Raw genomic sequence first — 55,645 nt, 5'->3', positions numbered from 1 at the left:
GAAGCTGAAATCGCCGCAGCGATCGTGTTCGCCGAAGCGTCGCCCTTCCCCGCGATCGAGGAGCTTGGCACCGATGTCTATGCGTAAGCTCGCCTGGCCGGGGCGCATCGAAGACGGGCGGCGCGTGCTAAAATACGTCGATGCCTTGTCCGAGGCCGTCGCACTCGAGATGGCGCGCGACAAAAACGTGTTTCTGTTCGGGCTCGACGTCGACGACCACAAGGCGATCCAAGGCTCGACGCGCGGCCTGCTTGATCGCTTTGGCCCCGAGCGCGTGTTCACGACACCGTTGTCTGAAGACGCGATGACCGGGGTCGCCATCGGAGCCGCGATGGCCGGCATGCGGCCGATCCATGTGCATATCCGCATGGATTTTCTGATGCTGTGCATGAACCAGCTCGTCAATATCGCCGCCAAGGCGCGCTATATGTATGGCGGCCAGATCAAAGTGCCGCTCGTCGTGCGCACGATCATCGGCAAATCCTGGGGCCAGGGGGCGCAGCACAGCCAGGGTCTCCATTCGATGTTCATGCATGTGCCGGGCTTGAAGGTCTGCGCGCCGTCGAATGCGCACGACGCCAAGGGTGCGTTGATCGCGGCGATTCGCGACGACAATCCGGTCGTGTTCGTCGAGCATCGCTTGCTTTATGCGACGGAAGCTTTCGTGGCGGAGGCACCCTTTGTCGTCGCCCCCGGCCGTGCGCGCGTGTGCCGTTTCGGGCGCGACGTCACGATCGTCGGCATCTCCAACATGGTCGTCGAAGCCTTGCGCGCCGCCGATCTCTTGAAAGAGGCAGGCGTGTCGGCCGAGGTCATCGACCCGATTTGGCTCGCGCCGCTCGACAGCGACACGATCGTCGAAAGCGTGCGGCGCACGCGCAAGCTCGTGATCGTCGACAATGGCTGGTCCATGTGCGGGGCCGGTGCCGAGATCGCCGCACGTGTCGCCGAGGCGTGTGCGGGCGAAGGCCCGTTGCAGATCCAGCGTTTGGGTTTTGCGCCGACACCGTGCCCGCCTTCGCCGCCGCTCGAGGCTGCGTTCTATCCCAATCCGGCCACGATCGCGGCGGCCGCCTACAAGCTCGCTCGGCCCGATGCGCAAGCTTGGGCGCCCGATGCGGCCAAAGCCGAGCTTGCCTATCAGCTGCAGTTCAAAGGCCCGTTCTGATGTTCTACGAACTTGCCGCCCCCTCGTGGGGCCAGGAAGAAATCGACGCGCTGCAGGCCGTCATCGCCTCGGGCCGCTACACGATGGGCGAACGCGTCGCCGCAATGGAAGTGGCTTTTGCCGCCTATCACGGCAAGAAATACGGCGTGATGGTGAATTCCGGCTCCTCGGCCAATCTCATTTGCGTGGCGGCGATGGCCTACCACTCCAAGCGCCCGTTGGCGCGCGGCGACGAGGTCATCGTGCCCGCGATTTCGTGGAGCACCACCTACCATCCGCTGCAGCAATACGGCCTCAAATGCCGCTTCGTCGATGTCGAGCTCGAAACGTTGAATATGGACGTCTCGAAACTCGAACAGGCTTTGACACCGAAGACCAAGGCGCTGCTCGCCGTCTCGATCCTCGGCAATCCCGCTCGGCTCGACGAGATGCGTGCTTTCTGCGACCGCCATGGCCTGTGGTTCATGGAAGACAATTGCGAGTCGATGGATGCGGTGCTGCCCTCAGGCCGCAAGGCCGGCACGCTCGGCGATCTCAGCACGTTCAGCTTTTTCTTCTCGCACCATATCTCGACGATGGAAGGCGGCATGGTGCTGACCGACGATCTCGAGCTTTTCCACCTTCTCAAATGCATGCGCGCGCACGGCTGGACGCGCGATCTGCCGGCCGATTCGCCGCTCTACAAGCGTGCGGGCAGCGACCATTTCGAGGCCTATCGCTTCCTGTTCCCGGGCTACAATGTGCGCCCGCTCGAAATGGAAGCGGCCGTGGGTCTCGAGCAGCTCAAAAAGCTGCCTTCCATGACGGCCGCACGGCGGCGCAATCTCGCCCTGTTCCAGAAGCTTTTTGCGGGCGATCCCAATTTCATCATCCAGAAGGAGCATGGGCAGAGCTCGTCCTTCTGCTTCACGCTGATCTTGAATCCGGCGAAGGATCTCGACCGCGAGCGCATCTTCGCCGCACTCAAAGCCGCCGATATCGGCTTTCGCATCATCACGGGCGGCTGCTTCCTGCGCCACGACACGATCAAGTACTACGACTACGACATCGTCGGCGGCGCTGTGCCGAACGCGGATCTCGCGCACGATCGCGGCTTCTTCGTCGGCAACCATCCGCACGATTTGACGCCGCAGATCGAAAAACTGCGCCGCGTGCTCGATGCGGCGGTGCGCGGCTAGCGCACTTCGCTGTCGGGTTCGTAGACCACGATGCGGCTGCCGGGGGCGGCCACTTTCACGTCGACCTCGATGAGATCCTTGAGCTTCTCGCGCAAGGCTTGGCGCTTTTCGGGCGCCACCACGAACGCCACGAACCCGCCGCCGCCGGCTCCCAGCAATTTGCCGCCGACGGCACCGGCGGCAATGCCAGCTTCGTAGATCGCGTCGATCTCGGGCGTGGAAACGCCGTCGGCAAGTTCGCGCTTCAAGCGCCACGCATCGTTCATCAGCATGCCGAGTTCGCGCATCGGCCGGTTCGTGCTCGCGATGATCGCCTGCGCTTCGTCCACCATCTCGCGCATGCGGTGCAGGTTGCGCTCTTTGGCATCCATATTGGCGATCTGTTTGGTCGCCACCGTCATCGCGTAGCGCGACAGGCCGGTGAAAAACAGCACGAGCGAGCTTTCGAGCTCGTCGCGTCGGTCGCGCGTGAGCACCAAGGGGGTCACGTCGAACGAACCGTCGGTACGGAAATCGATGCGGTTGAGGCCGCCATAGGCAGCCCAAATCTGGTCCTGGCTGCCGACCGGTTCGCGGATCACTTGCTGCTCGATGCGGATCGCTTCGCTGGCAAGCGCGTGTTTGGAAATCATCTGGCCGCGCAGCGCATAGAGCGCATTGAGGAGGCCCACCGTGAAGGCCGACGACGAGCCCAACCCTGAGCGTGCCGGCAGGTCGCCGTCATGGTGGATTTCGAGGCCGCGCTTTTCCTTCTGGTCCAGCAAAACGGCGCGTACGGCCGGATGCTCGATCTCGAGCAGATCGTTGACGAGCTCGATTCGCGACCACACCACGCGGTAGCGATGCGCAAAAAACGGCGGCAGGCGCCGCAGCGAGATGTTGCAGTATTTGTCGATCGCCGTGCCGATCACGGCCCCGCCATGGCGCTGAAACCATTTGGGATAGTCGGTTCCGCCGCCGAACAAAGACAGCCGATAAGGGGTGCGCGAGACGATCACAAACTGCTCCGTCTCAGGGGCCGGGGCCAAGAGTTGCGGGGTCGGAATCAATCGCTTATATCATGCGCTTACGCATCGATGTCAAAAGCGGGCAAAAGCCGCACCGGAAAGGCCCAGGGCGATGGCAAACAAGCTGCGCATTCTCGTGACCGGCGGGGCGGGCTATCTCGGATCCACACTGGTGCCGGCCTTGCTCGAGGCGGGCTATGCCGTGACCGTGCTCGACAATTTCATGTTCCGCCAAGCCCCGCTTGCGCATGTCTGCGCGCATCCGGATTTCGACGTGGTGCGCGGCGACTGCCGCGACGTATCCGTGCTGAAGCCGCTTGTGGCCAAGGCCGACATTGCGATTCCGCTGGCAGCCCTCGTGGGTGCGCCCTTGTGCAACAACGACCAGACCGGGGCCGTGTCGATCAACCGCGATGCGGTGCGCACGCTTCTGGGCTTGCTCGCCAAAGACCAGCGCGTGCTGATGCCGGTCACGAACTCCGGCTACGGCGTTGGCGAACCCGGCAAAGAATGCACCGAGGAAAGCCCGCTGCGCCCGCTGTCGCTCTACGGGCGCACGAAGGTCGAAGCCGAGGAACTGGTGCTCGGCCGCGACAACGGCATGTCGTTCCGGCTTGCGACCGTGTTCGGCATGAGCCCGCGCATGCGCATCGACCTGCTCGTCAACGATTTCGTGCATCGCGCCGTCACGGATCGCGCGGTCGTGCTGTTCGAGCCGCATTTCAAGCGCAACTACATCCATGTGCGCGACGTCGCCCGCGCCTTCCTGCACGGCATCGCCAATTTCGCGGCGATGAAAAACCGGCCCTACAATGTCGGCCTGTCGGACGCCAATCTCTCGAAGATGGAGCTGTGCCAGCGCATCCAAGCGCATGTGCCGGGCTTCGTTTTTCTCGAGGCACCCATCGGCGAAGACCCGGACAAGCGCGATTACATCGTCTCGAACGCGCGCATCGAAGCGACGGGCTTCAAGCCCGCGCACTCGCTCGATGCCGGCATTGCCGAGCTCGTCAAAGGCTACCGCATGATCCGCAACGGCATGTACGGCAACGTATGAAGATCGTCGATCTCGATCTGCCGGGACTCAAACTCGTCGAGCCCAAAGTCTTCGGCGACGCGCGCGGCCTGTTTCTCGAAACCTGGAACCAGGCGCGCTACGAAGCGGCCGGCATTGCAGGGCCCTTCGTGCAGGACAATCTGTCGCGCTCGCGCCGCGGCACGCTGCGTGGGCTCCACTACCAAAAGCCGAATATGCAGGGCAAGCTCGTGTCGGTCGTGGCCGGAACAGTGTGGGACGTGGCGGTCGATCTGCGCCGGTCGAGCCCCTCCTTCGGTAAATGGTTCGGCGTCGAACTCAGTGCGGAAAATCGCCGCCAATTGTGGGTCCCCGGCGGCTTCGCGCACGGCTTTGCGGTGCTCAGCGATTCCGCCGACTTCGCCTACAAAGTGACGGGCCCCTACAGCCCGCAAGACGAGCATGTGCTGCGCTGGGACGATCCCGCCATCGGCATCGATTGGAAGCTTCCGTCCGGCGACGTGCTGCTCGCCGAGCGGGATAAGAACGGCAAGAATCTCGCCGAGGCGGTGATCTTTGACTGAGCGCAGCGGCATCGTTTTGGCGGGCGGCTCGGGCACGCGCCTGCATCCGGCCACGCTTGCGACGAGCAAGCAGCTGCTGCCGGTCTACGACAAGCCGATGGTCTACTACCCGCTCAGCACGCTGATGCTGGCGGGCATTCGCCGCATTCTGCTGATCTCCACGCCGCACGATCTGCCCGCGTTCAAGCGCCTGCTCGGCGACGGCTCGGCGTGGGGATTGGAACTGCACTACGCCGAACAGCCCAAGCCCGAGGGCTTGGCGCAAGCGCTTATCATCGCCGAGCCGTTTCTGGCGGGCCGGACGTCTGCACTTGTGCTCGGCGACAATATCTTCCACGGCGAAGGCCTGTCGCGCCGTCTGCAGGCGGCAGCCCAAGCAACGCAACCCGGTGCGACGATCTTCGCCTACCAAGTCGCCGATCCCGAGCGCTACGGCGTGGTCACGCTCGATGCGAAGGGCAAAGCGCTCGACATCGTCGAAAAGCCGAAAGATCCGCCTTCGAACCTCGCTGTGACGGGCCTCTATTTCTACGATGCAAGTGCGCCCGCGCGCGCCAAATCGCTGAAGCCCAGCCCGCGGGGCGAGCTCGAGATCACCGATCTCAACCGCCTCTATATGCAAGAAGGGCTGCTCAGCGTCGAAACGCTCAATCGCGGCTATGCGTGGCTCGATACGGGCACGCAAGATTCGCTGCTCGATGCGGCCAATTTCATCGCGGCCGTCGAACGTCGCCAGGGGCTCAAGATCGGTTGCCCTGAGGAAATCGCCTGGCGTCAGCGCTGGATCGATTCGGCGGCGCTTGCGCGCCTCGCCGAGCCGCTGCGCAAAAGCGGTTACGGCGAGTATCTGCTGCGCGTCGCCAAGGCCGGTTGAGCGCCATGCGCACGCTGCTCGTCACCGGCGGTTGCGGCTTCATCGGCTCGGCCTATTTGCGCCATGTCGTGGGTCGCGGTCTGGCGCGGGCCGTCAATCTCGACAAGCTCACCTATGCCGCCAACCCGGCTTCCTTGGCTTCCCTCGAAGGCAACGACGCCTACCGTTTCGTCGAAGGCGACATCGGCGATAGCGCCAAGCTTTCCGCGCTGCTGGCTGAGGTGAAGCCCGATGCGATCGTCAATTTTGCGGCCGAGACGCATGTCGATCGCTCGATCGACGGGCCGCTCGCCTTCGTCGAAACCAATATTGCGGCAACCGCCCGCTTGTTGGTCGCTACCCTTGGCTATTGGCGCGACCTGCCGGCGGATGCAAAGAAGCATTTTCGTTTCCACCATATCTCGACCGACGAGGTGTTCGGCACGCTCGGCTTCGACGATCCGCCCTTCACCGAAGCTTCGGCTTACGCGCCCAACTCGCCCTATGCGGCGTCGAAAGCCGCGTCCGACCATCTCGTGCGCGCGTGGCACGAGACATATGGCTTGCCCACGCTCGTCACGAACTGCTCGAACAATTACGGGCCGTGGCAGTTCCCCGAGAAGCTGATCCCGCTGATGATCGCGAAGGCAGCTGCGGGCGAGAAGCTGCCGGTCTATGGCGACGGCCGTAACCGGCGCGATTGGCTGCATGTCGACGACCATGCCGCTGGCCTGTGGCAAGCGCTCGTTAACGCCGCACCGGGGGCGACCTACGCGTTCGGCGGCGGCGCGGAGCTTGCCAATCTCGATGTCGTGCACGCGATCTGCGACCATGTGGACCGGCGTTTGGGCGTGCCCGCTGCGGGCGCGCGCCGCAATCTGATCGAATTCGTGCCCGACCGGCCGGGCCACGATCTGCGCTACGCGATCGACGCGGCCAAGGCCAAGGCCGAGCTTGGCTGGCAGCCGCGCTATAATTTTTCTGACGGGCTTGCTGCGACGGTCGATTGGTATCTCGACCATGTCGATTGGCTGCAATCGATCCGCGCGAAGCGCTACGCGCTGGATCGTTTGGGCAAAGGCTAGGGTCGGATGAAGCGCCTGCTCGTCCTCGGGGCCAGCGGCCAAGTCGCACGCGCTTTGTTGGCGCAAGGCCCTGTGGCGGGTTGGGACGTGACCGCACTGGGCCGCGCGCAGATCGATCTTACCAAGCCCGATGCGATAGCGGCCGCGATCGAGGCTGCAAAACCCGATGCGCTCGCCAATGCCGCCGCCTATACGGCCGTCGACAAGGCAGAAAGCGAGCCGGAGACGGCCGCGTTCCTGAATGCCGAAATGCCGGGCCGTGCAGCGGCTGCCGCAGCGGCGGCGGGCATTCCGTTTGTGCATCTGTCGAGCGACTATGTGTTCGGCGGACAGGAGCGCATCCCCTATCGCGAGGCGGACCCGACCGAACCGCTCAGCGTTTACGGCCGCACCAAGCGTGCCGGCGAAATCGCGGCGTACAAGGCGGGCGGGCGCTGCGCGATCTTGCGCACCTCGTGGGTCTTCGCACCCTGGGGTGCCAATTTCGTGCGCACGATGTTGCGCTTGGCCAAGACGCAAGAGCGCTTGCGCGTCGTCGACGACCAGCAGGGCGGGCCCACCTCCGCCCTCGATATTGCCGATGCGGTGCTCGCGATCCTCAAGCGTCAATGCGAAGGCGAACACAAATCCGGCCTTGGCCTGCTCCATTTCCAGGGCCGGCCGCCGACGACGTGGGCGCGTTTTGCCGAAGCGATCCTGGACGAAGGGGCAGTGCATGGCCATCCGCGCCCGCCGGTCGAGCGCATCGCCACGCACGAATACAAACTGCCGGCAGCACGTCCCGCCTGGGGTGTGCTCGACTGCGCGCGTATAGCGCGCGAATACGACATAACGCCGCCCGACTGGCGCAAGCGCTTGGCCGCAACCGTTTCCGCGATTCTGGCTGCCGAAGCTTAGATGGGCGGCGTTTAGGCGGGTTTGTAGCTCGGCAGGATGCGCTGCAGCGTGGCAACCACGCCCGCATCGTCGCAGCGAAGCGCAATCGCTTCGAGGGCCGCAAGATCGGCCTCGATCGCGGCGGCATCGACCGGCGGGGAGCCCGCAAGTTGGATCCCCGGCACGGACGTGGCGGTGTTCTGCTCGTCCTTGTAGAAAAGTTCTTCGAAGAGCTTTTCGCCGGGGCGCAAGCCCGTGAACGAAATCGCGATGTCGCGCTCGGGCCGTTTGCCCGCAAGCCGGATCATGCGCTTGGCAAGATCGAGGATGCGCACCGGCCCGCCCATTTCGAGCACCAAGAGACTGCCGCGGGCCGTACCGCTGCCGGCAAGGGCCAGCACGCTCGCCTGCAGCACCAACTCGCAGGCTTCGCGGATGGTCATGAAATAGCGTTCGATGTCGGGATGCGTGACCGTGATCGGGCCGCCGGCGGCAAGCTGGCGCTGGAACAGCGGCACGACCGAGCCCGAGGAGCCGAGCACATTGCCGAAGCGCACGGCAACGAACCGCGTGGAAGTGTTCTGTGCGTCGCGCGCCTGGCAGAAGATTTCGGCAAGGCGTTTGGTCGCCCCCAGCACGTTGGTCGGGTTCACGGCCTTGTCGGTCGAGATCAGCACCATCGCATGCGCACCGGCCGCCACCGCCGCGTCGGCGACGTTGCGTGTGCCTATGGCGTTGGTAAGCGCTCCCTGTGCGGGATTGGCCTCGAGCAGCGGCACGTGCTTGAGGGCGGCGGCGTGAAACACGATCTCAGGTGCGGCACGCGCCAGCACATGGCGCATCGCACCCGCTTCGCGCACATCGCCGATCGTGGCGCGCCGCGCCACATGCGGCCAGGTCTCCTCGACCTCGCGGTCGATCGCGTAGAGTGCAAATTCCGAATTGTCGATGAGATCGAGCTGGGCGGGGCCGCGCTGCGCGATCTGGCGCACAAGCTCCGCGCCGATGCTGCCGCCAGCTCCTGTAACGAGCACGCGCCGGCCGCGCACAAGCTCGTCCATCGCCGCCCGGTCGAGCACGGTCTGCGGCCGGCCGAGCAGATCTTCGATCGCGATCGGGCTCACATCGAGCGCATTGTCGCCCTGTGCGGCCCGGTTGAGTTCGTTGATGCGCGGCAGGCGCACGGCCGTAAGTCCGCAGCGGTCGGCAAGATCGACGACGTTGCTGAGTGCGGTTCCGTCCATCGACGTCGCGACAACGAGGCGCTGCGGGCGGAAGCCGCGGCGGCGCAGATCGGCAAGGATCGCCTCGAGCGCATTCACCGGCCCCAGCACATCGACGCCGCCGATCTGGCGGCCCTTGCGCCGTTCGGCGTCGTCGAGAATTCCGACCACAAAATAGGGCGCGCGCCCGCGGCGGCGATTGGCCTGCAGGAAAAGTTCGGCCCCATCGTTCGCACCGACGAGCAGCACCTGCACCTGGTCGGCGCGCGGGGCGCCGAACGAAAGATTGAGCTTGCCCTCGCGCACCGTGCGGTAGATGAGGCGCGGCCCCGTGAGTAGGGCAAACAGCACAAACCAGCCGATGAATATTGTCGAACGCGGCATGATCTCGAGCCGCGTCCACAAAAACATCGCGGGCACGAACAGCAGCAGAGCAAGCGTGGTGCCGCGCGCGATCACGGCAAGATCGTCGATCGAAACGTAGCGCCACACGCCGCGCGAGAGCCCTGTGAAGCGGAACGCGATTGCCGCGGCGACGACGAACAAGGCCGTGCCGCCTGCCAGAAAATCGACCGGATAGTCGAACATCTCGTCGCCGACGCGCAAGTACAGCGAAACGAGGAAAGCCGCCGCCGCCATGCCCAGATCGTGCGTCATGGCCAGTGCCACGCGGTTGAAGCGCGACAGGAAGGGCGCCCGCGTGCTCACAGGGCGCGGTAGCGCCGGCCGGGCGGCAGGCTCTTGCTGCGCCAAAGGCCCTTGATGTCGAACAGGAGCGCGTCGTCGGCCGTCAGCATCGCAAGATCGAGATCGGCGAAGGTGCGATGGCCGACGGCCGCAACGACCGCGTCGTAGCGCACGCCGCCGTCGAGTGTTGCCACGAGATCGACGCCATATTCGTGTTTGGCCTCGGCCGCATCGACGATCGGATCGTAGATGTCCACCGCATGGCCGCGCGCGCGCAGATCGTCGGCAAGATCGACGACCTTGGTGTTGCGCAGATCGGGCACGTTCTCTTTGAACGCGATGCCCAGCACCAGAATGCGCGCGCTAAAACCGCGCCGACCGACCAGCATGCGCGCGACTTCCGAGGCGCAATAGGCCGCCATGCTGTCGTTCGTGCGCCGGCCCGCAAGGATGATGTCGGGGTGGTGCTTCAATCGCATCGCCGCCTCGGCCAGATAGTACGGATCGACGCTGATGCAATGGCCGCCGACGAGCCCCGGCGTGAAGGGCAAGAAGTTCCACTTGGTGCGCGCGGCCGCGAGCACGTCGTGCGCCGACAGGCCCATCTTGTTGAAGATCATCGTGATCTCGTTGATGAACGCGATGTTGATGTCGCGCTGCGCGTTCTCGATCACTTTGGCGGCTTCGGCCGTGCGGATGTCGCGCGCCAGGAACACGTTGCCGCCGTTGATCGCACCGTAGAGGGCGCCGAGTTTTTCGGCCACTTCCGGTGTTTGGCCCGCGACCACCTTCGTGATGCGGTCGACCGTGTGCTCGCGGTCGCCGGGATTGATTCGCTCGGGGCTGTAGCCCAAAAAGAAATCAACGCCGCACACAAGGCCCGAGGCCTTGGCGATCTCGGGCCCCATGATCTCTTCGGTGACCCCCGGATAGACCGTGCTTTCGAGAACGACGATGGCGCCCTTTTTGATCGCCCCGCCGACCGTGCGGCTGGCGGCCACGACGGCCCGCAGGTCGGGCCGGTTGGCTTCGTCGATCGGGGTCGGCACGGTTACAATGAAAACGTCCGCCCCCGCCATCGCGGCTGCATCGGCCGAAAGTGCGAGCTTGCTTGCCTTGAGGCGCGAATTGTCGATTTCGCCGGTGCGGTCGTGGCCCGCTTTCAGCTCGGCCACGCGCGTCGAGTTGAGGTCGAAGCCCGTGACGCGGAAATGGCCGGCAAGCCCGACCGCAAGCGGCAATCCGACATAGCCGAGCCCGACGACGGCGATATGCGTGCGCGATTCCATGGGTTTCTCCGTATTTGGGTCTTTCGTAGCGGCCCTGCCTGCATTGCGCAAGCATCGAAAATCTTGGTCCCGAAGCTGCCGGACGCTTAGGCTAGGGGATCGTCGAATCGACGCGGCACCAGGGGCATCATGCGCAAGCGCAAGCTCGGCAAAAGCGGGTTTTTTGTGTCGGAGATCGGCTTCGGCACCTGGGGTATAGGTGGGTTCGTCGCGGGTGCCTCCTACGGCGCCACCGACGACCGCCAGTCGCGCGCGGCGCTGGTCCAAGCGCGCGATTGCGGCATCAATTTTTTCGATACGGCCGACGCCTATGGCGACGGCCACGCCGAGACGCTGCTGGGCGAAACGTTCGGCACGTCCGTTGCGGTGCGCATAGCAACCAAAGCAGGCCATCCGCGCTTTGGAGGCCCACAGGATTTTTCGCCGGCCCATCTGCGCCGCTCGGTCGAGGGCTCGCTTCAGCGACTGCGGCGCGGCACGATCGATCTTTTGCAGCTGCACAATCCGCCGCTCGACTTGCTGCATGCCGAGCCCGAGATCCTCGCCACACTCGAAGCGCTCAAGGCCGAGGGCAAGATCGCGGCCTGGGGCCTGTCGCTCAAAACGCCGGCCGAAGCGTTGGCGGCGATCGAGGCTTTCGCACCGGTGTGCGTGCAGGCGAATTTCAACTTGGCCGACCAGCGCGCCCTCGAAATCGGCCTGCTCGACCGCGCGCTGGCAGCCGATGTCGGCGTGATTGCGCGCACCCCGCTCGCCTTCGGATTCCTGTCGGGCAAGCTGGCGGCCGACGCGGTATTCCCCGAGGGCGACCATCGCCGCAATTGGCCGCCTGAGCGCATCCGCCAATGGGCCGATGCGGGCCGCAGCCTTGCGGGCGACATCGCGGCCAAAGCGGGCCACACGCTCGCACAGACTGCGCTGCGCTTTTGCCTGTCGCATCCGGCGATCAGCGTTGCGATTCCGGGCATGCTCGCACCCGCCGAAGTTTGCGAGAACGCCGCCACGTCCGATTTCGGCCCGCTCGATCCGGCCGATGTCGCGCGCATCCGCGCGGCCTATGCCGAAAGCGCTTTTGCAGCCCCCGCAACGCCCACACCCAAAACGCCGCCGCGCAACTAGCCGCAGAGCGGCACGCCAAGTTTAGCCGCAGAGCGGCACGACGGCGCTGCGCAGCGTTTCAATGATCTTGGTCTGGTCTTCGTCGGGCATCCCGGGCCACAGCGGCAGCGTGATCTCGCCCTCGCCCCATTCGTGCGACACCGGGAACGAAGCTTGCGTGTAGCCGTATTTCTCGCGGTAGTAGGTCAAGGTCGGCACCGACCGGTAATTGACCGTGACCGGGATGCCCGCCGCATTGAGGGCGGCGATCGCTGCATCGCGTGCGGCCGGCTTCACGTGGATCGGGAACAGATGATGTGCCGACACGCAAGTATCGGGCAGCGCCTGCAGCCGGATCGGCAGATTGGCAAGCTCGGTGCGATAGCGCTCGACCAGGGCCGTGCGCGCGGGCAGGCGCTCGCGGATCGTCGCGATCTGGTTCGGCAGCAAGGCCGCCAGCAGATCGGGCAGATTGGCCTTCACGCCCAAGCGCGCCATGTCCCAATGCCGATACTGGCCCGCTTTGAAGCGGTCGGCGGCGATCGCACTCATGCCGTGCAGGCGCGTCTGCTGCAGGGCGGCAAAGAGTTTTTCGTCCTTGAGGATGATCGCCCCGCCTTCGCCGCAGGTAACGTTCTTGGTGGCGTAGAACGAGAAGATGGCGACTTCCGCATGTTTGCCGGGCGGTTCGCCGTCGCGCGTGCCCTCGAAGCAATGCGCGCAATCCTCGATCAGCGTCACGTGGGCGGGCAGGGCCGCGCGAAGACCCGCCATATCGCACATGAGCCCGTACATGTGCACAGGGATGCACGCGCGCGTGCGTGGGCTGACCGCGCGTGCGGCGCTCTCAGGTGTCAGCAGCAGCGTGTGCGGATCGACATCGGCGAACACCGGCTTGGCGCCGATGAGCTCGACCATGTTCGCGGTCGCGATGAAAGTCTGGGCCGGGATAATGACCTCGTCGCCGGGCTTGATGTCGAGGGCCAGCAGCACGGCGAGTGCGCCGTTGGTCCAGCTATTCACGAGAAGCGCATAGGGCTGGCCGAAAAATTCGGCGATCTGCGCTTCGACCTTTTTGCCGACCGCACCCGAGGTCAGGAATGGCGTGTCGAGAACCTCGGCAACGGCCTTGGCGTCGGCGCTGGAAAGTCCGTGGCGGTAGAACTGCATGCTTGGTCTCGCGAAAAGGGCGGGGGCGGCAAGGGAAGGAACAGTCTTCTTGTCGGCCGGTGCCGCCGTGCCTGTCAACCCGCGAGCGCGTACCCGGGCAAGGGCTGGCTCGGCGTGAGGCCGATCAGCCGCAGCAAGGTCGGCAGAATGTCGGCGGCCTCGCTTGGCCGGGCACGCGTCGGCACGGCGCGCGCGCCCGGCATGTCGAACGCAAAGAAATTCGCGTTCCAAGCCGCCAGGATCGTGCGGCGCGCAAGCCCGGTGCGTTCGAGATGGGCGCTTATGCGCTCGAACGCGATGTCCGAGCCGCGCCCGGCATGGAGGGCCAGGAAAAAGGGCCGACCGTCGCGCATGCGCAGATCGAGCCAGGCAATCGGGTCGGCGACGTCGTCGGCAACAAGATATCCGGCCTGTGCCAGATCTTCGTCGATCGCAGGTGCGCGCAAGACGGCACTTGCACCCGGCGTTTCGCGCGCAAAACGGCGCACGCTGTGCGCCCATTCCTCGAAGGCGGGGCCCGGCAGCTGGTCGCGCTCGTCGATCAGCACCACCACGCTCCAACGCTGCCCTTGCGAGCTGGGTGCGACAAACAGCGCGATCCAGACCGCCGTCAGCAGCAGGATCGCCAGAATCGGTAGCAGGACGGAGACTCGCATCATCCGCCAGTCTAGGGCGCCCCCGTCTCGGGCGCCAAGCGCACAGATGCGAGAAGCACGGACACGCGCTAGACTCGCGCGTTATCCCGAATCGCGAAAGAGGCAGGGCTCGATATGCGTGCGCAAGACATGGAAGCAGTAATTCTGGCCGGTGGCCTCGGAACACGCCTGCGCGAGGAGACCGAAGTTCGCCCCAAGCCCATGGTCATGGTCGGCGGCACGCCGATCTTGCTGCACATCATGCGCATCTATCGGCGATTTGGCGTGAAGCGCTTCATCGTATGCCTCGGCTACAAGGGCGAGGTGGTGCGCGATTTCTTCGTGAATTATCGCCTACACAAGGCCGATATCGAGGTTGATTTGTCGACAAGCGCCGTGCGCGTGCTGGGCGACACGGCCCCGCTCGATTTCACGGTCACCCTCGTCGAAACCGGAGCCGAGGCCAATACCGGCAGCCGCATCCGGCGTGCGCTCAAGCACGTGCGTGGGTCCCAGTTTTTCGCCACCTACGGCGACGGGGTCGCTAATATCGACATCGAAGCGCTGCTCGAAACCCACCGCAATGGCGGCCGGCTCGGCACGATCACGGCCGTGCATCCGCCGTCGCGCTACGGCGAAATCGACATTGCCGGCAGCGACGTGCGCAGCTTCCGCGAAAAGCCGCAGACCGCCGACGGTTGGATCAATGGCGGCTTCATGGTGCTCGACAAGCGCGCTTTCGACGGGCTGCCGCCCGACGACGGCAAGATGAGCCTCGAGATCGATCTGATGCCGGTCTTGGCCGAGCGCGCGGCCCTGTCGGTCTATCGCCACGACGGCTTCTGGCAGTGCATGGACACGTTCCGCGACATGACGATGCTGAACGAGATGTGGGCGGCGGGCAAAGCGCCGTGGAAAGTCTGGGAGTGACGGGAAAGGCGGGGGCCATGGCACGCATCGACATTTCGATTTCCGAAGTCGGCCCGCGCGATGGGCTGCAAAACACGAAAATCTTCATGGCGACCGACGCCAAAAAGGCCTGGATCCGCGCGCTTGCGGCTTCCGGCCTGCCGGAAATCGAGGTCTGCTCCTTCGTCAATCCGAAGATGATCGCGCAGTTCTCCGACGCCGCCGAAGTCGCATCCGACGCGCTGACGATCCCCGATCTGTCGGTCGTGGCCCTCGTCCCCAATCTCAAGGGGGCGCAGCGTGCTGCCGAAATCGGCGTGCCGCGCTTGTCTTTGCCGATCTCGGCAAGCGAGGCGCATTCGCGCGCCAATGTGCGCAAAACCGTGGACGAGCAATTGGCCGAGTTGGGCGCCATCGTCGGCTTGCGCAACGCGTTGCCGGCCGAACGCCGCTTCAAGATCAATGCGGGTGTCTCGACCGCGTTTGGCTGCACGCTGCAAGGCGACGTGCCCGAAGCCGACGTGCTGCGCATCGCGGCTGCCGCTGTCGCGCTCGATGCGGATTCGGTGTCGATCGCCGACACGGTCGGCTACGCCAATCCGGGCCAAGTGCGCCGTCTGCTCTCGGCCGTCAAACGCGAAATTGGCGCGAAGCTCGATGCGGCGCACTTCCACAATACGCGCGGCCTTGGTCTTGCCAATTGCGTGGCCGCGATCGAGGCGGGCGTTTCCGCCCTCGACTCTTCGCTCGCCGGCCTCGGCGGCTGCCCCTATGCGCCGGGCGCTTCGGGCAATGTCATCACCGAAGATCTCGTGTTCATGCTCGAATCGATGGGCTTACGCACGGGGGTCGATTTCGACAAGCTCATGCACGCGCGCGAAATCCTGGTGGCATCGCTGCCGGGGGCGGAATTCTACGGCCATCTGGCCAAGTCGGGCCTGCCCAAAGGCTTTGCCGGCGCTGTGGCCGCCTGATGGAAAATCTGCCGCTTGCCGGATTGCGCGTCGTCGAATTTGTGCACATGGTCATGGGGCCGAGCTGCGGCTTGATCCTCGCCGATCTGGGGGCCGACGTGATCAAGATCGAGCCCGTACCGGGCGGCGACAACACACGGCGCCTCACGGCTTCGGGCTCCGGCTTCTTTCCGGCCTTCAACCGCAACAAGCGCGCGATTGCGCTGGACATGAAATCGCCTGAGGGGGCGGCGATCGCGCGCAAGCTGGTGGCTGAAGCCGACGTCGTCACCGAAAATTTCCGCCCCGGTGCCATGGAAAAGCTGGGCTTGGGCTACGAGGCCGTTGCGGCCTTCAATCCGCGCGCGGTCTATTGCTCGCTCAAAGGATTTCTCGACGGGCCTTACGAACATCGCACGGCCCTCGACGAGGTCGTGCAGATGATGGCGGGGCTTGCCTACATGACCGGCCCTGCCGGCCGGCCGCTGCGTGCCGGCACGTCGGTCAATGACATCATGGGCGGCATGTTCGCGGCGATCGGCATTTTGGCCGCCATCGAAGAGCGCCACCGCACCGGCAAGGGGCGCTACGTCAAATCGGCCCTCTACGAGAACTGCGCGTTCCTGGTGGCCCAGCATATCGCGCAATTCGGCGTCACGGGTGAGGCCCCGCCGCCGATGACCGTGCGCCGGGCCGCATGGGGCATCTACGACGTGTTCGACACGGCCGACAGCGGCCAATTGTTCGTGGCCGTCGTTTCCGACACGCAATGGGGGCCGTTTTGCGACGAGTTCGGCCTCGCCGAGCTCAAAGCCAATCCGGAACTCGCCACGAACCCGCTGCGCTGTGCCGCACGCCCGTGGCTGATCCCGGCCGTACAGAAGGCGTTCTCCGGCATCACCAAGGCCGATCTTGTGGCGCGTGCGGAAAAACTCGGCATTCCTTACGCGCCGATCCAAACCCCGGTGGATCTGCTCGACGACGCGCACCTGAACGAAAGCGGCGGGTTCGTCGAAGTTACGGCCGCCAACGGCCGCAAAATCCGAGTGCCCGGCCTACCCATCAGTTTCGACGGCGAGCGCCTGGGCGTGCGCCGCGACGTGCCTGCGATCGGTGCCGATGGCCGCGAAATCCTGGCGGGCCTCGGCTATGAAGCCGCCGATATCGAGCGGCTGGTTGCAGCCGGTATTCTTGGCCTACCGCCTGCGGTTTCTTGACGCTTGGCGCTTGATGCGCCTAACTTGGCGTCTTAAAGCGACAAATCGCAAAAACAGGGAGTCGTCGATGACCAAACTGACCCGCCGTCAATTTGCCGGGACCGCCGCAGGTGCGCTTGCCGCCGCCGCGATCGTTCGCCCTGCCGCCGCCCAGGCCAAGTGGAAATGGGATCTGCCCGCCGGTTACCCGGCCACCAATTTCCACTCGGTCAATCTGATCCAGTTCGCCAAAGACGTGAAGGACGCGTCGGGCGGCAAGCTTGAAATCACCGTCCATGCGGGCGCTTCGCTGTTCCGCGTGCCGGAAATCCTGCGCGCCGTGCAGACGCAGCAAGCCCAGATGGGCGAATTGCTGCAGGTCGTGCTCGAAAACGACGACGCGATGTTCGGGGCCGACAACATCCCGTTTCTTGCGACCTCGTTTGCCGAAGCGCGCCGCCTGGCCGCTGTCCAGAAGCCGTTCGTCGATCGCCGTCTGCAGACGCGCGGCGTGCGCATGCTGTTCGCCGTGCCGTGGCCGCCGCAGGGCTTCTACAGCCCCAAGGCGTTGGCCACGCCCGAAGATCTGCGCGGCCTGTCGTTCCGCTCCTACGGCGCATCGGCCGGGCGCTTTGCCGAACTCGCGGGCATGCGCGTCACGACCGTGCAGGCGGCCGAACTCGTGCAGGCGCTGGCCTCCGGCCGCGTCAACTCGATGATCTCGTCGGGTGCCACGGGCTTCGATTCGAAGATCTGGGAACACATCAAGTTCTTCTACGACGTCCAAGCCTGGCTGCCGAAGAACATGACCATGGTCAACCAGCGCGCCTGGGCCTCGCTCGACGATGCGACGCGCACGGCCGTGACCAAGGCCGCCGAAGTCGCGGAAGCGCGCGGCTGGGCCGAGTCCGAGCGTCTGGCCAATTTCTTCCTCGAAGAGTTCAAGAAAAACGGCATGACGGTCGAAGCGCCGTCGCCGTCCTTGAAGGCCGGTTTCCAGCGTTGGGGCGAGGAGTTGACCAAGGATTGGCTCGCCCGCGCCGGTGCGGACGGTGCCGCCCTCGTGGCCGCCTACAAGGCCAGCGCCTAAGGGTTAGGCCCGGATATTGCTAAATCCAGACGACGCGTAACGAGGTCGGCATTGGCCGCGCATGCGGGTAGTGCCGACCTCTTCTTTTTGGGCCCGGCTCGAAGTTCGGCTGGGTGCTTGAGCAGGGGCAATATGCGGCGCTTTCTCGATCTTCTCTACGAAGCCAGCGGCTGGGCAGCCGGCCTGTCGATGATGATGATCCTCGTCGTCACGATGCTGCAGGTGCTGGGCGGTTTCACCGACATCTATGTGCGCGGCACGGATGCCTATGCAGGCTTCGCGATGGCCGGTGCTTCGTTCTTTGCGCTCGCAAGCACGCTTAAGCGTGGCGAGCATATCCGGGTGACGCTGATCATCCAGCGCTTCAAGGGCCAGGCGCGGCGCTGGATCGAAATCTGGTGCCTCGGCGCTTCGATTTTCCTGACCGGCTTCTTCGCCTGGTATGCGTGGGACATGGTCTATTGGTCGTACGAGTTCGACTCGCGCTCGGACGCGATGGACGCCTCGCCCCTGTGGATCCCGCAATCGATGATGGCGCTCGGGGTCACGATTCTGCTGATCGCCTTCGTCGACGAGCTTGTGCAGGTTCTGCAGGGCCGCGACCCGTCCGAGAGCGATCTCTCGGCCGAAATGCAGCACACAGAGTAACGCTCATTGAAGGCGGGGGAACGACGCGATGCTTAGTTTGGAAATTGCCGGTCTTTTGATCATTTTCATGTTCGTGGTCCTGGGCTCTGGCGTGTGGATCGGCCTTGCCCTGCTGGGTACGGGCTGGATGGCGATGGAGCTGTTCACGAGCCGCCCGGTGGGCCCCGCGATGGTCACGACCATCTGGGGCGCATCTTCCTCATGGACGCTTACCGCCCTGCCGATGTTCATCTGGATGGGCGAAATCCTGTTCCGCACGCGGTTGTCGCAGGATCTGTTTCGCGGGCTTGCCCCGTGGATGCAGTCGCTGCCCGGTCGCTTGCTGCACACCAACGTGATTGGCTGCACGATCTTTGCGGCGATTTCGGGCTCGTCGGCGGCGACCTGCGCCACAATCGGCAAAATGTCGATCCCGGAATTGCGCAAGCGCGGCTATCCCGAAAGCATGATCGTGGGTTCGCTTGCGGGCTCGGGCACGCTGGGGCTGCTGATCCCGCCGTCTTTGATCATGATCGTCTACGGCGTGCAGACCAATACCTCGATCGCCCAGCTTTTCATTGCGGGCGTAATCCCGGGCTTGGCGCTTGCCGGCATGTTCATGGCGTGGGTCGTCGGCTGGTCGCTGTTCAACGCCGACAAGATTCCGCCCGCCGACATGAAGATGACGTTCTTCGAGAAGATCTATGCCGCGCGCTTTCTGCTGCCGTCGGTGGGCCTGATCGTGATCGTGCTGGGCTCGATCTATGCGGGCTTCGCGACCGCGACCGAGGCTGCGGCCGTCGGCGTGGCGGGGGCGTTGCTCGTGGCCACGTTGCAGGGCGACATGAACCTCAAAGTGTTCAAGGAAAGCCTGATGGGCGCCACGCGCCTGTCCTGCATGATCGCGTTCATTCTAGCAGGCGCTTCGTTCCTTACGCTCGCGATGGGCTTCACGGGCCTGCCGCGCGCGCTCGCCGAATGGATCGACGCGCTCGATCTCGGCCCCGGCATGCTAATTTTGATGCTGACGATTTTCTACGCGATCCTCGGCTGCTTCCTCGACGGCATTTCGATGGTCGTGCTCACCATGGCGGTCGTCATGCCCACGATCGAGCGCGCCGGGTTCGATCTCGTGTGGTTCGGTATCTTCATCGTGATCGTCGTCGAAATGGCGCAGATCACCCCGCCCGTTGGCTTCAATCTGTTCGTGCTGCAGGGCATGACCGGGCACCAGATCACCTATATCGGCTGGGTCGCGTTCCCGTTTTTCGTGCTGATGTGCCTTATGGTGACGATGCTGTTCTTTGTCCCGGATATCGCACTCTGGCTACCGCGCAACATGATGTAGCCGCGTGACTCCGACGCCCCTTCGGCGTTAGATAGGGGCGGGCGTTTGTCGGACAAGCGCCCGCACGGGGCGAACGGGTCATGCGCGTTGCCGATCGGCGGACGTTTTTGGCAGGGATGGCGGCAGCGGCCGCAAGCGTCCCCTTGCGTGCCCATGCCCAGGAAACGCGGTTTTTCCGCATCGCGTCGGGCCCCAGCGAATCGACGATGTTCCAGGTCGCGAGCCTGATCGGCCAGACCGTGAGCTCGCCGCCCGGTGCGCGCGACTGCGCGCGCGGCGGTACCTGCGGCGTGCCGGGCATGATTGTCGTGAACCAGACCACGGCCGGTTCGCTTGCCAATATCGATCTCGTCGCGGCGGGCCGCATCGATTCCGCGCTGTGCCAGGCCGATCTTGCTTATTGGGCCTATCACGGTACCGGGCCGTTTGCGCGCCGCGGGGCGGTCAAAAATCTGCGTGCCATCGCCAATCTCTATCCCGAAACGCTGCATCTGATCGTGCGCAAGGCCGCAGGCGTGGCGGAATTGCGCAATCTGCGCGGCAAGGCGGTTTCGCTGGGCGAGCGCGAATCGGGCACGGCTGTGGCCGCGCGCGCGGTGCTGCAGGCAGCGGGGCTCGGCGAGCGCGACGTGCGCGCCCAGTTTCTCACGCCCGCCGAAGCGGTCGAAGCGCTCAGCGAAGCCAAGATCGATGCGTTTTTTGCCACAGCCGGCGTGCCGTCCGCCTTCATCGCCGAACTTGCCGAGGCGCAAGACATCGCCATCCTGCCGCTGCAGAGCCTGGTGGCGCGGCTGCGCGCCACGCAGCCTTTTCTGACCGAGGCGACGATCCCAGCCGGCAGCTATCGCGGCGTGGGCGACATCGCGTCGCTGTCGGTGGGCATATTGTGGATCACGTCCGAAGCGGCCGACGACGGCACGGTGCACGGGCTCACGCGCGCTTTGTGGCACGCCAACAACCGCCGCATCCTGGATGCCAACGCCGCCGTCGGGCGGTTTTTGAAGCTCGAAACGGCGGTCGATGGGCTCGGCTTCCCGCTGCATGCGGGGGCTGCCCTCGCCTATTCGGAAAACGGCGTGCTGCGCTAGATTTCCCTAGATCTCGTCGCCGTCTTCGGCAGCGTCGGCCGGCAGGCCTTCGGCCTTGCGCAGTTCGGCCAAAACGCTTTGCCAATGGCGCACACCGGCGAGCTGGCCGCGCGTGCGCGCAAGGTCGAGATTGTGCGCGGCAAAGGGCCGCGCGCGCTTGCCCAAGCGCCCGGCGACGAGGCCTGCCGCAACCGGTGCGGGGAGCCAGCGCGCATCCCAGGCGAACGGGTCGAAATCGGCGGCGGGTGCCCGCACGGGGGCACCCCGCGCGCGCAGCTGCAGGATCAGATATTCGAGCGGGATGGGCAGGCGGTCCGCACTCGTCCCCTCGAGCATCACGCCCGCCTGGGCTTGCGCCGACAGGCCCACGCGCAGCAGGCCCGCGAGGCCCGCAAAGCGACGGCGATTGGCATCCGGCGTGAGGCGCGCATAGAGCCCCAGCACGCCGGCGGCGTTGGGTACGGCTTCGAGCGATTCGATTTCGGTCCATTCGAGCGGCGGCAAACCTGCCGCGGCATCGTGGATGCCGGCCCGGTCGATCGTCACATGCGCGCGCGCGCCGTAGTGGCGGCGCCAATAGCGCGCGGCAAAACCCGCCACGACGGCGCCGAACACGAGGCTCGCAACCGCCCCCAAAGCGCCCGCCGCCGCAATCGCCGAACCGGTTGTGGCGATCAAGGTTGCGACCACGATCGCGAGCCACACGAGGTCGCTCAGCCCTTGCCCGCTGCTCGGCACGCGCAGAATGAGCCCGTCATGCGGCAGGCCGAATTGCAGCGGCGGCGGCGTTCCGGTCTCGGGGCGCGATGCGGTTTCGAGCGTCATGGCCGTTTCTGGTCCCTCCGATCCAACATCCTATACCCAATCCGCGCGCGCGTGTAGGTGCGGCTGCGCGCTAGATGTCCGGGTCTTCGTAGCGCGCCACCACCCACGATTCGGCCTCGGCCGCCGCGATCCATTCGCGCATAAAAGGATGCTGCCACACCGCGTCGGCATAGCTTCGGGAGGCTGCCGACAAGTCGGGCGCCCATGTATGGAAGCGCGCCACGACAGGCGCATACATCGCATCCGCAAGGCCGAACTGCGCGCCGAACAAATACGGGCCGCCGGCACCGAAGCGCTGGCGCGTTTCGCTCCAGATATTTTCGATGCGCGCGATGTCGGCAAGCGCCCCCTCGGTGCGACGTTTGCCCGGAAAACGGCGGCGCACATTCATCCACATGGCTTTGCGCAGCTCGGCGAAACCTGCGTGCATTTCGCTCGCGATGGCGCGTGCATGCGCGCGTGCGATCGGATCGGCGGGATAGAATGCGGCCGGGTTGCGCTCGGCCAGATGCTCGCCGATCGCCAGCGACTCCCAAATCGTCGCCCCGTCCATGAGCAGGCACGGCACTTTGCCGGACGGGCTGCGCTTGGCAACCCACGCTTTCCAATCGTCGGCCCCCATGTCGTGGATCGCTTCCGCAAAATCGAGGCTGGCGATTTTGCACATGAGCCATCCGCGCAGCGACCACGAGGAATAGGCCTTGTTGCCGAGGATCAGCGTAGCGTCGGTCATCGTCGATATCCTTTCGTGAAGCCCAAGCTTTCCAGGAGTGCCGCTTTGGGGCAAGCTCGAAAAATCCCGCTAGCAGCCAAAGGAACCGCAATGCCTGCGCGCCTGTCGTTTCGCCCCAAGGCCCTTGCCGACACGATCCGCCTGACCGTTCTTGCCAAGGCCGAATGGCCTAAATACGCCAAGTCGCTGTCGGCCCCGCATCGCCGCTTTGCCGAACAGAACGGCTTTGTTGCTGCAAGCGGCACGCATCTGGCGCTGCCGGGCCCCGACGGGCGCGTCGCGCGCATTGTGGCGGGTGTGGCTGCCGACGATGCGGGCGATGGGTCGGGCGGTTGGATGTGGGGCTATGCGGGCTTGCCGCTGACGCTACCGGCCGGCAGCTACCGGCTCGATCCCGAGCCCGCGACGCAAGCGGCGGCCACACGCATCGCGATGGCCTGGGGGATCGGCAGCTACGTGTTTGACCGCTACAAAAAAGCGCCGCGCAGCCCCGCCAGCTTGGTGTGGCCTGCGCTTGCCGACCGCAGGGCGGTGCAAAGCTTCGTGCGCGCCGACGGGTTTGCGCGCGACCTCATCAACACGCCGGCCGAAGAGATGGGGCCGGACGATCTGGCGCAAGCGGCCCTTGCGATGGCCGAAGAGCTCGGCATGACCGCAAGCGTGGTCGAGGGCGAAGCCTTGCGTGCACAAGGCTACAACCTCATCCATGCGGTCGGGCGTGCGGCATCGCGCGCACCGAGGCTGATCGAGCTTGGCTGGGGCGATCCGTCGCATCCGCGCGTGGCGCTGGTCGGCAAGGGCGTGTGCTTCGACACAGGCGGCCTCGGCATCAAGCCCGACGCCGGCATGAAGCTCATGAAAAAAGATATGGGCGGGGCCGCCCATGTGCTGGCCCTCGCCCGCCTCGTGGTCGAAGCCAAGCTCAAGCTGCGCCTGCAGGTGCTGGTGCCGGCGGTCGAGAACAGCATCTCGGGCAATGCCGTGCGCCCGCTCGACATCATCCGCTCGAAGGCCGGCAAGACGGTCGAAATCGGCCATACGGACGCCGAAGGCCGCTTGATCCTTGCCGACGCGTTCGCGCGCGCGGGCGAGGAAAAGCCGGAACTGATGCTCGATTTTGCCACCCTCACGGGGGCGGCGCGCGTGGCGCTGGGCCCCGATCTGCCGGCCTTGTTCGCCAACGACGACGCGCTGTGCGGCGCCTTGCTGGCGGCCGGCATTGCCAACGACGATCCGGCCTGGCGCATGCCGCTGTGGAAACCCTATCGCAGCCGCATCGACAGCAAAATCGCCGACATGAACAACGTCTCGGACGGCCCGTTCGGCGGGGCGATCATCGCGGCGTTGTTCCTGCAGGATTTCGTGCCGCGCGGTGCCGCGTGGGCGCATTTCGACGTTGTGGCCTGGACCCCGTGGCCGCGCGCCGGAAGGCCCGAAGGGGCGATGATGCAGGGCCTGCGCGCCGCCTTCGCCGTGCTCAAGGAGCGCTACGCGCCGTAAGGCGCGCCCGTACGCCTTCAGCGCGTGAGGCTCCATTCGGAGTCTTGCGGGAAGTGGCGGGCGACGAAGCGGTAGGTGATGCGCACGAGCTTGTCGACGCGGCCGTCGCGCTCGAGCGGCACGTTGTCCCAGGCCACGATGATGTCGTCCCACAGCATGAAGCGCAGATGCAGTTCGTCGCGCTTGTTGCGGATGTAGCTGATCGTCTCGCGCAGGCGCTTCAGCGCGTTGAACACTTCGCCCGTGTTGGCGTCGACCTGCAGGAAAATGCCGGAAATGTCCTCGACCGGCTTCTTCATCAGGATGCGGCAGCGGCCGATTTCGTCCTGCACGCCGCGTTCGCGCTTGTAGGCGGCGAACAGCACGTTGAAGCCGTTGGCGATCTTCTGGATCTTGCCGAAGCGTTCGCGCAGCGCTTCGATGTACGAAGTCTCGCGCGCGAGCTGCTCGATCATCTCGACGATCTGGTTCTTGTTGGCGCGCCCCAAGCCCAGACGTTCGGCCAGCAGTTCGAACGCTTCCTGGACCTTCTTTTTGGTCTCGGGATTGTTGGCCAAACCTTCGAGCTCGTGCGAGTCGCCGACTTCGATGGGCTTGCCCGACATCCAGCTGATGATCTGCAGCGAGATGCGCGCATTGGCGCGCGCGATATGGTGCGGCTCGACGCGCCACGAGGCCGTGCCGTCGAGAATTTCGGCCGGGATCGAATCGCCGGGCACGATGCGCTTCACGAACTTCATCGATTTCTCGACGACTTCGAGGAGGGCGGCGTCTTCGCTGTCTTTGGGGATCTGGAACTGGATCTTGACCGCGTCCATCGGCAAGGCGGCCATGATGTCGCCCAGCGGCACATGCAAGCAGACCGAATCGCCGTCCTTGCCGAAGCCGAAATACGCCCCCTTCACCTGAAAGACCGCGTGGTCGAAGCTGAATGTCTTCGACTTGTCGGCCTTTTTGGGTGGGGGAAGTTCGGCTGGAACTTCGGCTTTGACGGCTGCTGGTTCGGTCATGGCGCCTGGGAACGGGGTCGATGCGACCCCTGCATATAGCCTTGAAACGCCGATACTACAATGGTGTCGATAAGAAGGGGTTCAGTACCCGTTCGCGCGGTCCACGACGTTGGCCAATGGCTTACCCGCCAGACAATTGCGGATATTTGCCACCACCTGGGGGGCGGCCGTACGCGGGTCGGTGAGGCTCGCGATATGGGGGGTCAGCGTGATCTTGGGATGGCGCCAGAACGGGTGGTCGCCGGGCAGCGGTTCGGGGTCGGTCACGTCGAGCGTCGCGTGCGCCAGATGGCCTGAGTCCAGCGCTGCCAGCAGGTCGGCTGCCACCACATGTTTGCCGCGCGCGATGTTCACGACGAAGGCCCCCGGCGGCAATGCTGCGAAGCACACGGCGTCCAGCAGGCCGCGCGTGGCCTCGGTCAAGGGCAGAACGCAGATCAGAATATCGGTGCGCGCCAAAAAGGGTTTCCAGCCGTCGATGCCAGCAAAGACCGGAAACGGCAGCTCGGTTTTGGCGCGCCTGGACCAGCCGGCCACGTCGAAGCCGAGGCCGGCAATGGCGCGCGCCACTGCCCCGCCGATTTCGCCGACCCCCGCCACGCCCACGCGCCGCTGCGCCGTGGTGGGTGCCGGCAGCGGGTGCCATTGCGCCTGGGCCTGGAAGCCTGCGTATTCGACCATCTGGCGGTGGTAGCGCAGCGTCGCCGCCAGCGCATATTCGACCATGCCCGAGGTCAGCGTCGGATCGACGAGCCGCACGAACGGCACGCCCAAAGGAAATTCGGGATCGCGCAGCAGATGGTCGATGCCGGCACCGAGCGAGGAGACGAGTCGCAAATTGCGATAGCGCTTGAGCGCGCCCGGCGGGTATTGCCAGACGAGGGCGAATTCGATGTCGTCGGGATCGTGCGGGGCGTTCGCATCGACAAGCTCGATCTCGGGTGCGAGATCGGCCAGCACCGTGTGCCACGCCGCAAATCGGTCGCTGCCGGACATAAACAGGAGCTTCATATGCGTGCCCCTTCGTGGGCGATGACGTCGTGGGCGAAGGCGGCGGCAATGAGGGCGCGGGTATAAGGCATTTGCGGTGCCTCGAAGATGTGCGCGGAAGGTCCGTGTTCGACCACGGCACCGTCCTTCATCACCATGACCTCGTCGGCGAGGGCGCGCACGACTTTGAGATCATGGCTGATGAACAGATAGGCGAGCTTGTGGCGGTCCTGCAATTCGCGCAGCAGATCGACGATCTGCGCCTGCACCGACATGTCGAGGGCCGAAGTCGGCTCGTCGAGCACCAGGAATTTGGGTTTCAGCACGAGGGCGCGCGCGATCGCGATGCGCTGGCGCTGGCCGCCCGAAAACTCGTGCGGAAAGCGATGGCGCGTCGCCGGATCGAGGCGCACTTCTTCAAGGGCCGCGACGACGGCGGCATCGCGCGCGGCGGCGTCGCCAATGCCGTGGATTTTGAGCCCCTCGGCGACGATCTCGGCGACCGACATGCGCGGGCTCAAAGAACCGTAAGGGTCCTGGAACACGATCTGCATTTCGCGGCGCAGCGGGCGCAAGGCATGCGCCGACAGGCTCGCCAGATCCTGGCCGCCGAACACGATGCGGCCCTCCGCACGCGTCAGGCGCAGCAAGGCCAGGCCCAGCGTGGTCTTCCCCGAGCCCGATTCGCCGACCACGCCCAGCGTGTGTCCGGCTTTGAGCGTGAAGCTCACCCCGTCCACGGCTTTGACATGGCCCGTGACGCGCCGCAGGAAGCCCGACTTGATCGGGAACCAGACTTTGACGTTTTCGGCGCGCAGAATCTCTGGCGCGTTGGGATCGCGCGCGCCGGCCTTGCCCTTGGGCTCGGCTGCGAGCAGATGGCGCGTGTATTCGTGCTGCGGCTTGCCGAACACCGTCGCGGTCGGGCCCGTTTCGACGATGCGGCCCCTCTGCATCACGCACACGCGATGGGCGAGTTTGCGCACGATGCCGAGATCGTGCGTGATGAACAGCATCGCCATGCCGAGCTTGGCTTGCAGATCCTTGAGCAGCACGAGAAGCTGGGCTTGGATCGTCACGTCGACGGCCGTGGTGGGTTCGTCGGCGATCAGCAGGTCGGGCTCGTTGGCAAGCGCCATTGCGATCATCACGCGCTGGCGCTGGCCGCCCGACAATTGGTGCGGATAGGCGTCGAGCCGCTTTTCGGCCTGCGCCCCCAAGCCCACGAGCTTGAGGAGTTCGACGATGCGCGCGCGCGCCGGTGCCCCTGTAAGGCCCTTGTGCAGCAGCAGCGCTTCGCCGATCTGTTTTTCGATCGTGTGGAGCGGATTGAGGCTCGTCATCGGCTCCTGGAAAATCATCGAAATGCGGTTGCCGCGCACGGCGCGCAAATCCTGTTCGCTCGCCCCCACAAGCTCGGTTCCGGCAAAGCGCACCGACGAAGGCGACGGATGGCTTGCTGCCGGATACGGCAGCAATTGCAAAATCGAAAGTGCGGTGACCGATTTGCCCGAGCCCGATTCGCCGACGAGGGCCAGCGTCTCCCCGCGCGCGATCTCGAACGACACGCGGTCGACCGCAACGACGGGTGCGCGCTTGCCGGCCCCGAACACAACGCTCAAATCGCGCACGGAAAGCAAAGCTTGTTCGGTCATGTGTCGAGCTCGACGCGGAAGGTTTTGCGCGGGTCGAAGGCGTCGCGCACCGCCTCGCCGATGAATACGAGCAGCGACAACAGGATCGCCAGCGTCAAGAACGCTGTGAGGCCGAGCCACGGCGCGTTGACGTTGGATTTGCCCTGCGCCAGCAGTTCGCCCAGCGACGCCGAACCCGGCGGCAGGCCGAAGCCGAGGAAATCGAGCGAGGTGAGTGCGACGACCGAGCCCGACAGGATGAATGGCATAAATGTAAGCGTGGCCACCATCGCATTGGGGAGCACATGGCGATACATGATCACGGCATCGCCCGCCCCCAATGCGCGGGCCGCACGCACATAGTCGAAATTGCGCGCGCGTAAAAACTCGGCGCGCACCACGCCCACAAGCCCCATCCATTGGAACAGCAGTAGCAAGCTCAAGAGCCACCAAAAATTCGGCTCCACGAACGCAGCCAAGATGATCAGCATGTAAAGCTGCGGCAGCCCGTCCCAGATTTCGATGAAACGCTGGAACGCAAGATCGACCCAGCCGCCGTAATAGCCTTGCACGGCCCCTGCGATCACGCCCACGACCGAAGACAGCACCGTCAGCGTAAGGCCGAACAGCACCGAGATGCGAAAGCCGTAGAGCAGGCGTGCGACCACGTCGCGGCCCTGATCGTCGGTGCCAAGCCAGTTTTCGGCCGAGGGCGGGGCGGGTGCCGGGACCGGCAGATCGAGATTGACCGTGCGGTAGGAGAAGCGGATCGGCGGCCACAGGATCCAGCCTTTGGCCTCGATCAGTTCGACGACAGCCGGGTCGCGATAATCGGCCTCGGTCTCGAATTCGCCGCCGAACGCTGTCTCGGGATAGTTTTTGGCGAACGGCACGAAGAACGCACCGTCGTAGCGCACAAGGATCGGATTGTCGTTGGCGACAAGCTCGCTTGCCAGCGACAGGCCGAACAGTGCCAAGAAAATCCACAGCGACCAGAAGCCGCGCCGATTGGCGCGGAAATTGGCGAGCCGACGCCGATTGAGTTCGCTTAACTTCATACGGGCAAGCTCACGACCGACGCTCGAAATCGATGCGCGGATCGACGGCCGTGTAGGCGACGTCCGACACAATCTTCATCACGAGGCCCAGCAGCGTGAAAAAATAAAGGGTTGCGAACATCAGCGGATAGTCGCGGTTGATCGCGGCCTCGAAGCCGAGCAGGCCGAGCCCGTCGAGCGAGAAGATGATCTCGATCAGCAGCGAGCCCGTGAAGAAGATCGACACGAACGCCGCCGGAAACCCTGCGATCACGATCAGCATCGCGTTGCGGAACACGTGCCCGTAGAGCACGCGGCGCTCGCTCAAACCCTTGGCGCGCGCCGTCACCACGTATTGTTTGCCGATCTCGTCGAGGAACGAGTTTTTGGTGAGCATGGTGAGGCTCGCAAAGCCGCCGATCGTCATCGCGAAAACTGGGAGCGCCATGTGCCACAGATAGTCGAGCACCTGGCGCCACCACGGGAATCCGTCGAACCCGTCGGACACGAGCCCGCGCAGCGGGAACAGGTCGAAAAAACGCCCGCCCGCGAACAGCACGATCAGCAGAACGGCAAACAGAAAGCTCGGGATCGCGTAGCCGACGATGATAACGCCCGACGTCCACACGTCGAAGCGCGAACCGTCTTTGACGGCTTTGCGAATGCCGAGCGGAATCGACACGAAATAGACGATGAGCGTGGTCCACAGCCCCAGCGAGATCGAGACCGGCATTTTCTCGAGTACCAGATCGACGACGGGTCGGTCTTTGAAAAACGAGCGCCCAAAATCGAACGTCGCGTATTTGACGAGCATATTGAGGAAGCGCTCGATCGGCGGCTTGTCGAAGCCGAATTCGCGCTCGAGCTCCTTGAGGAAGGCGGGATCAATACCTTGGGCGCCGCGATAGCGCCCTTCGCCCGAACTTTGTTCGCGCGCCTGCACTTCCCCGCCCGCTCCGCCCGTAATGCGCTGCGTGGGATCGGTCGAAACGCCGCGCAGTTCGGCCAGCACCACGTCGATCGGGCCGCCGGGTGCTGCCTGGATGATCGCGAAATTCACGATCATGATGCCGAGCAACGTCGGCACGATCAGCAGCAGGCGGCGGAACAGGTAGCCGAGCATCAGCGGCCGCGACGCGCGCGCAGATTTGCGTCCTTGGCCGCGTCGAGCCACCAGACGCTGAGATCGAAGCCGCTCTTGGGCGTGCTCGCGGGCATGCCGAACTTGTCCCACGCCGCGACGCGGTCCTTGTCGGTGTACCAGTTGGGGATCACCCAATGGCCCCATTGCAGGGTGCGGTCGAGTGCGCGCGTGCGCTGGATCAGGCTTTCGCGGTCGGGCGCTGCAATCAGCAATTCGACGAGTTCGTCGATCGCCGCATCCTTGATGCCCACGAGATTGCGCGAGCCTTTTTGGTCTGCCTTGGCCGACGTCCAATAGTCGCGCTGTTCGTTGCCGGGCGACTCCGCCTGGCCCCAGCCCGAGACGATCATGTCGAAATCGAAATCGTCGGTGCGGTTCTGGTACTGCGCCACGTCGATATTGCGCAGGCGCGCTTCGATGCCGAGGCGCTTGAGGTTCGCGATGAACGGCCCGATCACGCGCTCGAAGCCGCCTTGGCCCTGATGGATCAGGATTTCGAACTCCATCTGCTTGCCGCTTGCGTCCACGAGGCGCTGGTTGTCGATGCGCCAGCCCGCCTCGCGCAGCAGGCGGGTCGCTTCGCGCAAACCGTCGCGGATATTGCCGCTGCCGTCGGTCTTGGGCGGATTGTACTCGGTCGTGAATATCTCGGGCGGCAGTTTGCTGCGCAGGCGCTCGAGAATGGCGAGTTCCTCGCCCTGCGGCAGGCCGCGCGCGGCAAGTTCGGAATTGTCGAAATAGCTGCGCGTGCGCACATAGGCGTCGAAAAACAGGTTCTTGTTCGACCATTCGAAATCGAACGCGTGGGCGAGCGCTTGGCGCACGCGCCGATCGTCGAACGGTTTGCGCCGCGCATTCATGGCCAGCGCCTGCATGCCGGCCACGCGCGATTCGGCGATTTCGATTTTTCGCAACAGCCCGTCGCGCAAGGCAGGCGTTTCGTAGCCTTGCGCCCATTGGCGCGCGATGTTCTCGAGCTTGAGGTCGAAGGCCCCCGCAAGGAACGCTTCGTGCGCCACGGTCGGGTCGCGGAACCATTCGGTGCGCAGCGTGTCGAAATTGTGCCGGCCGCGATTGAGGCCGAGATCGCGGCCCCAATAGTCGGCGACGCGCCGCAAGGTGACCGTGCGGCCCATCTCGAAGCTTTCGATGCGATAGGGGCCCGAGCCCAGCGGCGGCTCGCCAAGCGGCCGGTCGAAATCTTTGCCCTCCCACCACTTGCGCGACAGGATCGGGATCTGGCCGACGATCAGCGCCAACTCGCGGTTCTCGCCGTTGCGGAAAACGAAGCGCACTTTGCGCGGCCCCGTTTTTTCGGCGCGCACCACGTCGGCATAGTAGGCGCGGTAGAAGGGCCGACCCTTGGCTTTCAGCGTTTCGAAGGTCCAGATCGCGTCTTCCGGCTCGATCGGCGAGCCGTCGTGGAAGCGGGCTTGGGGGTTCAATTCGAACTCGACCCACGAACGGTCGGCCGGTGTTTCGACCGTCATGCAGACGAGGCAGTACATCGTGAAGGGCTCGTCGTCCGAGCTCGCCATCATCGATTCGACGGTGAGGCCGACCGAGCCCGCGGCGAGGCCGCGGATGATCCAGGGATTGAAATTGTCGAAGCTGCCGATCGCGTGCAGGCGCGCCTCGCCGCCTTTGGGCGCATTCGGGTTCACGTACTGGAAATTGGCGAACCCGGCCGGATATTTGATGTCGCCATGCATGGCGATCGCGTGTTTGGGGCCCGTCCCCGGTGCCAGCGTCTGGGCGGCAGCGGGCAGGCCAAGCAGCAGGGCAAAAACAGCAACGGCAGCGGCGCGCATGGGTTTTGTCCAAATCCAGGGGGGTCGGGGACAGACAATAGCCCGATTTTGGCTTCAACCAATGCGAAGAAACAAGGGGGCTTAAGGGCTGCGGGCGGCCAGCGAATCGTCGAGCATTTCAAGGCCGCGGCGCAAAGCGCCCGCTAGGAACTGCACGGGCTCGAAATCGGCGAATTCCACAGTCGTATGATCGAGTATTCCCGGAGTGGCGAGCTGGGCGAGATGGCGGCGCAAGGCGGGCTCGAGCAGGGCGCGTGCGCGCACGCCAGGGCCTGCCACGACGACGTTTTCGGGCTGCAGCAATTGCAGCAGGATCGATACACCCTCGGCGAGCACTTGGGCTGCCCCGTCGAACACGGCGGCCGCGCGCGCATTGCCAGCGGCGGCGAGGGCGACGAGTTCGGCCATCTCGGCTTCGTCGGCCGGGGCGGCCGCAGGTGTGCCGAGGGCGAGGCGCACGTCGCGATAGAGCGCGTAGTCGGCGATCGAGGCCTCGATGCAGCCGCGCGCCCCGCAGCGGCATTGCGGCCCGTGCGCGCCGATGCGGATATGGCCGTATTCGCTGCCGCCCGCGCGCACGCCGCGATAGAGCTTGCCGTCGAACAGCAGGCCGAGCCCCACGCCTTCGCCCAGCAAAATCGCCGCCGTGCGCCCGCGCGCGTAGCGCCGGTCGCGCTGCGCCAAGCTCAGCGCCAAAGCACCCGCGTCGTTTTCGACCGCAACCGGGCACTCCAAATGCGCGCGCAACGACGCCGCGAGGCTCACATCGCGGCAATCGAGCACGGGGCTCCACACCACAACGCCGCGCTCGGCATCGACGAAGCCTTGGAACGCGACGGCGAGCGCATCGATGCGTGGGGCGCGCAACGCCGCCAAAGCGCGGTCGACGAAAGCGGCGAGGGTCGCACACACTTCGTCCGCACTGCGCCCGCGCAAAACAAGATCTTCGATCACGGGGGCGCGCAAGCTGCCTTGTGCATCGGCAAGGGCGAGTTCCGCGCGCGCATAGCCCACGCGAAGGCTCGCAACGGTGCCGGCGTCGGCGGCAAAGTCGAGGCGCACCGACGGCCGGCCGCGGATATTGCGCACGGGCAGGGTTTGGGGCGGGATTTCGTCGTCTGCGACCTCGCGCAGCACGCCGCGCACGGCAAGAGCGGCCGTGGCCGCCGACACCGTCGCCGGGCTCAACCCCAATTGGCGCGCCAAATCGGCGCGCGCGGTCGCCCCGAACTGGCGCAAATGGCTAAGCACCAAGCGTTCGGGCCGCAGACGCGCCAAATTTTCTTCGTAAGCCGAACTAAACTCGACCATTTTCTCCCAATCACGCGTAATTTTTGTAATTTTCTTACGTGTTTCCCCTAGAACACCCAATCTTTTATTCTATGCAAAAAATAAAAATTGACAAGCGGCTTGCGCTGTCGCTGAATGGGGCCAACGCAAGCACCAAGCTTGCAGAACAATCAAAACGGGAGGAACGCGCAATGCAACGCTTCACAATGAACCGTCGTCATTTGCTCGCCGCAGGCATGGTTGCGGCCTCGCTCACGGTTTCGGGCACGGTCTTCGCGCAAGCGCGCGGCCCGGTGATCGGCGTGAGCTGGTCGAACTTCCAGGAAGAACGCTGGAAGACCGACGAGGCGGCCATGAAGACCGCGATCGAGCGTGCGGGCGGCACGTATCTTTCGGCCGATGCGCAATCCTCGCCCGCCAAGCAGCTGACCGACATCGAAAGCCTGATTTCGCGCGGCGCCAAGGCGCTGATCGTGCTGGCGCAAGATGCGCAAGCCGTGCGCCCGGCGGTCGAGAAGGCCGTCAATGAAGGCATTGCCGTCGTCGGCTACGACCGCCTCATCGAAAATCCGAACGTGTTCTACCTCACTTTCGACAATGTCGAAGTCGGCCGCATGATGGCGCGCGAAGTGCTGAAGGCGAAGCCCGAGGGCAACTATGTGTTCATCAAGGGCTCGGGCGCGGATCCCAACGCCAATTTCCTGTTCCAGGGTTCGATGGAGATCCTGAAGCCGCATATCGACTCGGGCAAGATCAAGAATGTCGGCGAAGCCTTCACCGACGGTTGGCTGCCCGCCAACGCCCAGCGCAACATGGAACAGTTCCTCACGCGCAACCAGAACAAGGTCGACGCCGTTGTCGCGGCCAACGACGGTACGGGCGGCGGTGCGATCGCAGCTCTGGCCGCACAAGGTCTCGCAGGCTCGGTGCCTGTGTCGGGCCAGGATGCGGACCGTGCGGCGCTCAACCGCGTGGCCCTCGGCACGCAGACGGTGACGATCTGGAAGGATGCGCGCGAGCTTGGCCGCACGGCGGCCGAAATCGCGGTGCAATTGGCCAGCGGCAAGAAACTCGCCGAAATCCCGGGTTCGATGGTTTGGAACCAGGGGCCCAACAAGGCCAACATGCATTCGATCTTCCTGCGCCCCGTGCCGGTGACGGCCGCCAATCTCGGCGTCGTGATCGATGCGGGTTGGGCCACCAAGGCGGCCGTTTGCCAAGGCGTCCCTGCTGGTCGCGTCGCGGCCTGCAACTGAGCCTCTAAGTCCGACCTCTCCCGCATGACCCGCCAGCTGCGCGCACTTGAAATCGATCCGCGGCTGGTGGGCATGTTGGGCGCACTCGCCGCCATCTGGATCGGCTTCGATCTTCTGTCGGGCGGCGCCTTCCTCACGCCGCGCAATCTCTGGAACCTGTCGGTGCAGACCGCCTCCATCGCGGTCATGGCGTGCGGCATGGTTCTGATCATCGTCACGCGCAATATCGATCTCTCCGTCGGCGCCATTCTCGGTTTTGTCGGCATGCTCGTGGGCGTGCTGCAAGCGCGCCTGCTGCCCGAGCTCCTCGGGCTCGAACATCCGGCCACCTGGCTCATTGCGGTCGCGGCGGCGATCGTCGCGGGTGGGGCGATCGGGTTGCTCCAGGGTTCGCTCATCGCCTATCTCGGCATTCCCTCTTTCATCGTCACGCTGGGCGGCCTGCTCGTGTGGCGCGGGGCCGCTTGGTGGGTCACGCAAGGCCAGACGGTCGCCCCCATGGACGGCGCGTTCCGCAAACTCGGCGGCGGCATCGAGGGGGCGATCGGCGCGCCGCTTTCGTGGGCGATCGCGGCCGTGGGCTGTGCGGCGATTCTCGCCGCTTTGTGGTTTGCGCGCCAACGCAAGCTGCGTTTCGGTTTTGCGGTGCGTCCCGCCTGGGCCGAGGCGACGGTCGCACTTCTGTCGTGCGGCGCTGTCGTCGGGGCGGTAGCCGTCGCCAACGCCTATTACCTGCCGCCGCGCGTGGCCGAGCGTCTGGCGCAAGCGCAGGGCCTCGCAATCCCAGAAGGCGGGCTCTTCATTGGCCACGGACTCGCGGTCCCGGTTCTTGTGGCGCTCGGCGTGGGCCTTGCGATGACCGTGCTTGCGATGCGCACGCGCTTCGGGCGCTACGTATTCGCGATCGGCGGCAATCCGGAAGCGGCCGAATTGTCGGGCGTGAACACGCGTCGCACGCTTATGAAAGTCTTCGGCCTTATGGGCGTTTTGTGCGGCGTTGCCGCGTGCATCTCGACAGCCCGCCTCAATGCCGCAACCAACGCCGCCGGCACGCTCGACGAGCTTTACGTGATTGCAGCCGCCGTGATCGGCGGTACGTCGCTCGCAGGTGGGCTCGGAACGATCGCAGGCGCCATGCTGGGTGCGCTTGTGATGCAGTCGCTGCAGTCGGGCATGGTGCTGCTCGGCGTGGATGCCCCGATGCAGAACATCGTCGTCGGCCTCGTGCTCGTCTTTGCCGTGTGGGTCGATACGGTTTATCGCCGGGGGATTCGATGAGCGTACCGCTCGTGGAGATGCGCGACATCTCGATTGCTTTCGGCGGCATCAAGGCCGTCGATAGCGTGTCGGTCGATTTGCATGCAGGCGAGGTCGTGGCCTTGCTCGGCCATAATGGGGCGGGCAAATCGACGCTGATCAAAATTCTGTCGGGCGCTTATCCGGCGGACGCGGGCGAAATCCATGTACGCGGGCAACCCGCACGCATCGCGAGCCCGCGCGATGCCAAAAGCTACGGTATCGAGACGATCTACCAGACGCTGGCGCTGGCCGACAATGTCGATGCCGCCGCCAATGTGTTCCTCGGCCGCGAGATCGTCACGCGCTGGGGCACCCTCGACGATGCGGCGATGGAATCGCAGACGCGCCAAGTGATGGCGCGCCTCAACCCGCACTTCCGCCGCTTCAAAGAGCCCGTGCGCGCTTTGTCGGGCGGCCAGCGCCAGTCGGTCGCCATCGCGCGCGCGATCTATTTCGACGCCAAGATCCTGATCATGGACGAGCCGACGGCGGCTTTGGGTCCGGCCGAAACCAAACAGGTTGGCGAGCTCGTGCTCGAACTGAAGCGCCAGGGTATAGGTATCTTCCTTATCAGCCACGACATCCATGACGTGTTCGATCTCGCCGACCGGGTCAGCGTCATGAAAAACGGCCGCTTGGTCGGTACTGCACGCGTCGAACACGTCACGAAGGACGAGGTTTTGGGTATGATTATTCTGGGCAAATGCCCGCCGGGGGCGATCCCCGGTCCGGGTGCAAGTGCCGACGCATGAGCGCGCACTATTCCGATTTGGCGGGCAAACATGTGTTCATCACCGGCGGCGGCTCCGGCATCGGGGCCGATACGGTGCGCGCCTTCGCTGCCCAAAACGCTAAGGTGAGTTTTGTCGATGTGGCGGAAGCGCCGTCGCAGGCGCTTGCGGCAGAGCTTGGCGCCAACGTCGCCTTCGCCAAGTGCGATTTGCGCGACATCGCCGCGTTGAAAGCCGCGATGAAGGATCTGCGCGCGAAATTCGGCCCGATTGCCGTGCTGGTGAACAACGCCGCCAACGACGAGCGCCATAAATTTCTCGACGTGACACCCGACTATTTCGACGACCGCGTCGCCGTCAATCTCAAGCCCGCCTATTTCGCCGCGCAAGACGCGATCCCGGACATGCGGGCGGTCGGCGGCGGGGCCATCGTCAATCTGGGCTCGGTGTCGTGGATGTCGGGCTCGGCCGATTTGAGCGCCTACGCCACGCTCAAATCCGCCGCCTACGGCCTCACGCGCGTGCTCGCGCGCGAATTCGGCGCCGACAATATCCGAGTCAATTGCGTGATCCCGGGCTGGATCATGACGCAGCGCCAGATCGAAAAATGGCTCACACCCGAAGGCGAGCGCGAAATCATGGAGCGCCAGTGCCTGAAGCGAAAGCTTCAGCCGGTCGAGATCGCCAAGACGGTTCTGTTTCTGGCGTCCGATGCCGCATCGGCGATCACGAACCAACAGCTGATCGTGGATGGCGGCTGGGTCTAGCCCGCGAGTGCAGCGATCGCCGCCGCATGCACGTGCGAATCGCCTGCGGCCACTACGCGCCCGTCGCTGGCAAGCGTAAGCTGCTTGCCCTGCCAGTCGGTCATCAAGCCGCCGGCGCCGGCCAAGACGGGAACTACGGCGACATAGTCGTAGATGCCGAGCCCCGCTTCGATGTCGAGATCGGCGTAACCTGAGGCCACGAGGCCGTAGGCGTAGCAATCGCCCCCGTACATCGGCAGCTTCACCTGGGTGCGCACGCGCTCGAAGGCCGGGAAGTTCTCTTTGAACATCAGCGGCGACGAACAATAGAGCGTGGCCTTGTCGAGCGTGGCGCAAGCTCGCGTGCGCACCGGCTTTTGCGTGCCGTCGCGTAAGCGATGCAGGGTCTCGCCGCCGACCGTGCCGGTCCAGCGTTCGCCCACAGCCGCACAATCCATCACGCCCAATTGCGGAACGCCGTCCACGGCCAAGCCCACAAGCGTGCCGAACATTGGCCGCCCACTGATGAAAGACTTGGTGCCGTCGATCGGATCGAGCACCCACACGCGTGCCGCGTCTGTGCGTTCGCGCCCGTATTCTTCGCCGATAATGCCGTCGCGCGGGCGCTCTTTGGCGATGAGGTTGCGCATCGCCTCTTCGGCCGCCCGGTCGGCGACCGTCACGGGCGAAGCGTCCGCTTTGTCGTCGACCGCAACGCCCGTGCGGAAATAGCGCAGCACGATGGCCGCTGCCGCATCGGCGAGGCGCCCGGCAAACGCAATGTCGTCGGCGTCGACGGCCATAAACGCCTCAGCGCGTGGGAACGGGCTTCGGTCCCGAATAGTCGTAGAAGCCGCGCTTGGTTTTGCGGCCGAGCCAGCCCGCTTCGACGTATTTCACCAGCAGCGGGCACGGGCGGTATTTCGAATCCGAGAGCCCGTCGTAGAGCACATGCATCACGGCAAGGCACGTGTCGAGGCCGATGAAGTCGGCGAGTTCGAGCGGCCCCATCGGATGGTTGGTGCCGAGCTTCATCGCCGTGTCGATCGATTCGACGGAGCCGACGCCTTCGTAGAGCGTGTAGACGGCTTCGTTGATCATCGGCAGCAGGATGCGGTTCACGATGAAGGCCGGGAAATCTTCGGCCGTCGCCGAAATCTTGCCGAGCTTGGCGGTGAGTTCCTTGACTGCCTCGTAGGTTTCGTTCGACGTCGCGATGCCGCGAATGAGTTCGACGAGCTGCATAACGGGCACGGGGTTCATGAAATGCATGCCCATGAACTGGGCGGCACGGTCGGTCGAAGCACCCAGGCGCGTGATCGAAATCGACGAGGTGTTGGACGCGAGCAGGGCCGCCTTCTTCAGATGCGGGCACAGCTTCTTGAAGATCTCGCGCTTGACCGCTTCGTTTTCGGTCGCTGCTTCGATCACGAGATCGCTGTCCGAGAAGATCGCGAAATCCGTACCGGTCGAGATGCGCGCGAGGGCCGCGTCCTTGGCCTCCTGCGTCATCGCACCTTTCTTAATCTGGCGGTCCATGTTGCCCGCGATGGTCGCAAGCGCTTTGGCGAGCGAGTCGGGATTGGCGTCGAGCAGGCGCACTTCGAAGCCGTTCATCGCGCACACATGCGCAATGCCGTTGCCCATCTGGCCTGCGCCGATGACGCCGATTTTCTGGATCATGGTCTTTGTCCCCGGTTTCTGGAGCTATTTGCGCGGCGGCAAGGCGGCGGTGAGTTCGGGCACCAGCTTGAACAGATCGCCCACCACGCCGTAATCCGCGATCTGGAAGATCGGCGCTTCTTCGTCCTTGTTGATCGCAACGATGGTCTTGGAAGCCGACATGCCGGCCAGATGCTGGATCGCACCCGAAATGCCGACCGCGACATAAAGATCGGGGGCCACGACCTTGCCGGTCTGGCCCACCTGGTAGTCGTTGGGCGCAAAGCCCGCATCGACGGCCGCACGGCTCGCGCCCACGGCGGCGCCCAGCCTGTCGGCCAGGGGCTCGATCAGCGTCTTGAAATTCTCGCCCGACGCCATGCCGCGCCCGCCCGAGACGACGATCTTGGCGGCCGTCAGTTCCGGCCGTTCGGACTTCGACAATTCTTGTTTGACGAAACGCGCAAGCCCGCCGTCGGCTGCACCCGTCACGGCTTCGATCGGCGCCGATCCGCCGCTTGCGGCCGCGGCAAACGCCGTCGCGCGCACGGTCACGATCTTGATCGCGTCTTTGGACTGCACGGTCGCCAACGCGTTGCCGGCATAGATCGGGCGCACGAACGTATCGGGCGACACGACCTCGACGATTTCGGAAATCTGCATCGTGTCGAGCAAGGCAGCCGCGCGTGGCATCGCGTTTTTGCCTGTCGCGGTCGCGGCCGCCACGATATGCGTGTAGCCGGGAGCGAGCTTCACGATCAGTGCGGCAAGATTTTCGGGCAATGCATGGCCAAGGCCCGCATCGTCGGCCGCAAGCACTTTGGCAACGCCTGCGATCGTCGCGGCTTCGGCGGCGACGGCCGCAATGCCCAAGCCTGCGACGAGGATTTCGACAGGCCCGCCCATCTTGAGCGCGGCCGCAACGGCGTTGCGCGTGGCGGGCTTCAGAGCCGCATTGTCGTGGTCGGCGAGAACCAGCACGGACATGTCAGATCACCTTGGCTTCGTTCTTGAGCTTGTCGACGAGGGCCGCAATGTCCGGCACCTTGATGCCGCCGCTGCGCTTGGGCGGCTCTTCGACTTTGAGCGTCGTCAGGCGCGGGCTCGCATCCACGCCGAGCGCTTCGGGTGTGAGCGTTTCGATCGGCTTCTTCTTGGCCTTCATGATGTTGGGCAGGCTCGCATAGCGCGGCTCGTTCAAACGCAGATCGGTCGTCACGATCGCCGGCAGCTTGAGCGCCACCGTCTCGAGCCCGCCGTCGATCTCGCGCACCACTTCAAGCCCGCCGTCGACCGGCGTCACTTTGGAAGCGAACGTGCCTTGCGGCCAGCCGAGCAGCCCCGCCAGCATCTGGCCAGTCTGGTTGCAATCGTCGTCGATCGCCTGCTTGCCGAGAATGACGAGGGCGGGCTGTTCCTTGTCGATAATGGCCTTGAGGCATTTGGCGACGGCGAGCGGCTGCAGATCCGCATCCGTCTGCACGAGGATGCCGCGATCGGCGCCCATCGCAAGCGCGGTGCGCAGCGTTTCCTGGCATTGGGCTGCCCCCAGCGACACCGCGACGATTTCGGTGGCCGCACCTTTTTCCTTGAGGCGCACGGCCTCTTCGACGCCGATTTCGTCGAACGGATTCATCGACATTTTGACGTTGGCAAGCTCGACGCCCGATTTGTCGGCCTTCACGCGGATTTTGACGTTGTAGTCGACAACCCGCTTGACCGCGACCAGCACTTTCATTGGCAGAACCTGGCTCTTTTGTTCGAAAAACAGGAGCCGGACAATAGGCGGGCCGCCCGCGCCCGTCAATCGAGCGCCCGGCAGGGCTGCCAGCTGCGTGCTAGCGGTTCTTGCCCGGCACCCACAGCACGTCGCTGGCCCCGTCTTCGTTGGCGTGGCGCGACAGCACGAACAGATGGTCCGACAGGCGGTTGATGTAGCGGATCGCGGCCGGGTTGATCTGCGTGTGTGCGGCAAGCCGCACGATTTCGCGCTCGGCGCGGCGTGCGACCGTGCGCGCCAGATGCAGATTGGCCGCAAGCGCACTGCCGCCGGGCAGGATGAATGAGTTGAGCGGCGCCAAGGCCGCGTTCATGGCGTCGATCTCGCGCTCGAGCCGTTCGATCTGCGCTTCGACGATGCGCAAAGGCGGATATTTTGGATCCGGCGTTTCGGGCGTGCAGAGATCGGCACCGAGGTCGAACAGATCGTTCTGGATGGCAGCCAGCATCGCGTCGATCGGGCCTGTGGCATGGAGGCGTGCGAGGCCGATGCAGGCATTGGCCTCGTCGACCGTGCCGTAGGCGCCGACGCGGTCGTCGAACTTGTCGACGCGTTCGCCGTCGCCCAGCGACGTCTGGCCCGTGTCGCCGCCTTTGGTGTAGATGCGCGTCAGCCTAACCATGGTTTCTTTTGACCCATACGTAGAAAATCAGCAGCACCAGTGCGAGGCCCTGCAGGCCCACGCGCCAGCGCATCATGCGGTTGCCGTGGCGTTTGTTGAAGGCCCCGCCCTGGGCCATGCCGCCAAGGCCGGTGAACAGCGACACGATGACGCCCAGAATGGCGACCCCGATCGCGTAGGGCAGAACGACAAGCAGCATATCCATGGCCACGATGTAGGCCGCGGATCGGCGGAAGTCTAGCGCCGCTTGAATTTGAAATCGCCGCGCGCTTCTTCAAGCTCGCCCAGCAATGCCAGCAAGGCTTTGAATTTGGGGCCGATGGACTTGCCGGCCGTTGCGGCTTGCGGCCACACGATCTCGAACGGACCTTCGACGTCGCGCAAGAGCGCATCCCACAGCGCATCGAGATTGTGCGCAAAATGTGCCGAGAGCTGCAGATCGGCCGCGATCTGGCGATAGACCTTTTCCATCGTGTCGTGTTCGGGACCCAATCTCGCGCGTTTCATCGCGGCACCTCGCGGAACGATTCGTAATGATCGAGCGTTACGAAAATCAGACGGTCGCTCGAAAAAACCAACCGTTTGGCGTTGCGTCGTCCGCACGCATAGTCGAGATCGGCCTCGGTCCAGCGCCGGTTGGCGGCGTTGGGCAGGCGCCCTTCGCGGTTCCAGAAGCGGTCGCCGCCGATTGCTTTGCCGGGTGCCACACGGCAAAGGTCCGCACCCGGCCGCCAGCCGGCCTTTTCGGCCGCGTCCTTGTCGAGATAGCGCTCGCGCGGCAGGCGGCCTGTTTCGCGAATACTCTTGACGGTCGCAACGAACCCGTCGACGTCGCGCAAGCGCAGCTCGGTGCCGATGCGCCGCCATTCGGCTTCGTTGGCGAAGGCAGGGGCTGCTGCGAGCAGCAGCAGCGCAAGAAATGCCGAAAACAAAAACCGCATCGTCGTCAGTTTCTCCGTTCCAACAAGCCGCGCGCCACGATGTTGGCTTGGATCTCGGCGGCCCCTTCGAAGATATTCAGAATGCGCGCATCCGCCAATAGGCGGGCCGCGTCGTATTCGAGTGCATAGCCGTTGCCGCCATGGATCTGTACGCAATCGTCGGCGGCGACCCAGGCCGCGCGCGCGGCATAGAGCTTGGCGATCCCGGCTTCGATGTCGCAGCGCCGGCCCGAATCCTTGGTGCTTGCCGCCCGCCTTGTGAGCAGGCGCGCGACCGTGGTTTCGACCGCCATCGCGGCGAGCTTGCCGTGCACGCGCGGAAATTCGACGATCGCTTTGCCGAACTGGCGCCGTGTGCGCGCATAGGCAAGGGCCGCAAGCGTGGCTGCTTGCGCCACGCCGACGGCGCGCGCGGCCGTCTGGATGCGTGCGGTCTCGAACGTCGCCATCAATTGACGAAAACCTTCGCCGGTCGCGTTGCCCAGCAGCCCGTCGGCCGGCACTTCGAAACCGTCGAAGGCGAGCTCGTATTCGCCCATGCCGCGATAGCCGAGTGTGGCGATCTCGCTGCCCTTGAGGCCTGCCACCGGAAACGGATCGCCGTCGTGGCCGCGCGGCCTCGGCGCCAAGAAAATCGACAGGCCGCGATGGTCTTTGCTGGCGGAATCGGTGCGCGCCAACACCACGAGCAAATCGGCGCGTGCCGCATGCGTGGCCCAGCTTTTGGCACCGGTGAGGCGCCACACGCGCCCGTCGAACGTCGCACGTGTGGTGATCGCCCCGAGATCGGAGCCCGTGTCGGGTTCGGTGAAACACGCGGCCGCAAGGCAAGCGCCCGACGCAAGGGCGGGCAGCCAGTGCGCGCGTTGTGCCGCCGTACCGCCGCCGCGCACAAGCTCGGCGGCGATTTCGGCGCGCGTGGCAAGCGAGCCGGTCGCGAGATGGGCGGCCGACAATTCTTCGGAGGCCACGCACATCGCGATCTTGCCGAGCCCAAGCCCGCCAAATTCCTCGGGCACGCACAGGCCGAACACGCCGAGGCGCCCAAGCTTTTCGATCACATCGAGCGGAATCTTACGGTCATGCCGGTGCCAGTCGTTGGCATGCGGTGCGATTTCCGTCTTCGCGAAGCGCCGCAGCGTCTCTCGCATCTGCGCCAACGAATCGTCTTCGAGATCGGGGTCGGCCGCGAGCCGCTCCGTTTCCATGCTTTCGACGAGGCGGCGGCGCAGCTCGGGCAGCGCTTCATCACCCACCAAAGCCGCAACGGCGGGGTCGGCGGCGAAAGCAGCGGCCTCTGCGGCAATGCCCATTTCGGCGGGCCGCACCGTTTCGCTCTGGCTGATCGCGATACCGAAGGCAAGGCGGCCGAGTCCTTCGGCAAAACCGAGCCGGGCGAGAATTGCGGCCGCCGGATCGGCAGATGCGCGCGCGGCCCACTCGGCCAACGCATTCAAGCCCGCCACATTGGCGGCAAGCCACGCATAGCCGTGTGCTGCCATCTGGTGCTGCGCGAGTGCCGCTGCGTCCACGCGCCCGTCGCGAAGAACGCGCGCGGCCAACGCAACACGCGCAGCTTCTTCAAGATTTCGGCACGCGACAAGGGCGGGGGAAAACATCGAAGCACCTATGCTATAGAACGGCGCCCGAGCGAACCAGTTTTCTCCGCGGAGCCGTTCCATGTCATTTCTCGACCGCATCGTCGAATGCAACACGCACGATCCCGCCGCCTTTCGGCCGTTCGTCGTTGCGGGGCACCAGGTGGGGGCCGTGCGCCACAAACTCGCCGAACGCCTGCGCGGCTTTCCTTCGGTGTTCGACGTTGCGGCCAACCGTGTCGCACTCGCCGAAACGCTCGCAAATCCTGCAGCACGCACGGCTGCGCTCGACACGGTCGTGCGCGCACTCGAGGCCGAAGGCATCGTCGGCGGGCGGCGCAACGAAGCCTATCCCGCTTTGCTTGAATGGGGCGCATCACCGCTTTTCCAAATCGAGCGGGCGGCCGCCCCGCATTTCGGCATGCGCAGCTACGGCGTGCACATGACAGGCTATGTGCGCAAGGAAGACGGCATCCATATTTGGGTCGCCCGCCGGTCGCGCGTGAAGCCGACTTATCCCGGCATGCTCGACAATACGGTCGCCGGCGGCCAGCCCGTGGGCTTGGGCCTTCGCGAAAATCTTGCCAAGGAATGCGCGGAAGAAGCGGGCATCCCCAAAGCTTTGGCGGCGCAGGCGATCAGCGTGGGAGCGATCGCCTACAAAATGGATGCGGCCGACGGGCTCAAGCCCGATGTGCAGTTTTGCTACGATCTCGAAATGCCGGCCGATTTCGTGCCGCGCAACACCGACGGCGAGATCGAAGAATTTTTCCTGTGGCCGTGGCGGGACGTGGCGCGCATCGTCGCCGACACGAACGAATTCAAATACAACTGCAATCTCGTGCTGATCGATTTTTTTGTGCGCCACGGCCTCTACAGCCCCGACGATCCCGATTATCTCGCGGTCGTGCGTGGTCTTAGGGGGTAGGCTGCGGCATATTTTGCTATTGAGAAGCATTCTCAATTGAGCTATCGTGCTTCCCTCACTCTTGGGAGGCGGCTGAATGTTTCTTTGCAACTGCCATGGAATTCGAGCCTCGCAAGTCGAGGCTGCGCGCGAAGCGGGTTGCCGGACCGTGCGCGCGTTGTTCGAGCGCATGGCCGATGCGCCGCCCTGCTGCGGCAAGTGCATTCCCGAGATCCGCGCCACACTCGAGCGCCAAACAATGTCGGCCGCCGCCGCCGAATGAGCGCCGCGCTCGCCGTTGCCGTCGGCTGCGCGGTCGCCGGGGCGGCGATCACAATTTTCTTGCGCTTAAGGGTTGCGTTGCGCGATTCTGCGCGCGACTCGAACAAGCGAGGAAATCGATGAAAGGCGACAAGGCCGTTCTGGCCGAACTCAACAAGCTGCTGACCAACGAACTCACCGCCGTGAACCAGTATTTCCTGCATGCGCGGATGTGGCGGCAGTGGGGCTTCGCCAAGCTCGCCAAACACGAATACGACGAGTCGATCGAGGAGATGAAACACGCCGACAAGGTGATCGAGCGCATTCTGATGCTCGACGGCCATCCCAATCTCCAGGATCTCGGCAAACTGAAGATCGGCGAGACCGTTCCCGAGGGTCTCGCGTGCGATCTCGATCTCGAGAGAAACGCGCGGCCGATGCTTCAGGCGGCGATCAAAGTCTGCGAAGGCGCGCACGACTACGTGTCGCGCGACATGCTGCTGCACATTCTCGACGACACCGAAGAACATATCGATTATCTCGAAACCCAGCTCGCGCTGATCGAGAAGGTCGGCGTGCAGAACTATCTGCAGAGCCAGATGGAACCCGGCGCGTCGAGCTGAGCGTAGGCGAGGCCCTGCCGGGCCTCGCTCTACCGCGTGATCGACTGGAAGGCGGCAAGGGCCGCCATATTGACGATCTCGCCGACCGATGCACCGATCGGCACGATCTGCGCCGGCTTCGACAGGCCGATCAGGATCGGCCCGAGCATTGTGCCGCCCGCGAGTTTCTGCACGAGCTTCGACGAAATATTCGCCGAATGCAGGCCCGGCATCACGAGCACGTTGGCAGGGCCCGTGAGGCGGCAGAACGGAAACAGGCTGCGCATCAGATCGTAGTCGAGGGCCACGTCCGGGCTCATTTCGCCGTCATATTCGAAATCAATCGTGCGCCCGCCCTCGGCCATGTTTTCGAGTTCCTGCACTGCCTCGCGCACCTGCGTTGCCTTCTCGCGCTGCGGATTGCCGAAATTCGAGAACGAGGTCAGCGCCACGCGCGGCTCGTGGCCGAGGCGCCTTGCGGCGGCGGCGGCGCCGATCGCGATTTCGGCCATGTCGCGCGCGGTGGGGAGTTCCGTCACCGTCGCGTCGGCGATGAACACCGTGCGCTCCTTGGTCATCATCACCGACACGCCGATGCAGCGCTTGCCCTTCTCGACGTCGATCACGCGGCGCACGTCGTCGAGCGCCTGGTAGTAGCTGCGCGTGGTGCCCGTCACCATCGCGTCGGCGTCGCCCACGGCCACCATGGTCGCCGCGAAGATGTTGCGGTCCTGGTTCACGAGGCGCTGGCAGTCGCGCTGCAGATAGCCCTGGCGGCGCAGCTTGGCGTAGAGAAAATCGGTGTAGCGCGTGTTGTCGCGCGACAGGCGCGCATTGTGGATCTCGAGGCCGAGCTCGGCCGGGCTATCGGTCAGGCCCATCGCCGCCATCGTCGCCTCGATGCGCTCGACGCGGCCGATCAGCACCGGCGTGCCGTAGCCCGAATTGCGGTAGCTGATCGCGGCGCGGATCGTCTTTTCGTCTTCGCCTTCGGCGAACACAGTGCGCTTGGGGTTGGCGCGCACGGTCTCGAAGATGCGGTCGAGCATCGCCCCCGTCGGATCGCGGCGCAGATTGAGCGAATGGCGATATGCCGCCATGTCGGCGATGGGTTTGCGGGCAACGCCTGAATCCATCGCGGCTTGCGCGACGGCCGCAGGGACGACCGAAATCAGCCGCGGATCGAAGGGCACGGGGATGATGTAGTCGGGCCCGTAGCGCAGGCGTTGGCCGCCGTAGGCGGCGTCAAGATCGTCGGGCACGTCTTCGCGCGCAAGCTCGGCGATCGCGTGTGCTGCGGCGGCCTTCATCGCTTCATTGATCGTGCGCGCGCGCACGTCGAGCGCACCGCGAAAGATGAAGGGGAAGCCCAGCACGTTGTTGACCTGGTTCGCGTAGTCCGACCGGCCCGTGGCGATGATGCAGTCGGGCCGTGCCGCCTTGGCTTCCTCGGGCGTGATTTCGGGATCGGGATTGGCCATCGCGAAGATGATGGGCTTGGGCGCCATCGTCTTCAGCATGTCCTGCGTGAGCGCACCCTTGACCGACAGGCCGAAGAAAACGTCCGCCCCCGCAAGCGCTTCGGTCAGCGTGCGCGCCTTGGTCGGCACGGCATGCGCCGATTTCCACTGGTTCATGGAGTCGGTGCGGCCCTGGTAGATCACGCCCTTGGTATCGCACAGGATCACGTTTTCGTGCGGCATGCCGAGCGACTTCACGAGCTCGGCGCACGCAATACCAGCCGAGCCCGCGCCGTTGATGACCATCTTGGTCGTGCGCATGTCGCGGCCCGTGAGATCCAGCGCGTTGATGAGGCCGGCCGCCGCAACGATGGCCGTGCCGTGCTGGTCATCGTGGAAAACCGGAATGTCGAGGAGCTCGCGCAAGCGCTGCTCGATCACGAAACACTCGGGTGCTTTGATGTCTTCGAGATTGATGCCGCCGAACGTGACGCCGATATAGCGCACGCACTCGACGAACTTGTCGACGTCCTTGGTATCGACCTCGATATCGATCGAATCGACGTCGGCAAAACGCTTGAACAGAACGGCTTTGCCTTCCATCACGGGTTTGCCGCCCAGCGCACCCAGATCGCCCAAGCCCAGCACGGCCGTGCCGTTCGAGATCACGGCCACGAGATTGCCCTTGGCCGTATAGTCGTAGGCGGCGTCCGGGTTCTTGGCGATGTGCAGGCACGGCCACGCCACGCCCGGCGAATAGGCAAGGCTCAGATCGCGCTGGGTCGTCAGCGGCTTGGTGGCGGTGATTTCGATCTTGCCCGCTTTGCCGCCCTGATTGTGGAACAGCAAGGATTCTTGTTCGGTGACGGGCCCGGTCTCGTTCGCCATAATTGCGTTTGCCTTCCCTGTGAAACTCGTTTTGCTAGGCTTTGGTTCGCCATGGTACGGGGAACGGGTGCCGTTCGTCAAAACGCACGAACCAATGGAAATGCTGCACTGCAATGTCCGACACTGTCCGCGAGCCGCAAAGCGACCAAGCCCCCACGCCGATGATGGCGCAGTATCTGGAATTGAAGCGCCAGCATGAAGGTGCGCTGCTGTTCTACCGCATGGGCGATTTCTACGAGCTGTTCTTCGAGGATGCAGTCGCCGCTTCCAAGGCGCTCGACATCACGCTCACGCGCCGCGGCACGCATGCGGGCGAACCTATTCCGATGTGCGGCGTGCCGTGGCACGCGCACGAAGCCTATTTGGCCAGGCTGATCCGCCAGGGTTTCCGTGTCGCGATCTGCGAGCAGATCGAAGACCCGGCCGAGGCCAAAAAACGCGGCAGCGGCAAAAGCCTCGTGCGGCGCGACGTCGTGCGTGTCGTGACACCGGGTACGCTTACCGAAGACACGTTGCTCGATGCGCGCGCCAACAATTTTTTGTGCTGCCTGGCGGAAGCGGCCGGCACGCTTGGCCTTGCGTGGCTCGATCTTTCGACCGGCGATTTCCGCGTCGAAACGGCCACGGCACCGGGCCTGTCGGCAGCACTCGCGCGCATCGCACCCGGCGAATTGCTGCTCGCCGACCGCTTGCTCGCGCGCGACGACATTGCTGCCGCTGTATCCCCGCTCAAACGCGCGCTGACGCCGCTGCCGTCCGCGCGCTTCGACAGCGAAAACGCCAAGCGGCGGCTCGAAGCGCTCTATGGCGTCAAATCTCTCGACGGATTCGGCGCCTTCGCACGCGCGGAAATCGCGGCGGCAGGCGCCCTCGTCGATTATGTCGAACTCACGCAAAAAGGCCGTGTTGGCCGCCTGCAAACGCCGCAGCGCCAATCGGCGGCTGGCCTGCTTGAGATCGATCCCGCCACGCGCCGCTCGCTCGAAATCGCCGAAACGCAGACGGGCGAGCGCAAAGGGTCGCTGCTCGCCACGATCGACCGCACGCAGACGGCCGCCGGTGCGCGTCTTTTGGCCGCGCGCCTCGCAGCCCCCTTGGCCGACGCGCGCGCGATCGGCCGCAGGCTCGACATGCTCGGCTATTTCGTCGAGTCCGAACATGCGCGCGCATCCTTGCGCGAAACGCTGAAGGGCTTCCCCGATCTCGAGCGTGCCGTGCAGCGCTTGGCGCTTCAGCGCGGCGGCCCGCGCGATTTGGCGGCGTTGGGCCAGGGTCTTGCGCGCTTGCCGCAAGTGCGCGCGCAAGTGCGCGCACAAGGTCTCGACGCCGCCCCCGAAGGAATCGGCCAAGCGCTCGACGATTTGGGCGAACATTCGGCGCTGGCCGATCTGTTGGCGCGCGCCTTGGGGGCCGACCTGCCGCTCGATATGCGCGACGGCGGCTTCGTGCGCGCAGGATTTGCCGCCGAGCTCGATCGCATTCTTGAGCTGCGCGACGAAAGCCGTCGCCTGGTGGCTGCTCTGCAGCAGCGCTATGTCGAGGCGACCGGTATTTCCACATTGCGCATCAAACACAACAATGTGATCGGCTATTTCGTCGAAGCGAACGCCAACGTCGCCGACCGGCTGTCGAAGCCCGGCGGCATCTTCATCCATCGCCAGACGATGGCAGGGGCCGTGCGCTTCACCACGGTCGAACTCGGCGAGCTCGAAAACGCGGTCGTGGGTGCGCGCGACAAAGCGCTCGCCCTCGAACTTTCGATATTCGCCGACCTCGTGCGCGACGTGCTCGCGCACAGCGATGCGATTTTGCGCGCTGCCCGCGCGTTGGCCGAACTCGACGTCGCAGCTGCCTTGGCCGACCTTGCGGTCGAGCGCGAATGGTGCCGGCCTGTGGTGGACGGCAGCCGCGTCTTCGCAGTCGAAGGCGGGCGCCATCCTGTCGTCGAGGCGGCGTTGGCCGAACAGGCGCAAGGTTTTGTCGCCAACGATTGCCGCCTTGATGCCGACGGCGGGCAATTTTTGTGGCTCGTCACGGGCCCCAACATGGCCGGCAAATCCACGTATCTGCGTCAAAACGCGTTGATCGCCATTCTGGCGCAGAGCGGATCCTACGTGCCGGCCAAAGCAGCACGTATCGGCGTGGCCGACCGGCTGTTCAGCCGCGTGGGTGCGGCCGACGATCTGGCGCGCGGGCGGTCGACGTTTATGGTCGAAATGGTCGAGACGGCCGCGATCCTCAATCTTGCGACCGAACGCTCGCTCGTGATTCTCGACGAGATCGGGCGCGGTACGGCGACCTACGACGGGCTTTCGATCGCGTGGGCGTGCGTGGAGCATCTGCACGACGTCAACCGCGCGCGCGCCTTGTTCGCCACGCACTATCACGAGCTCACAGCACTTGCCGCAAAACTCTCGGGCCTTGCCTGCCGCACGATGCGCGTCAAGGAATGGAAGGGCGAGGTCGTGTTCCTGCACGAGATTGCAGCCGGCACCGCCGACCGTTCCTACGGCATCCATGTGGCCAAGCTCGCAGGCCTGCCGGCCGCCGCCGTCGCACGTGCCGAAACCGTTCTGGCGGCGCTGGAAAGCAGCCCGGAACAACGCAATCTCGGCAAGCTCGCCGAAGATCTGCCGCTGTTTGCCGCACGGCCCAAAGGCGGACCCGCCAATGCTGGAGCGGGCGCCGACGCGGCCCCGAGTGCTTTGTCCAAAGCGCTCGCCGATCTCAATCCCGACGAACTTGCCCCCAAACAAGCGCTTGAAGCGCTTTACGCGCTCAAAGCGCTTTTGCTTAAGGAGAAGGCCGAATGAAAGTCGCGTTGGTCACGGGGGCTGGCAAAGGCATGGGTGCTGCGTGCGCCCGCGAACTCGCCGCACGCGGCTGGGGTGTGGCTTTGCTGTCGCCGTCGGGTCGTGCGGTTGAGCTTGCAAACGAACTCGGCGGCGTGGGCGTCACGGGTTCGGTCTTGGAAACCGCCGATCTGCAAAAGCTCGTCGATGCTGCGATGGCAAAATGGGGCCGCATCGACGGCGTGGTTACGTCCACCGGCCATCCGCCCAAAGGCGACCTCTTGGCCCTCACCGACGAAGACTGGGCCAAGGGCCTCGAGCTTGTGATTTTGGACGTTGTGCGCTTGGCACGCCTCGCAACGCCGATCATGGAAAAGCAGGGCTCGGGCGCGTGGGTCAATATCTCGACCTTCGCCGCCTTCGAACCCGACCTCATGTTCCCGATCTCGTGCGCGATGCGCGCAGGCCTCGGCGCCTTCGCCAAACTCTATGCCGACCGCTACGCCAAGGCCGGCATTCGCATGAACAATCTGCTGCCCGGTTTCGTCGACTCGCTGCCCGTCAAAGAAGTGCTTCTGCCGCGCATTCCCATGGGCCGCTACGGCAAAGCCGAAGAAATCGCCAAGACGGCGGCGTTCCTGCTTTCCGACGACGCGGGCTACATCACCGGCCAAAACCTACGCGTCGATGGCGGGATTACGCGCGGGGTTTAGCGCGCGCCAAGCAGTTCGACGTCGAACACCAGCGTGGCATTGGGCGGGATCACGTTGCCCGCACCGCGTGCGCCGTAGCCGAGCTCGGGCGGGATCACGAGCGTGCGTTTGCCGCCGATTTTCATCGTCGCCACACCTTCGTCCCAGCCGCGGATGACGCGGCCCTGGCCGAGCGGAAATTCGAAAGGTTGGCCGCGGTCGACCGAGGAATCGAATTTGGCGCCCCGTTTGCCGTCTTGGAGCAGCCAGCCCGTGTAATGAACGCGTGCGGTCTGGCCGGACGCAGGTGCGGCTCCCGTGCCCTCGACAATGTCGAGAATGCCGAGGCCCGAGCGTGTGCGGGTGGCTGTCGCAAGGTCTGGCGTCTGGGCGTCCGAAGGGTCGATCGCGGTCATGGCAATGAGGGTTCCGAGCAAGAGGCGGCGGGTGAGGGCGAGGTTTTTCATGCGCCGCACTCTAGCGGCGTGGGGCCGGCATTGCCACTGTTCCGGCACGCGCGAACACAAGCTCGAGGCGGCCATAGGGCGGGGCCGCGTCGGGCGGCAACTGGATGCGCGCGCGCGACTCGATTTGGGAAGCACCGCCGCCGCTGAGCCAACCGATCGGGATGGATACCCCGATACCTGGATCGATACCCGAACTGGAGCCGCCCGCCGCCCCGATGCCAACGCGGGGGCGCTCGGGCGCTGCCGCCGTCGTCGCGATTTCGGCCGCAAGGCGCGATCCGTCGGGGGCGATCAGGGCGGCACTAAGCAAGCGTTCGGCCCCCGTCGCGACGATCTCGATGGCCCGCCCGCCGTCGGCAAGCTGCGTGCGGATCTGCGGGGCCGGGGCCGCGCACCCGGCCGCCGACAGGGCCACAAAGAGGACAAAAACAGGGCGCAAAGATCGAACTCCCGGCGACGCGAGAACCCACTATATACTGGTGCGATGGAAACGGCCGAACGCCTCGACGAACTGCCCCTATCGACCTCGAAAGAGGTGCCGAACCAACGCGCCATTCTCGACCGGCGCGCAGTCGATGGGGAACTGCAAGCGCTTGCCACACGCCTCGCGCGCGAGCCCGAGCAGCGGCGCGCGGCGATGCGCGACGTGCTCAAAGCCGCTTTGCAGGCAGGCCGTACCGAAATCCGCCGCCGCTTCGAGGAGCGCGAAGCCAGCGGCGGCCAGACCGCGCGCGCGGGCTCGTTCCTGATCGACCAGATCGTGCGGCTCGTCTACGACTTTGCCGACCGACATGTCTATCCGCTGCCCAACCCGACCACGGCCGAGCGTGTGACGATCGCGGCCGTCGGCGGCTACGGGCGCGCGGAGCTCGCACCGCAGTCCGACATCGATCTTCTGTTCGTGCGGCCCTACAAATCCAATCCGCGCATCGAACAGCTCGTCGAATTCGTGCTCTATCTTTTGTGGGATCTGGGCTTGAAGGTCGGGCACGCCACGCGCTCGATCGAGGAATGCCTGCGCCTTGCGCGCGAGGACCATACGATCCGCACGGCTCTGCTCGAGAGCCGCTATCTGTGGGGCGACGACAAGCTGTTCCTCGAGCTCAAGAAGCGCTTCTTCGCCGAGATCGCCAAATCGACGGCGGCCGATTTCGTCGAGGCCAAGCTCGACGAGCGCAACAAGCGCCACCAACGCACCGGCGATTCGCGCTACGTGCTCGAGCCCAACGTCAAAGACGGCAAAGGCGGCTTGCGCGATCTGCATACGCTGTTCTGGATCGGCAAATACGTGCATCGCGTCGACCAGGTGGCCGATCTCGTCTTGAAGGGTGTCTTCACGTCCGACGAAGCCGCCAAGTTCGACAAGTGCCAGGAGTTCCTCACAAGCGTGCGCTGCCATCTGCACTATGTCGCGGGCCGGCCCGAAGACCGGCTCACTTTCGACGTGCAGGGCGAGATCGGCCGCCGCATGGGCTATACCGACCATCGCGGCACGCGCGGCGTCGAGCGCTTCATGAAGCACTATTTCCTCGTCGCCAAAGACGTCGGCGATTTGACGCGCATCTTCTGCTCGGCCCTCGAGATCGAGGAGGGCAAGCGCGCCACGCTCGGCGTGGGCGGCTGGAAATCGATGTTCAAAGGCCGCGCCAAGAAGCTCGGCGACGGGCGCTTTGCGGTCGAAAGCGGGCGCCTTACCGTGGCGCGCGCCGACGTGTTCGAAAAGGACCCCGTCAATTTCCTGCGCCTGTTCCGCGTGGCGCAGGAAAGCGAGCTCGACATCCACCCTTACGCGCTGCGCCTCGTGCGTCAGTCGCTGCGGCGCGTGGACGGCGCGTTGCGCGCCAATCCGGACGCCAACAAGCTGTTCCTCGACATGCTGACCGACAGCCGCGCCGAGACGACGCTGCGGCGCTTGAACGAAGCGGGCGTGTTCGGCCGCTTCGTGCCCGATTTCGGCCGCGTCGTCGCGCAGATGCAGCACGACATGTACCATGTGTACACGGTCGACGAGCACACGATCTTCGCGATCGGCATTTTGCACCGCATCGAAGCGGGCGAGCTTGTCGCCGACCATCCGCTCGCCAGCGAAGTGATCCACCAAGTCGCCTCGCGTCGCGCACTTTATCTCGCAGTCCTCTTGCACGACATCGCCAAGGGCCGCGGCGGCGACCATTCGATCCTGGGGGCGGAGATCGCACTCAAGCTCGGGCCGCGCCTAGGGCTCACGGAAGAAGAAACCGAAACCTGCGCGTGGCTCGTGCGCTGGCATCTGGCCATGTCGGCCACCGCCTTCAAGCGCGACATCCAGGACCCGCAGGCGATCCGCGCCTTTGCCGAGCATGTGCAGAGCCCGGAGCGGCTGCGCTTGCTGCTGTGCCTGACGGTCGCCGACATCCGCGCGGTCGGGCCCGGCGTGTGGAACAATTGGAAGGCCACGTTGCTGCGCGAGCTTTACGCACGCACGGCCGAAGCGCTCGCGGGCAATTACGGCGAGACCGGCACGTTGCAGCGCGTGGCGGCAGCGCAAGCGCGCTTGCGCGAAGAATTGCGCGATTGGAACGACGCCGATTTCGCTTGGTTCTCGGGCCTTGCCTATCCCGCCTACTGGCTGTCGCTCGATGCGGGCTCGCAAGCCCGCCATGCGCGCTTCGTGCGCGAGGCCGAGCAGGCGCATCTGCCGCTCGCCATCGATACGCGCATCGACCGCGCGCGCTCGATCACCGAGATCACGATCTATACCGACGACCATCCGGGCCTGTTCTCGCGCATCGCCGGCGCCATCGCGTATGGCGGCGCCAACATCGTAGCGGCCAACGTGTTCACGCTGTCGAACGGGCGGGCACTCGACACCTTCTCGATCCAGGAAGCGGCGGGCGATCTCGACGCGCAGCCGGCCGCCTATGCGCGGCCCGAAAAGCTCGCCCGGCTTGCCACGCACATCGAGGGGGCGCTGGGCGGGCGTCTGCGCTTGCGCGAGCAGCTGCGCAAGCGGCCCGCGATCCCGAGCCGCATGCAGGTCTTCACCGTGCCGCCGCGCGTGCTGATCGACAATCTCGCGTCCAAGTACCACACGCTCGTCGAAGTGAACGGCCGCGACCGCGTGGGTTTCCTCTACGACGTCACGGCCGCAATCACGGCCTTGGGCCTGTCGATCCGCATGGCCAAGATCACGACCTACGGCGAACGCGCGGTCGACGTGTTCTACGTCGTCGACGTGTTCGGCCAGAAGATCGTCGAAGACGACAAGCTCGAGCGCATCCGCGAAACGCTGCTGCAAGCGCTCGTCGATCCCGAGGCGGCGGACCCCGTCAAACCGCGCAAACGCGGAAGCTCCGAAGCTGCGGAATAGACACAGGATGGCATCCTCCTTTCCCGAAGAATTGCGCGCGCGCGCTCAATTGCCCGGCATGACCGTCGAACTGCGCCATCGCAAGGCATCGCCGGGGGCCCCCGAGGCGATCGGCATCGTGCTGACGGGCCAGCCGCATCTGCCGGAAGTCGCATTCGATCCGATAGGGGCGTGGCTCGGCTTCCAGCGTCAGCTCTGGGCGCCGTGGCTGGCGATGTGGGGCCTTGCCTTGCCCGACCGCCGCGACGAAACGTAAAGCAGGGACAGCCGCATCCCATGTCGCTTGCGCGCCCCATCGCGACGGTCGGCGCCTACACGCTTTTGAGCCGCGTGCTGGGCTTCGTGCGCGACATGCTGATTGCGGCGTATCTGGGGGCAGGGCCGGTCGCCGACGCGTTTTTCGTCGCGTTCAAATTCCCGAACTTCTTCCGCCGCCTGTTCGCCGAAGGCGCATTCGCCGCCGCCTTCGTGCCGATGTTCGCAGGCACGGTCGCGACCAAGAGCAAAGCGGCGGCGCGCGAATTCGCCGAAGAAGCGCT

The 55,645-nt window shown here is 64.9% G+C and carries 55 protein-coding genes (2 of these 55 only partly in view); 29 read left to right on the top strand and 26 right to left on the bottom strand.

What is annotated here, in order from left to right:
* The 3 genes in view from O9320_16470 to O9320_16460 are tightly spaced (each overlapping or abutting the next) and all read left to right on the top strand, a layout consistent with a single transcriptional unit that may run on beyond the window.
* Positions 1 to 87 carry the end of a thiamine pyrophosphate-dependent dehydrogenase E1 component subunit alpha gene (locus O9320_16470; protein ID MCZ8312443.1) on the top strand. 885 nt of this gene lie to the left of the window's left edge, so the window shows 87 of its 972 coding nt (coding positions 886-972); its start codon lies off the left edge, out of view; it ends in the stop codon at positions 85 to 87.
* Positions 74 to 1,168 (top strand): alpha-ketoacid dehydrogenase subunit beta, encoded by a 1,095-nt coding sequence (locus O9320_16465; protein ID MCZ8312442.1) that lies wholly within the window; start codon positions 74 to 76, stop codon positions 1,166 to 1,168. Before O9320_16470 ends, O9320_16465 begins: the two co-directional genes overlap by 14 nt.
* Positions 1,168 to 2,346: a DegT/DnrJ/EryC1/StrS family aminotransferase gene (locus O9320_16460; protein MCZ8312441.1), complete on the top strand. Its 1,179-nt coding sequence runs from the start codon at positions 1,168 to 1,170 to the stop codon at positions 2,344 to 2,346. Before O9320_16465 ends, O9320_16460 begins: the two co-directional genes overlap by 1 nt.
* On the opposite strand, the gene O9320_16455 is transcribed toward O9320_16460, so the two are convergent.
* Positions 2,343 to 3,344: a kinase gene (locus tag O9320_16455; protein MCZ8312440.1), complete on the bottom strand. Its 1,002-nt coding sequence runs from the start codon at positions 3,342 to 3,344 to the stop codon at positions 2,343 to 2,345. The genes O9320_16460 and O9320_16455 overlap by 4 nt on opposite strands.
* A gap of 121 nt (positions 3,345 to 3,465) precedes the next feature.
* Between O9320_16455 and O9320_16450 the strand changes: the two genes are divergently transcribed.
* The 5 genes from O9320_16450 to rfbD are packed head-to-tail and all read left to right on the top strand — an operon-like array spanning position 3,466 to position 7,787.
* Entirely contained in the window at positions 3,466 to 4,410 is a 945-nt protein-coding gene (locus O9320_16450) for an NAD(P)-dependent oxidoreductase (GenBank protein MCZ8312439.1), read from the top strand.
* On the top strand, positions 4,407 to 4,952 hold the full coding sequence (gene rfbC, locus O9320_16445; protein ID MCZ8312438.1) for a dTDP-4-dehydrorhamnose 3,5-epimerase: 546 nt from the start codon (positions 4,407 to 4,409) through the stop codon (positions 4,950 to 4,952). Before O9320_16450 ends, rfbC begins: the two co-directional genes overlap by 4 nt.
* Positions 4,945 to 5,826: a glucose-1-phosphate thymidylyltransferase RfbA gene (rfbA, locus tag O9320_16440; protein MCZ8312437.1), complete on the top strand. Its 882-nt coding sequence runs from the start codon at positions 4,945 to 4,947 to the stop codon at positions 5,824 to 5,826. Before rfbC ends, rfbA begins: the two co-directional genes overlap by 8 nt.
* A 5-nt stretch (positions 5,827 to 5,831) precedes the next feature.
* Entirely contained in the window at positions 5,832 to 6,890 is a 1,059-nt protein-coding gene (rfbB, locus tag O9320_16435) for a dTDP-glucose 4,6-dehydratase (protein ID MCZ8312436.1), read from the top strand.
* A gap of 6 nt (positions 6,891 to 6,896) precedes the next feature.
* Entirely contained in the window at positions 6,897 to 7,787 is an 891-nt protein-coding gene (rfbD, locus tag O9320_16430; protein MCZ8312435.1) for a dTDP-4-dehydrorhamnose reductase, read from the top strand.
* Positions 7,788 to 7,798: 11 nt separating this feature from the next.
* On the opposite strand, the gene O9320_16425 is transcribed toward rfbD, so the two are convergent.
* Positions 7,799 to 9,697 (bottom strand): nucleoside-diphosphate sugar epimerase/dehydratase, encoded by a 1,899-nt coding sequence (locus O9320_16425; GenBank protein ID MCZ8312434.1) that lies wholly within the window; start codon positions 9,695 to 9,697, stop codon positions 7,799 to 7,801.
* Positions 9,694 to 10,965, bottom strand: coding sequence for a nucleotide sugar dehydrogenase (locus O9320_16420; GenBank protein ID MCZ8312433.1), 1,272 nt, complete (start codon positions 10,963 to 10,965; stop codon positions 9,694 to 9,696). Before O9320_16420 ends, O9320_16425 begins: the two co-directional genes overlap by 4 nt.
* A gap of 129 nt (positions 10,966 to 11,094) precedes the next feature.
* Between O9320_16420 and O9320_16415 the strand changes: the two genes are divergently transcribed.
* On the top strand, positions 11,095 to 12,084 hold the full coding sequence (locus O9320_16415) for an aldo/keto reductase (protein MCZ8312432.1): 990 nt from the start codon (positions 11,095 to 11,097) through the stop codon (positions 12,082 to 12,084).
* 21 nt (positions 12,085 to 12,105) lie between these two features.
* Here the strand turns inward: O9320_16415 and O9320_16410 are convergent, their stop codons facing one another.
* Both O9320_16410 and O9320_16405 read right to left on the bottom strand, forming a co-directional pair.
* Entirely contained in the window at positions 12,106 to 13,233 is a 1,128-nt protein-coding gene (locus tag O9320_16410; GenBank protein ID MCZ8312431.1) for a DegT/DnrJ/EryC1/StrS family aminotransferase, read from the bottom strand.
* Positions 13,234 to 13,307: 74 nt separating this feature from the next.
* Entirely contained in the window at positions 13,308 to 13,889 is a 582-nt protein-coding gene (locus O9320_16405; protein ID MCZ8312430.1) for a hypothetical protein, read from the bottom strand.
* Positions 13,890 to 14,003: 114 nt separating this feature from the next.
* On the opposite strand from O9320_16405, the gene rfbF reads away from it, so the two are divergent.
* The 7 genes from rfbF to O9320_16370 all read left to right on the top strand — a co-directional run bounded on the left by rfbF (position 14,004) and on the right by O9320_16370 (position 21,079).
* Complete coding sequence (gene rfbF, locus O9320_16400; GenBank protein MCZ8312429.1) at positions 14,004 to 14,798, top strand: glucose-1-phosphate cytidylyltransferase; 795 nt, start codon at positions 14,004 to 14,006, stop codon at positions 14,796 to 14,798.
* Positions 14,799 to 14,815: 17 nt separating this feature from the next.
* A complete protein-coding gene (locus O9320_16395; protein MCZ8312428.1) occupies positions 14,816 to 15,751 on the top strand; it encodes a hydroxymethylglutaryl-CoA lyase in 936 nt (311 codons plus the stop codon).
* Positions 15,751 to 16,947 (top strand): CaiB/BaiF CoA-transferase family protein, encoded by a 1,197-nt coding sequence (locus O9320_16390; GenBank protein MCZ8312427.1) that lies wholly within the window; start codon positions 15,751 to 15,753, stop codon positions 16,945 to 16,947. The genes O9320_16395 and O9320_16390 overlap by 1 nt, the downstream gene beginning before the upstream one ends.
* A 67-nt stretch (positions 16,948 to 17,014) precedes the next feature.
* Entirely contained in the window at positions 17,015 to 18,016 is a 1,002-nt protein-coding gene (locus O9320_16385) for a TRAP transporter substrate-binding protein (GenBank protein ID MCZ8312426.1), read from the top strand.
* Positions 18,017 to 18,148: 132 nt separating this feature from the next.
* A complete protein-coding gene (locus O9320_16380; protein MCZ8312425.1) occupies positions 18,149 to 18,664 on the top strand; it encodes a TRAP transporter small permease in 516 nt (171 codons plus the stop codon).
* Between the two features lie 28 nt (positions 18,665 to 18,692).
* Positions 18,693 to 19,991, top strand: a complete 1,299-nt coding sequence (locus tag O9320_16375) for a TRAP transporter large permease subunit (GenBank protein ID MCZ8312424.1) — start codon at positions 18,693 to 18,695, stop codon at positions 19,989 to 19,991.
* 80 nt (positions 19,992 to 20,071) lie between these two features.
* A complete protein-coding gene (locus O9320_16370; protein ID MCZ8312423.1) occupies positions 20,072 to 21,079 on the top strand; it encodes a TAXI family TRAP transporter solute-binding subunit in 1,008 nt (335 codons plus the stop codon).
* Positions 21,080 to 21,085: 6 nt separating this feature from the next.
* Here the strand turns inward: O9320_16370 and O9320_16365 are convergent, their stop codons facing one another.
* Complete coding sequence (locus O9320_16365; protein MCZ8312422.1) at positions 21,086 to 21,904, bottom strand: hypothetical protein; 819 nt, start codon at positions 21,902 to 21,904, stop codon at positions 21,086 to 21,088.
* A gap of 70 nt (positions 21,905 to 21,974) precedes the next feature.
* On the bottom strand, positions 21,975 to 22,637 hold the full coding sequence (locus tag O9320_16360) for a glutathione S-transferase (GenBank protein ID MCZ8312421.1): 663 nt from the start codon (positions 22,635 to 22,637) through the stop codon (positions 21,975 to 21,977).
* A gap of 90 nt (positions 22,638 to 22,727) precedes the next feature.
* On the opposite strand from O9320_16360, the gene O9320_16355 reads away from it, so the two are divergent.
* On the top strand, positions 22,728 to 24,137 hold the full coding sequence (locus tag O9320_16355; GenBank protein ID MCZ8312420.1) for a leucyl aminopeptidase family protein: 1,410 nt from the start codon (positions 22,728 to 22,730) through the stop codon (positions 24,135 to 24,137).
* 17 nt (positions 24,138 to 24,154) lie between these two features.
* On the opposite strand, the gene O9320_16350 is transcribed toward O9320_16355, so the two are convergent.
* The 7 genes from O9320_16350 to O9320_16320 form a co-directional block, all read right to left on the bottom strand.
* Entirely contained in the window at positions 24,155 to 25,147 is a 993-nt protein-coding gene (locus O9320_16350; protein MCZ8312419.1) for a hypothetical protein, read from the bottom strand.
* Between the two features lie 81 nt (positions 25,148 to 25,228).
* Positions 25,229 to 26,158 (bottom strand): glyoxylate/hydroxypyruvate reductase A, encoded by a 930-nt coding sequence (locus tag O9320_16345; protein ID MCZ8312418.1) that lies wholly within the window; start codon positions 26,156 to 26,158, stop codon positions 25,229 to 25,231.
* Positions 26,155 to 27,792, bottom strand: a complete 1,638-nt coding sequence (locus O9320_16340) for an ABC transporter ATP-binding protein (protein MCZ8312417.1) — start codon at positions 27,790 to 27,792, stop codon at positions 26,155 to 26,157. Before O9320_16340 ends, O9320_16345 begins: the two co-directional genes overlap by 4 nt.
* Complete coding sequence (locus O9320_16335; protein MCZ8312416.1) at positions 27,789 to 28,829, bottom strand: ABC transporter permease; 1,041 nt, start codon at positions 28,827 to 28,829, stop codon at positions 27,789 to 27,791. The genes O9320_16340 and O9320_16335 overlap by 4 nt, the downstream gene beginning before the upstream one ends.
* A 10-nt stretch (positions 28,830 to 28,839) precedes the next feature.
* Positions 28,840 to 29,931 (bottom strand): microcin C ABC transporter permease YejB, encoded by a 1,092-nt coding sequence (locus tag O9320_16330; GenBank protein MCZ8312415.1) that lies wholly within the window; start codon positions 29,929 to 29,931, stop codon positions 28,840 to 28,842.
* Complete coding sequence (locus O9320_16325) at positions 29,931 to 31,763, bottom strand: extracellular solute-binding protein (protein MCZ8312414.1); 1,833 nt, start codon at positions 31,761 to 31,763, stop codon at positions 29,931 to 29,933. Before O9320_16325 ends, O9320_16330 begins: the two co-directional genes overlap by 1 nt.
* An 81-nt stretch (positions 31,764 to 31,844) precedes the next feature.
* A complete protein-coding gene (locus O9320_16320; protein ID MCZ8312413.1) occupies positions 31,845 to 33,074 on the bottom strand; it encodes an ROK family protein in 1,230 nt (409 codons plus the stop codon).
* Positions 33,075 to 33,244: 170 nt separating this feature from the next.
* On the opposite strand from O9320_16320, the gene xylF reads away from it, so the two are divergent.
* Genes xylF through O9320_16300 form a run of 4 tightly spaced genes read left to right on the top strand, consistent with a single transcriptional unit; the run spans position 33,245 to position 37,106 of the window.
* A complete protein-coding gene (gene xylF / locus O9320_16315; GenBank protein ID MCZ8312412.1) occupies positions 33,245 to 34,309 on the top strand; it encodes a D-xylose ABC transporter substrate-binding protein in 1,065 nt (354 codons plus the stop codon).
* 24 nt (positions 34,310 to 34,333) lie between these two features.
* A complete protein-coding gene (locus O9320_16310) occupies positions 34,334 to 35,587 on the top strand; it encodes a sugar ABC transporter permease (protein ID MCZ8312411.1) in 1,254 nt (417 codons plus the stop codon).
* Positions 35,584 to 36,360, top strand: coding sequence for an ATP-binding cassette domain-containing protein (locus tag O9320_16305; protein ID MCZ8312410.1), 777 nt, complete (start codon positions 35,584 to 35,586; stop codon positions 36,358 to 36,360). Before O9320_16310 ends, O9320_16305 begins: the two co-directional genes overlap by 4 nt.
* Entirely contained in the window at positions 36,357 to 37,106 is a 750-nt protein-coding gene (locus tag O9320_16300) for an SDR family NAD(P)-dependent oxidoreductase (protein MCZ8312409.1), read from the top strand. The genes O9320_16305 and O9320_16300 overlap by 4 nt, the downstream gene beginning before the upstream one ends.
* Here O9320_16300 and hisN read toward each other — a convergent pair.
* From hisN to O9320_16255, 9 genes are all read right to left on the bottom strand, one after another.
* A complete protein-coding gene (hisN, locus tag O9320_16295) occupies positions 37,103 to 37,888 on the bottom strand; it encodes a histidinol-phosphatase (protein MCZ8312408.1) in 786 nt (261 codons plus the stop codon). The two genes, O9320_16300 and hisN, sit on opposite strands and share 4 nt — an antisense overlap.
* 7 nt (positions 37,889 to 37,895) lie before the next feature.
* Positions 37,896 to 38,768 (bottom strand): 3-hydroxybutyryl-CoA dehydrogenase, encoded by an 873-nt coding sequence (locus O9320_16290; protein ID MCZ8312407.1) that lies wholly within the window; start codon positions 38,766 to 38,768, stop codon positions 37,896 to 37,898.
* A 24-nt stretch (positions 38,769 to 38,792) separates the two neighbouring features.
* Positions 38,793 to 39,734 (bottom strand): FAD-binding protein, encoded by a 942-nt coding sequence (locus O9320_16285; protein MCZ8312406.1) that lies wholly within the window; start codon positions 39,732 to 39,734, stop codon positions 38,793 to 38,795.
* A gap of 1 nt (position 39,735) precedes the next feature.
* Entirely contained in the window at positions 39,736 to 40,485 is a 750-nt protein-coding gene (locus tag O9320_16280) for an electron transfer flavoprotein subunit beta/FixA family protein (protein ID MCZ8312405.1), read from the bottom strand.
* Positions 40,486 to 40,585: 100 nt separating this feature from the next.
* Positions 40,586 to 41,149 carry a cob(I)yrinic acid a,c-diamide adenosyltransferase gene (locus O9320_16275; GenBank protein ID MCZ8312404.1) on the bottom strand — a complete coding sequence of 188 codons (564 nt, stop codon included), beginning with the start codon at positions 41,147 to 41,149 and terminating at the stop codon, positions 40,586 to 40,588.
* Positions 41,142 to 41,354 (bottom strand): twin transmembrane helix small protein, encoded by a 213-nt coding sequence (locus O9320_16270; GenBank protein ID MCZ8312403.1) that lies wholly within the window; start codon positions 41,352 to 41,354, stop codon positions 41,142 to 41,144. The genes O9320_16275 and O9320_16270 overlap by 8 nt, the downstream gene beginning before the upstream one ends.
* 32 nt (positions 41,355 to 41,386) lie before the next feature.
* The gene (locus tag O9320_16265; GenBank protein MCZ8312402.1) at positions 41,387 to 41,656 is read right to left on the bottom strand and encodes a barstar family protein; all 270 of its coding nucleotides are present in this window, start codon (positions 41,654 to 41,656) and stop codon (positions 41,387 to 41,389) included.
* A complete protein-coding gene (locus O9320_16260; protein MCZ8312401.1) occupies positions 41,653 to 42,090 on the bottom strand; it encodes a hypothetical protein in 438 nt (145 codons plus the stop codon). The genes O9320_16265 and O9320_16260 overlap by 4 nt, the downstream gene beginning before the upstream one ends.
* Before the next feature lie 5 nt (positions 42,091 to 42,095).
* Entirely contained in the window at positions 42,096 to 43,709 is a 1,614-nt protein-coding gene (locus O9320_16255) for an acyl-CoA dehydrogenase family protein (GenBank protein ID MCZ8312400.1), read from the bottom strand.
* Between the two features lie 61 nt (positions 43,710 to 43,770).
* Between O9320_16255 and O9320_16250 the strand changes: the two genes are divergently transcribed.
* The 3 genes from O9320_16250 to bfr all read left to right on the top strand — a co-directional run bounded on the left by O9320_16250 (position 43,771) and on the right by bfr (position 45,479).
* A complete protein-coding gene (locus O9320_16250) occupies positions 43,771 to 44,616 on the top strand; it encodes a DUF4743 domain-containing protein (protein MCZ8312399.1) in 846 nt (281 codons plus the stop codon).
* Positions 44,617 to 44,692: 76 nt separating this feature from the next.
* Entirely contained in the window at positions 44,693 to 44,878 is a 186-nt protein-coding gene (locus O9320_16245; GenBank protein MCZ8312398.1) for a (2Fe-2S)-binding protein, read from the top strand.
* Positions 44,879 to 44,996: 118 nt separating this feature from the next.
* Positions 44,997 to 45,479 carry a bacterioferritin gene (gene bfr / locus O9320_16240; protein MCZ8312397.1) on the top strand — a complete coding sequence of 161 codons (483 nt, stop codon included), beginning with the start codon at positions 44,997 to 44,999 and terminating at the stop codon, positions 45,477 to 45,479.
* Between the two features lie 29 nt (positions 45,480 to 45,508).
* Here bfr and O9320_16235 read toward each other — a convergent pair whose 3' ends face one another.
* Positions 45,509 to 47,806, bottom strand: coding sequence for an NADP-dependent malic enzyme (locus O9320_16235; GenBank protein ID MCZ8312396.1), 2,298 nt, complete (start codon positions 47,804 to 47,806; stop codon positions 45,509 to 45,511).
* A 113-nt stretch (positions 47,807 to 47,919) separates the two neighbouring features.
* On the opposite strand from O9320_16235, the gene mutS reads away from it, so the two are divergent.
* The gene (gene mutS / locus O9320_16230) at positions 47,920 to 50,619 is read left to right on the top strand and encodes a DNA mismatch repair protein MutS (protein MCZ8312395.1); all 2,700 of its coding nucleotides are present in this window, start codon (positions 47,920 to 47,922) and stop codon (positions 50,617 to 50,619) included.
* Complete coding sequence (locus O9320_16225) at positions 50,616 to 51,311, top strand: SDR family oxidoreductase (protein MCZ8312394.1); 696 nt, start codon at positions 50,616 to 50,618, stop codon at positions 51,309 to 51,311. The genes mutS and O9320_16225 overlap by 4 nt, the downstream gene beginning before the upstream one ends.
* On the opposite strand, the gene O9320_16220 is transcribed toward O9320_16225, so the two are convergent.
* Both O9320_16220 and O9320_16215 read right to left on the bottom strand, forming a co-directional pair.
* On the bottom strand, positions 51,308 to 51,757 hold the full coding sequence (locus O9320_16220) for an FKBP-type peptidyl-prolyl cis-trans isomerase (GenBank protein ID MCZ8312393.1): 450 nt from the start codon (positions 51,755 to 51,757) through the stop codon (positions 51,308 to 51,310). The two genes, O9320_16225 and O9320_16220, sit on opposite strands and share 4 nt — an antisense overlap.
* Positions 51,758 to 51,767: 10 nt before the next feature.
* Positions 51,768 to 52,196 (bottom strand): hypothetical protein, encoded by a 429-nt coding sequence (locus O9320_16215; protein MCZ8312392.1) that lies wholly within the window; start codon positions 52,194 to 52,196, stop codon positions 51,768 to 51,770.
* A 45-nt stretch (positions 52,197 to 52,241) separates the two neighbouring features.
* Here O9320_16215 and O9320_16210 point away from each other — a divergent pair, with 45 nt between their 5' ends.
* The 3 genes in view from O9320_16210 to murJ are tightly spaced (at most 20 nt apart) and all read left to right on the top strand, a layout consistent with a single transcriptional unit that may run on beyond the window.
* Positions 52,242 to 55,106 (top strand): [protein-PII] uridylyltransferase, encoded by a 2,865-nt coding sequence (locus O9320_16210; protein ID MCZ8312391.1) that lies wholly within the window; start codon positions 52,242 to 52,244, stop codon positions 55,104 to 55,106.
* Between the two features lie 7 nt (positions 55,107 to 55,113).
* The gene (locus O9320_16205; GenBank protein MCZ8312390.1) at positions 55,114 to 55,362 is read left to right on the top strand and encodes a hypothetical protein; all 249 of its coding nucleotides are present in this window, start codon (positions 55,114 to 55,116) and stop codon (positions 55,360 to 55,362) included.
* 20 nt (positions 55,363 to 55,382) lie between these two features.
* A protein-coding gene (gene murJ / locus O9320_16200; GenBank protein MCZ8312389.1) for a murein biosynthesis integral membrane protein MurJ crosses the window boundary here: on the top strand, positions 55,383 to 55,645 show its 5' end (the start). It continues 1,285 nt past the right edge of the window; the window shows 263 of its 1,548 coding nt (coding positions 1-263); its start codon is at positions 55,383 to 55,385; its stop codon lies beyond the right edge, outside the window.

Origin of the sequence: Magnetospirillum sp. (genome assembly GCA_027532905.1) — a bacterium.
In the GTDB taxonomy this organism is placed as follows: Bacteria; Pseudomonadota; Alphaproteobacteria; order CACIAM-22H2; family CACIAM-22H2; genus Tagaea.
This window is presented reverse-complemented; position numbering and strand designations above follow the sequence as displayed.

Excerpts from the sequence above, each read along its gene's own strand:
- O9320_16360 (MCZ8312421.1), bottom strand. The coding sequence starts at position 22,637 with ATGACCGACGCTACGCTGATCCTCGGCAACAAGGCCTATTCCTCGTGG.
- O9320_16205 (MCZ8312390.1), top strand. The coding sequence starts at position 55,114 with ATGGCATCCTCCTTTCCCGAAGAATTGCGCGCGCGCGCTCAATTGCCC.
- O9320_16405 (MCZ8312430.1), bottom strand. The coding sequence starts at position 13,889 with ATGCGAGTCTCCGTCCTGCTACCGATTCTGGCGATCCTGCTGCTGACG.
- O9320_16365 (MCZ8312422.1), bottom strand. The coding sequence starts at position 21,904 with ATGACGCTCGAAACCGCATCGCGCCCCGAGACCGGAACGCCGCCGCCG.
- xylF (MCZ8312412.1), top strand. The coding sequence starts at position 33,245 with ATGCAACGCTTCACAATGAACCGTCGTCATTTGCTCGCCGCAGGCATG.
- O9320_16465 (MCZ8312442.1), top strand. The coding sequence starts at position 74 with ATGTCTATGCGTAAGCTCGCCTGGCCGGGGCGCATCGAAGACGGGCGG.
- O9320_16250 (MCZ8312399.1), top strand. The coding sequence starts at position 43,771 with ATGTCATTTCTCGACCGCATCGTCGAATGCAACACGCACGATCCCGCC.
- O9320_16340 (MCZ8312417.1), bottom strand. The coding sequence starts at position 27,792 with ATGACCGAACAAGCTTTGCTTTCCGTGCGCGATTTGAGCGTTGTGTTC.
- O9320_16335 (MCZ8312416.1), bottom strand. The coding sequence starts at position 28,829 with ATGAAGTTAAGCGAACTCAATCGGCGTCGGCTCGCCAATTTCCGCGCC.
- O9320_16370 (MCZ8312423.1), top strand. The coding sequence starts at position 20,072 with ATGCGCGTTGCCGATCGGCGGACGTTTTTGGCAGGGATGGCGGCAGCG.
- O9320_16460 (MCZ8312441.1), top strand. The coding sequence starts at position 1,168 with ATGTTCTACGAACTTGCCGCCCCCTCGTGGGGCCAGGAAGAAATCGAC.
- O9320_16420 (MCZ8312433.1), bottom strand. The coding sequence starts at position 10,965 with ATGGAATCGCGCACGCATATCGCCGTCGTCGGGCTCGGCTATGTCGGA.
- O9320_16210 (MCZ8312391.1), top strand. The coding sequence starts at position 52,242 with ATGGAAACGGCCGAACGCCTCGACGAACTGCCCCTATCGACCTCGAAA.
- O9320_16390 (MCZ8312427.1), top strand. The coding sequence starts at position 15,751 with ATGGAAAATCTGCCGCTTGCCGGATTGCGCGTCGTCGAATTTGTGCAC.
- O9320_16245 (MCZ8312398.1), top strand. The coding sequence starts at position 44,693 with ATGTTTCTTTGCAACTGCCATGGAATTCGAGCCTCGCAAGTCGAGGCT.
- O9320_16255 (MCZ8312400.1), bottom strand. The coding sequence starts at position 43,709 with ATGTTTTCCCCCGCCCTTGTCGCGTGCCGAAATCTTGAAGAAGCTGCG.
- hisN (MCZ8312408.1), bottom strand. The coding sequence starts at position 37,888 with ATGGCCGTCGACGCCGACGACATTGCGTTTGCCGGGCGCCTCGCCGAT.
- O9320_16325 (MCZ8312414.1), bottom strand. The coding sequence starts at position 31,763 with ATGCGCGCCGCTGCCGTTGCTGTTTTTGCCCTGCTGCTTGGCCTGCCC.
- O9320_16330 (MCZ8312415.1), bottom strand. The coding sequence starts at position 29,931 with ATGCTCGGCTACCTGTTCCGCCGCCTGCTGCTGATCGTGCCGACGTTG.
- rfbC (MCZ8312438.1), top strand. The coding sequence starts at position 4,407 with ATGAAGATCGTCGATCTCGATCTGCCGGGACTCAAACTCGTCGAGCCC.
- O9320_16395 (MCZ8312428.1), top strand. The coding sequence starts at position 14,816 with ATGGCACGCATCGACATTTCGATTTCCGAAGTCGGCCCGCGCGATGGG.
- O9320_16320 (MCZ8312413.1), bottom strand. The coding sequence starts at position 33,074 with ATGGTCGAGTTTAGTTCGGCTTACGAAGAAAATTTGGCGCGTCTGCGG.
- O9320_16260 (MCZ8312401.1), bottom strand. The coding sequence starts at position 42,090 with ATGCGGTTTTTGTTTTCGGCATTTCTTGCGCTGCTGCTGCTCGCAGCA.
- rfbB (MCZ8312436.1), top strand. The coding sequence starts at position 5,832 with ATGCGCACGCTGCTCGTCACCGGCGGTTGCGGCTTCATCGGCTCGGCC.
- O9320_16220 (MCZ8312393.1), bottom strand. The coding sequence starts at position 51,757 with ATGAAAAACCTCGCCCTCACCCGCCGCCTCTTGCTCGGAACCCTCATT.
- bfr (MCZ8312397.1), top strand. The coding sequence starts at position 44,997 with ATGAAAGGCGACAAGGCCGTTCTGGCCGAACTCAACAAGCTGCTGACC.
- O9320_16310 (MCZ8312411.1), top strand. The coding sequence starts at position 34,334 with ATGACCCGCCAGCTGCGCGCACTTGAAATCGATCCGCGGCTGGTGGGC.
- O9320_16350 (MCZ8312419.1), bottom strand. The coding sequence starts at position 25,147 with ATGACCGAACCAGCAGCCGTCAAAGCCGAAGTTCCAGCCGAACTTCCC.
- O9320_16410 (MCZ8312431.1), bottom strand. The coding sequence starts at position 13,233 with ATGCAGTTCTACCGCCACGGACTTTCCAGCGCCGACGCCAAGGCCGTT.
- O9320_16380 (MCZ8312425.1), top strand. The coding sequence starts at position 18,149 with ATGCGGCGCTTTCTCGATCTTCTCTACGAAGCCAGCGGCTGGGCAGCC.
- O9320_16290 (MCZ8312407.1), bottom strand. The coding sequence starts at position 38,768 with ATGATCCAGAAAATCGGCGTCATCGGCGCAGGCCAGATGGGCAACGGC.
- O9320_16355 (MCZ8312420.1), top strand. The coding sequence starts at position 22,728 with ATGCCTGCGCGCCTGTCGTTTCGCCCCAAGGCCCTTGCCGACACGATC.
- O9320_16275 (MCZ8312404.1), bottom strand. The coding sequence starts at position 41,149 with ATGGTTAGGCTGACGCGCATCTACACCAAAGGCGGCGACACGGGCCAG.
- O9320_16270 (MCZ8312403.1), bottom strand. The coding sequence starts at position 41,354 with ATGGATATGCTGCTTGTCGTTCTGCCCTACGCGATCGGGGTCGCCATT.
- O9320_16385 (MCZ8312426.1), top strand. The coding sequence starts at position 17,015 with ATGACCAAACTGACCCGCCGTCAATTTGCCGGGACCGCCGCAGGTGCG.
- O9320_16345 (MCZ8312418.1), bottom strand. The coding sequence starts at position 26,158 with ATGAAGCTCCTGTTTATGTCCGGCAGCGACCGATTTGCGGCGTGGCAC.
- O9320_16450 (MCZ8312439.1), top strand. The coding sequence starts at position 3,466 with ATGGCAAACAAGCTGCGCATTCTCGTGACCGGCGGGGCGGGCTATCTC.
- O9320_16375 (MCZ8312424.1), top strand. The coding sequence starts at position 18,693 with ATGCTTAGTTTGGAAATTGCCGGTCTTTTGATCATTTTCATGTTCGTG.
- O9320_16300 (MCZ8312409.1), top strand. The coding sequence starts at position 36,357 with ATGAGCGCGCACTATTCCGATTTGGCGGGCAAACATGTGTTCATCACC.
- O9320_16280 (MCZ8312405.1), bottom strand. The coding sequence starts at position 40,485 with ATGAAAGTGCTGGTCGCGGTCAAGCGGGTTGTCGACTACAACGTCAAA.
- O9320_16265 (MCZ8312402.1), bottom strand. The coding sequence starts at position 41,656 with ATGAAACGCGCGAGATTGGGTCCCGAACACGACACGATGGAAAAGGTC.
- O9320_16285 (MCZ8312406.1), bottom strand. The coding sequence starts at position 39,734 with ATGTCCGTGCTGGTTCTCGCCGACCACGACAATGCGGCTCTGAAGCCC.
- O9320_16415 (MCZ8312432.1), top strand. The coding sequence starts at position 11,095 with ATGCGCAAGCGCAAGCTCGGCAAAAGCGGGTTTTTTGTGTCGGAGATC.
- O9320_16305 (MCZ8312410.1), top strand. The coding sequence starts at position 35,584 with ATGAGCGTACCGCTCGTGGAGATGCGCGACATCTCGATTGCTTTCGGC.
- mutS (MCZ8312395.1), top strand. The coding sequence starts at position 47,920 with ATGTCCGACACTGTCCGCGAGCCGCAAAGCGACCAAGCCCCCACGCCG.
- rfbF (MCZ8312429.1), top strand. The coding sequence starts at position 14,004 with ATGCGTGCGCAAGACATGGAAGCAGTAATTCTGGCCGGTGGCCTCGGA.
- O9320_16235 (MCZ8312396.1), bottom strand. The coding sequence starts at position 47,806 with ATGGCGAACGAGACCGGGCCCGTCACCGAACAAGAATCCTTGCTGTTC.
- rfbD (MCZ8312435.1), top strand. The coding sequence starts at position 6,897 with ATGAAGCGCCTGCTCGTCCTCGGGGCCAGCGGCCAAGTCGCACGCGCT.
- O9320_16225 (MCZ8312394.1), top strand. The coding sequence starts at position 50,616 with ATGAAAGTCGCGTTGGTCACGGGGGCTGGCAAAGGCATGGGTGCTGCG.